Below are 56,092 nucleotides of genomic sequence, written 5' to 3' on the forward strand. Positions count from 1 at the left end.
TGGCACGAGGGCCTTTCTGGTCGTAGGTGCAGATGTCGCAATCCACACCGAGCCAGAAGGCCCTCACTCATTTCAAGATCACCACACCGTGAACCGTGTCACCAACCTCCGTGGTCAGTACACCTAGCCTGCCGGTTCGGCGGAGGGGTTGCGGCGCAGGGCGAGGACCGTGAGGTCGTCCCGCCGGCGGCCGTGGCTGTGGCGGGTGACGTCCTCGTCGACGGCCGCCGGCAGCCGGTCCGGGGTGCGGTCGAGCAGGGCGCGCAACCGCTGCTCGACGGGGTAGAAGACACCGTCGCGGTCCGCCGCCTCGGTGACCCCGTCGGTGAACATCAGCAGCGTTCCGTCGTCGGGGAGGTCGAACCACTGGACGGTCCGCACCTCCCCGGCGAGGTCGGCGAGCCCGAGCGGCACGCCGGCCGCCAGCGGCACGGCCTCCGCGCGCCCGTCGGCGAGCAGGTACGGGGCGAGGTGGCCGCAGTTGACGGCCTGCACGCCGGCGCCGTGGTCGCGGTCCAGGCAGAGCACGGTCGCGGTGACGAAGCGCTCGGCCTCGCCACTCTGTGCCGCGTACTCGTTGTGCCGGACGACCGCGTTCTCCAGGGCGAGCGCGACGTCGGTGAGCGCGGGCTCGCGGAAGGCCGCCTCGCGGAAGGCGCCGAGCACGGCGAAGCCGGTGCCGATCGCGGGCAGGCCCTTGCCCTGGACGTCGCCGATGACGACCCGGGTGCCGTACGGCGTATCGGCGATGTCGTAGAGGTCGCCGCCGACCATGGCGTCCTCCTCGATCGGCCGGTAGCGGCCGTGCAGCAGCACGTCGGAGGTCAGCGCGGGCAGCGGGCGCAGGAGTTGGCGCTGGAGGGCGACGGCGCTCTGCCGCATCCGGTGGAGCTCGCGCTCGCGCCGGAGCCGGCGGGCGCAGAGCAGCACGGCGACGGCGGAGGCGCCGACGACGGTGGCCACCGTCAGCACCCGGCCGTTGATCGACTCCGGTGGGAAGTACGCCGAGCTGACGACGATGACGGCGGTGACCCAGAGCGCGGCGCCGATCGTCTGGGCGAGCGTGCCCAGGCCGGCCAGCAGGGCGGGGACGAACACCAGCAGCAGCACCAGTCGGGCGCTGGTGCCGCCCACCGCCTGCGCGCCCAGGACCAGCAGGGTGGCGCCGAGGACGGCCAGGACGACGGTCCGGTTGGTGGGCGCCCGGTGCGGCCCCCCGGAACCGGAGCCCGTGCGCGTGCCGTCATCGGCCATCCTTGCCTCCCAGGTGATCGTTTCCAGGCTCACCGCCCGGTGCGGCCCCCGCAACCGCGCCCGTTCCCGCGCTCGTTCCGGTTCCCGTTCCCGTTCCCGTTCCTGCTCCTGGTCCCGTCCCTCCCCGCGGGCCCGCCTTCGTCGGCTGCGCAGCAGGTGGCGGACCGCGAACAGCACGGCGACGGCGCCGAGCGCGACCAGCAGCCACAGCTGGTAGCGCACCGCCGTCCGCCAGACCGCGCCGACGTGGGCGCCGGCCAGGTACCCCACGCTCGCCCACACGCCCACCCAGAGCGCGGCGCCGAGCAGGTTGAACACCTGGAAGCGGGGCCACGGCATCCCGGTGGTCCCGGCGATGATGCCGTTGGTCTGCCGCAGCCCGTCGACGAACCGGGAGACCGTCACCACCTTGCCGCCGTGCCGCGCGAAGAACACCTCCGCGCGGGCCATCCGCTCCGGCGTGAGCAGCACGTACGGGCCCCAGCGGTGCACGAAGGCGCGGCCGCCGGTGGCGCCGATCAGGTGGCCCAGGGTGTTGCCGGCCACCGCCGCCGCGAAGGCGGTCGCCACCACGGCGGCGAAGTCCAGGTGACCGGTGCCCGCGAAGACGGCGGCCAGCACCAGGACGGTCTGCCCGGGCGCCGGGATCCCGCAGTTGTCGAGCAGTACGAGCAGGGCCACCGCCGGGTATCCGTACTGCTCCAGCAGCGGCGCCAGCGCCGCCAGCGGCCCCGGCAGCACGACTCACCGCCCCGGGCCGGACGGGCGCGGGGCGGTGGCCGGTGGCGTCAGCGGATCGCCTCGCGGGGTTCGATGTTGCAGTCCGGACCCGGGTAGACCAGGCCGGTGTGGCCGTCCTCGAAGCGGACCACGTACGGCGGTTGGCCGTCCTGGCCGCGCACCTCGACGATCTCGCCCTTCTGGTCGACCATGCCCACCGCCCGGCTGTGGATGTGGAGCTGGTCACCTACCGCTGCGTGCATGGTCTTGCTCCTCGGGGTGTGTGCGGACGGCGGGGACCGTCGGGCCGGCCGTCGCCGCCTTCCTCTGTCTCCACTGTGCTGCCCGCACGCCCGGCCCGCAACGGCTCGCCGGGGCCCACCGGCGGGGCTCCACCGGCGGGACTCCACACCGGGGCCCGGCGCCGGGGCGGTGGCTCAGGGCCGGCCGAACTGTTCGACGAGGTAGCAGCGGACCAGCCGCTTGCACTCGGCGATCATCGTCGGATCTCCCTGCGGGTCGCCGCGGAAGGCGAGCTTGAGCACCGCGTCCGCCGCCTCCAGGGCCACCCGCAGGCCGAGCGTGAGGGCCGCCGGGTCGGCCGCCGCGAAGAAGAGTTCGCCGCCGAGAGCCTGGAGCCGCAGCGCGACCGCCGTGTTGTTGTCCACCTCGCTGTCCAGCAGATACCGGCCGCTGCCGTCACCGTTGCCGTCGCCGCTGCCACTGCCGTCGTCGTTCGGCACGGCCGCTCCGCCGAGCCCGAAGTCCACCTGGCTGCCGAAGTCCATCTGCCCGAAGCCGGGGACGGTGCGCTTCATCGCGACGAACTCCTCCACCGCGAGGTCGGTGAACCCGTCCGGGCCGTCGGGGGCCTCGGAGCGCAGCCGGTCGTCGAGCCGGTGCAGATAGTGGTCGAGGTTGCGGCCGGCGAGCGCGGCGAGCAGGTCCTCCTTGCCGGCGAAGAACTGGTAGAGCGTGCCGATCGGCACTTGCGCGCGCTGGGCCACCTCCTTGGTGGTGAGCGCCGCCGCCCCGGCCTCGTCGAGCAGCGCGGCGCAGGCGTCCAGGATCCGCTCGTAGCGCTCCTGGCTGCGCTGCTGCACCGGCCGCCGCCGCCCGGTGCCGGTCCGCCCGGTGGCCGGGTGACTCGTCGTGTCCGCGCGCATGGGGCCGTTCATGGGGCCACTGTGCCCCATCCGCGGTTCGCCGGGCCAATCCCCGACCGCCGTTCGCGGCCGTCCGCCGCGCCCGCCCCCGCTAGGCTCTGCGCTGATCAACAGGGGCAGGGAGAGGAAGACATGGGCCAGAAGATCATCAGGTTCTCGGACCTGACCGGCAAGCACGCGGAGAACGACGACGACCTGGTGCGGATCGTCGTCCGCGAACACCCCGACCTGGTGGGCGGCCCGGTCGAGATCGAGGCGCTCCCGGGGGAACTGGCCGGCGTCACGGGGCTGGCGCTCGACCTGGTGACGGTCGAGCTGCACTACCCGAACGGCGACGAGCCGGAGACCGTCGTCATGACCGCCGAGGCCTTCGACCGCCTCGCCACGGCCACCCCGATGGCCGAGGTGCTGCGCGGCGCCAAGCGGGCCACCCGCGCCGTCCCCGCCCAGACCGCCCCGGCCGGCGCCGCGTCCACCCGCGAGCGGGTCAACTACGCGACCCTCGAACACGCCGGCCGCCCCCACAAGGGCCGCACCACCGACGCCGAGAAGCACCTCGTCCAGCAGCACCTGGACGAGATCAACGCCCGCCTCACCGCCGAGGGCACCCGCACCATCGACCTGGCCAACCCCGAACACGTCACCCGCTACGGCCTGGAGTCCCTCGCCCACACCCACGGCGCCACCCTCACCTGACCCCCGCCCCACCCCTCGGCGGCCCGGCACCTCCGCCGGTCCTGCCGATCCCGCTGATACCGGTGATCCCGCGGATCCGCTGGCATCCGGGCCGCCGACCACTAACATGAGCAGTCCTCACATTCCCGTGCCGAGGGGGACTGCAGCGATGCCGGACCGTTTCGACCTCCCGGCGGGATTCCGCTGGGGTGTCTCCACCGCCGCCTACCAGATCGAGGGCGCCGTCGACGAGGACGGCCGCGGCCCGTCCGTCTGGGACACCTTCGCCGCCCGCCCCGGCGCCGTCCGCGACGGCCACACCGGTGCGGTGGCCTGCGACCACTACCACCGCTGGCCCGAGGACATCGAGCTGCTCCGGGGCCTCGGCGTGGACGGCTACCGCTTCTCCATCGCCTGGCCCCGCATCCAGCCCACCGGCGCCGGCCCCGCCAACCCGGCCGGCCTCGCCTTCTACGACCGCCTCGTCGACGCCCTCCTCGCCGCCGGCATCACCCCGCTGCCCACCCTCTTCCACTGGGACCTCCCGCAGGCCCTCGAAGACACCGGCGGCTGGCTGAACCGCGACACCGCCCACCGCTTCGCCGACTACACCGCCGCCGTCGCCGACCGCCTCGGCGACCGCGTTCCCGCCTGGATCACCCTCAACGAGCCCTTCGTGCACATGGTCTACGGCTACGCCCTCGGCATCCACGCCCCCGGCCGCACCCTGATGCTCGACGCCCTCCCCGCCGCCCACCACCAACTCCTCGCCCACGGTCTGGCCGCCACCCTCCTCGACGAGCGCGGCCACGACGTCCTCATCGCCAACAACCTCACCCCCGTCTGGCCCGCCTCCACCGACCCCGCCGACCTCGCCGCCGCCCAGGCCTACGACGCCCTCCACAACCGCCTGTTCACCGACCCCCTCCTCCTCGGCCGCTACCCCGACCTCTCGGACTTCGGCACCGGCCCCGACCTCCACGGCACCGTCCGCCCCGGCGACCTCGACCTCATCACCGCCACCCCCCTCACCGGCCTCGGCGTCAACTACTACAACCCCACCCGCGTCGGCGCCCCCACCGACCCCGCCCTCCCCTTCACCCTCCTCGACATCCCCGAAGCCCCCGCCCACACCACCTTCGGCTGGCCCGTCCTCCCCGAGGGCCTCCACGAACTCCTCCTCCACCTCCGCGACATCTACCCCGACACCCTCCCCCCGATCACCATCACGGAGAACGGCTGCTCCACCCCCGAACCCACCGACGACCCCACCCGCATCACCTACCTCGCCACCCACCTCGACGCCGTGGCCGCCGCCATCACCGACGGCGCCGACGTCCGCGGCTACTACACCTGGTCCCTCCTCGACAACTACGAATGGGCCGAGGGCTACCACCAGCGCTTCGGCCTCGTCCACGTCGACTTCGGCTCCCGGAAGCGGACGCCGAGGGCCTCGTACGCCTGGTACCGCGACCTGATCGCGGCCCATCGTGCTCGTTGTGCGCGGTAGTCGGCAGCCATCTGCCGCGCAGCGTGCGGCCGCTCGGGACTCTCGAAGGCCGACCGGGCCGGTATGCCCGAATCGGGCGTCAGAGCGCGTAGAGCGTGCTGTACGGCGGGGTGACGCGTGCCTGCTGCGATCCGAAGTCGACGAGCACGGCGGTGTCGCCGTCGTCCTCGACGCCGATGACCCGGCCGAGGCCGTACCTGTCGTGGGTGACCCGGTCTCCGACGGCGAAATGCTTGCGGGGGGCCTCCGGCGGGACCTTGAAGGGGCTGTGCGGCAGTGGGCGGCGGGCTGCTGCGAATTTTTTCATCCCCTCCAGTATGCGCCGGAAATCGCGGGAGTGGGCCCTTTCGGTGCACTCGGGGTCGTGTGGGTCGCAATGCCGCGGGTGCCGCTCGGTACGCCCTTAAGCGGTGTCGGCGCGCGGCGTGATCACTTGTGCGGTGGCCGTCGAGGCGAGGGCCGCCCCCGCCGCGCCTGTGGGGATCATCCTTTCGGGTGCTCGGTGCCGACACCTCGCGGACGCGCCAACAGGACTGCTGCCGGGGCGTGTTGATGGCCATGGCGGCTCCGGCGCGGCGGCCCCGGGGGCGCCTCCTCGAAATCGGGGGCGAAACATTCGCCCGCTGCGCGCTTGGGCCTGCTACAGTCGTTTTTGTTGCAGTAGTGGTTCCCATGAACTTTGTGTGCGCCTGCTGATGTATTTGCAGGCGCATTTTTGTTTCCCGGCTCCTGCCGGGTGGGTGCTTCCCGCGGCGACTCGGAGCGTGCGCTGTGCGCGGTTCGGACAGCCCCTTGAAGGAGATTTTTTAATGGCTAATGGCACCGTGAAGTGGTTCAACTCGGAAAAGGGCTTCGGCTTCATCGAGCAGGAGGGTGGCGGCCCGGACGTCTTCGCCCACTACTCGAACATCAACGCCAACGGCTTCCGTGAGCTGCTTGAGGGCCAGAAGGTCGAGTTCGACGTCACGCAGGGCCAGAAGGGCCCGCAGGCCGAGAACATTCGCCCGCTGTAGTTCCTTCTGCCACGGCACCCGCCAAGCAGCGAGGGGCCCGCACCGCGCACACGCCCGGTGCGGGCCCCTTGGCATCGCGGCGGACGCGGCCCCCGGGCCGCTCAGCCTCCCCTGGCCCCGTCGGCGGCGGCCCCCCTGCGCGAGACGCGCGGCGCCGCGTCCCGACCGGTGCCCTGCCGTGGCCGCGCACGGTTCGAGGCTCTTCGCTCCCGCTCCGCCCGGTGAGCGCCGACCGTCGGTGACGCGCCGCACGGTTCCACCGTCCACGGCTGCGACCGTCACACTTTCGGCCCGTTCCCTTGCGGTCTCCGCCGGCGCTTCGCGCCACGGGGCCTTCCTCGTGACGTGCCGCCCCGAGGAAGGTCTCCCGCATGAACCACTCCAGTCGCTCCCCGCACCGGAACGTGGGCTCCCGCTCCGGCGACAGCCCCGTCCGCGGGGTCCGGCCCGCCCAGGGCCGGCGCCCCTCCGGCCGCCCCTCCGGCCGCAGCGCCGGACGGGGCCCGTCGGCGCAGGGCGAGTTCGCGATGCCGGTGAGCACCACCCCGGCCCTGCCGCCCGCCGCGTCCTTCGAGGAACTGGACATGCCGAAGGCGCTGCTGCCGGTGCTGGCCCGCCGGGGCGTCACCTCGCCGTTCCCGATCCAGGCCGAAACCCTGCCGAACTCGCTGGCCGGCCGTGACGTCCTCGGGCGAGGCCGCACCGGCTCCGGCAAGACCATCGCGTTCGGCCTCGCCGTGCTCGCCCGCACCGCCGGGCACAGGGCCGAGCCGCGCCGTCCGCTGGCCCTGGTGCTGGTCCCGACCCGCGAGCTCGCGCAGCAGGTCACCGAGGCCCTCACCCCCTATGCCCACGCGGTGCGCCTGCGGATGGCGACCGTGGTGGGCGGGACGTCGATGAGCCGCCAGGCATGGGTGCTGAACCGTGGGGCGGAGGTCGTGGTCGCCACCCCGGGCCGGCTCAAGGACCTGATCCAGCGGGGTGACTGCCGACTCGACGGGGTCGGTGTCACCGTGCTCGACGAGGCCGATCAGATGGCCGACATGGGATTCCTGCCGCACGTCACCGAGCTCCTTGAGCAGGTCGCCGAAGGCGGTCAGACGATGCTGTTCTCTGCGACCCTGGACCGCAACGTCGACCGCCTGGTGCGGCGCTTCCTCAAGGACCCGGTAACCCACTCGGTGGACCCGTCCGCAGGAGCGGTCAGCAGCATGAAACACCACGTGCTGCACGTGCAGAACGCCGACAAGAACGCCACGATCGCCCACATCGCGTCCCGCGACGGCAGCGTGATCATGTTCACCGATACCAAGCACGCCGCGGACCGTCTGGTGGAGGACCTGCTCGCGAACGGAGTGAAGGCCGCGGCCCTGCACGGCGGCAAGGTCCAGGCGCAGCGCACCCGCACGCTGGAGCAGTTCCGCACCGGCCAGGTGACCGCGCTGATCGCGACCAACGTCGCCGCCCGCGGTATCCACGTCGACGGGCTCGACCTCGTCGTCAACCTGGATCCGCCGGGCGACCACAAGGACTACCTCCACCGGGGCGGCCGCACGGCCCGGGCGGGCGAGTCCGGCACCGTCGTCACGCTGGTGCTGCCGAACCAGCGCCGCGCGATGGCCCGGCTGATGGCGACGGCCGCCATCACCCCCGTCACCACCAGGGTCAGTGCCGGCGGCGAGGACCTGGCCCGCATCACCGGCGCCCGCGTGCCCACCGGCCTCCCCACCGTGATCCCCGACCCCGTCGTCGAGCGGCCGCGCCGCAGCCCGTCCGCGCGTCGCACCCGCCCCACCCACACCTCGGGCGACAGGCGGGCCGCCTCCGGTCGCGACAACCAGGACCCCTCCGGCCGCCGCCGGGCGCCCCGGCGAGCCACCCCCACCGCGTAGCGCGGCCGGCCCCGGCTCGCGCTGCGAACGGGCCCGCGGATGACCACCGATGGCTACCGGGCCACCGCGCCCCGGGTCCCCCGGGCCCCGGTCCGGCCGCCTCGCGCCCGCCCCGCGGGACCGGCCGCTCGTCGACGCCATGGCCGAACTGTGCACCGAGGTCGTCGAGGAGGGGGCCGCCGACCTCCTCCTCGACGACTTGGCAGAACACCGCCACGGATTGAGCGACAGCCCGTTCGACGGGCCGAGGGCTACCACCGACGCTTCGGCCTCGTCCGGCGCCGCACCTCCGGGGCCTCCCGCCGGACGCCGCGAGCCGATCGCGGCTCGCTGCGGGCGGGCTACACGGTGCTGGCGATCCAGCCGATGGTTTCGAGGGTGTGGGGGCCGTCGGAGAGGGCGGAGCCGCGGCCGACGAGTTCGTTCATGCGGATCTTGAAGCCGGTGGTGGTGACGTCGGCGAGCCGGAGGCCGGGGGTGTCGGGGCCGTTGAAGGTCTGGACGAACGGCACCACGATCACCTCCGAGCCGGCCGGGAAGGGGGTGGGGAAGGTGACCTGGGTGAAGGTGGAGGTGCCCCCGCCGCTGAGCGCCGAGCGGCTGGTGGAGTCGAGTTGGAGCGTGCCCGTCTGGATCATGCTCATGGTCTCCGCCTTTCGTTGCCGTCCCGTGCGGGACTTGCAGGGGAGTTGCCCGCATTGATCCGCGTTTAGAGCACAAGTCGCCGATATGGGCGAACTGTTCGCGTGCGACTTGTCAAGGGGGGCGCGCAGGGGTAGTCCCGGGCCAGTGAGGCGTACGGCAACCGGCGGCTTGTCAAGCCCGCACCGGATCCGGCCGTTCGGCAGTAGCCTCGGCGGTGGTAACGACGGCCTTGGAAAGGCGAATTGGAGGTGGCCGTGGCCCGGGGTGGGGACGGGGACGGCGTGGCCGGTGGGGACGGCGGTCCGCTGCACGAGCGGGAGTCCGAGATCCGGTCGGCCAGGCAGGCGGTCCGGGCGCTGACCGGGCCCGGCGGGACGGGGCACGGTGAACTGCTCGTGTACACCGGCGCGGCCGGGCTGGGCAAGACCGCGGTGCTGACCGAGGTGCGGCGGGAGGCGAGACGCGCGGGGTGCACCGTGCTGTTCGCGAGGGGCGGCGAGCGGCAGCGCCACGAGCCGTTCCGGGTGGTGCGCCAACTGGTGCGGCCGGTGCTGACGGCGCTGGCCGGCGAGGAGCGGGCGCGGGTGTTCGGGCCCTGGGAGGACATCGTCGGCCCGGCGGTGGGACTGCAGCCGCCGGGAGGACAGCTCGACCCGCAAGGCGTGCGGGACGGACTGGACTTCGTGCTCACCGGCCTCGTCCAGCGGCGCTCGCCGGTGGCCGTGATCGTCGACGACCTGCACTGGGCCGACCCGGAGTCGCTCGCCTGGCTGGCCAGCTTCGCGGTGGGCGCGCGGGAGTTGCCCGTCCTGCTGGTGCTCGCCTGCCGCGACGAGTTCCCCGACGACGCGCTGGCGCTCCAGCGCGGCCTCGTCGGCCGGGCCGACCGGCGGCACGAACTGCGCCCGCTGAGACCGGCGTCGGTCGCGCGGCTGGTCCGCGCCGCGCTGGGCGCGGGGGCGGAGGACGCCTTCTGCCGGCACGTCTGGGCGGTCACCGCCGGCAACCCGTACGAGACCACCGCGCTGCTGCGCGAGGTGGCCGGCCAGCGGCTCGACCCGATCGAGGAGAGCGCCTCCCAGCTGCGTGAACTCGCCGCCGGGACCAGGGGGATGACACTGCGGCACTGGCTGGACCGGATCGGCCCGACCGCGGTGCGGTTCGCCTGGGCCGCCTCCATGCTGGGCACCGACATCCGCCCCGACCTCGCCGCCGTCATCTGCGCCCAGGGCCCGGAGACCGCCGCCGAGTCCGTGCGCGAGCTGCGCCGGCACGGCGTGCTGGTCGCCACCGCGGGCGGACGGCTGGAGTTCGTCCACCCGCTGATCGCCACCTCGGTCTACCGGTCGATGCCCGCCGCCACCCGCACCGGGATGCACGGGGTCGCCGCCGTCGAGACCGAGAACGCCGGCCTCGGCCTGCTGACGGCCTCCCGGCACCTGCTGGAGACCCTGCCCGAGGGGGACCCCGCCATCGTGGCCAAGCTGCGCCAGGCGGCCCGCGAGCACCTCGCCATCGGTGCGCCCGAGGCGGCCCAGCGCTGCCTGCGCCGCGCCATCAGCGAACCGCCCGCCGCCCCCGACCGGGCCGAGGTGCTCTACGAACTCGGCTGCTCGGCCCTGCTCACCGACCCGGCGACCACGGTCAACCAGCTGCGCCTGGCGCTCGCCGACCCGTACGGGCTGAGCCCGGAGCGGCGGATCGACGCGATCTTCCGGCTCGCCCAGGCCCTCGCCCACAGCAACCGGCTCGGCGACGCCGCCGCGGTCTGCGCCGACGAGGCCGCCCGCACCCCGCCCGGCCCGGGCCGCCTGCGCCTGGAGGTCGCCCACTTCATGTTCGCCGCGTTCCAGTCGGAGGACCCGGACGGCCCGGGCCGCTCGCGCCGGCTGGCGGAGTTCGACCGGATGCTCGCGACCGTCGGCCTGGCGTTCAGCGACCTCGCGGCGGGCGGCGGGACGTCGCCGGAGGAGGCCGTCTTCGAACACACCGGCCTGGCCCACGCGGTGGCCGTGCTGCGCTGCTGGGACCTCACGCTGCGCGGCGCGGACCGCGAGGAGGCGATCGCGCTGGCCGACTCCGCGCTGCCGGGCGGCCGGCTGCCCCGCAGCCTCGGCTGGACCAACACCGTCTGGGGCTTCGAACTGCCCGGGATCCTCGGCATCAGCTACCTCTACGCCGACCGGGTCGACCGGGCGGAGGAACTGTTCACCGAGGCGGTCCGCGCCTACGAGGTCGCCGGGTGGAGCGGCGGCCACCTCGGCTTCGCGTACCTGCTGACCGGCATGCTGCGGTTCCGCTGCGGCGCCCTCGCGGACGCGGAGGACTACCTGCGCCGCGCCCTGCGGATCGCCGAACGGATCGGCCCGGGTGTCCCGTTGCACTGGGACGCGGTCGGCGCGCTGGCCGAGACCCTGGCCGCGCGCGGCCGGGTGCCCGAGGCCCTGGAACTGGCGCGCGAGCACGCCTTCGGCCCGCCGTACCCGACGGTGATGGTGCTGCCCGACGCCCCCACCCTGTACGGCCGGCTCCTGCTCGCCCGGGGCGACACGGCCGGCGCGACCGCCGCACTGACCGCCGCCGGCGAGGCGTTGGACGCGCGCGGCTGGCGCAACACCGTGTGGGCGCCGTGGCTCGGCCACCTGGCGCGCGCGATCGCCCCCGACCAGCCGGACCGCGCCCGCGACCTCGCCGAGGAGGCCGTCCGCCGGGCCCGGGCGACCGGCACGGACTCGGCCATCGGCAGCACCCTGCGGCTCTGCGCGGCGGTGCACGAGGGACCGCGCGCGGCCGACCTGCTCACCCAGGCCGTCCGGCACCTGGAACGCTCACCGGCCCGCTACGAGCACGCGCTCGCCCTGGTCGACCTGGGCGAGTCCCTGGGCCCCGCCCCGGCCGCCCGGACCACCCTGGCCCGCGGCCTGGAACTGGCCGCCCACTGCGGCGCCGAGGCCCTGGCCACCCGCGCCGGAATCCTCCTGCAAACGGTGGCGACGGGCTGACGGGCTGGCGGGCTGGCGGGCCGGACGGTCGTCGAGCGCGTGATGTGGTGCGGCACCGCCGAAGCCGCCGGGGTCAGGCGTAGATCCCCGCGTAGAGGTCCTCGATCTGGGCGGCGGTGGGGACGGCGGGGTTGTTGGCGGGGGAGCCGGAGGCGAGGGCCTGGGTGGCCATGAGGGGGGTGAGGCGGGTCCAGGCGTCCTGGGGGATGCCGTAGCCGCGGGGGGTGGGGACGTGGAGGTCGTGGCAGAGGGTGCGGAGGGCGTCGACGAGCTTGTCGGCGGCGGTGGCGTCGGGGTCGGCGGCGGTCGCGGCGCCCAGGGCGCGGGCGCAGTCGGCGTAGCGGGCGGGGGCCGCGTGGACGGAGAAGGCGGTCACGGCGGGGAACAGCATCGCGTTCGACAGGCCGTGGGCGACGTGGAAGTGGGCGCCGATCGGGCGGCTCATGCCGTGCACCAGGGCGACGCTGGAGTTGGAGAAGGCGATGCCGGCCTGGGTCGCGGCGAGCATCATGGCCTCGCGCGCCTCGGCGTCCGCGCCGTTCGCGTAGGCGCGGCGCAGGTGACGGCCGATGGTGGTGATCGCGGTGAGGGCGAGGCCGTCGGAGAAGGGGTTGGCCCTGCGGCTGACGTAGGCCTCGACGGCGTGGGTGAGCGCGTCGATGCCGGTGTCGGCGGTCAGCCGGGCCGGCATCGACATGGTCAGCTCCACGTCGACCACGGCGGCGATCGGCAGGAACGCCGGGCCGGGACAGAGCATCTTCTCGTCCGTCGCGCTGTCGGTGATGACGGTGAACCGGGTCGCCTCCGAGCCGCTGCCCGCCGTGGTCGGGACGGCGATCACCGGCAGCGCGGGCCCGTGGTTGACGCGCGGCGCCTTGTAGTCGCTCATCCGGCCGCCCTGCACGCCCAGCAGCGCGAGGGCCTTGGCGCTGTCCATCGGGCTGCCGCCGCCGAACCCGATCACCGAGTCCGCCGCGTGGTCCTTCAGCGCCGCGATGCCCGGGACGAGGGAGTCGGTGGTCGGGTCCGGCACGGTGTCGGCGAACACCCGCGGGTGCAGCCCGGCGTCGGTCAGCGTCGCCGTCAGGCGCTCCGCCGCACCGCTCGCGACCAGGAACGCGTCGGTGACGACGAGGGGGCGGCTCAGCCCCAGTTCCTGGAGGACGTCGCCCAGTTCGGCGGCGGCGCCGCGGCCGATGCGCATGATCCGCGGCAGGGAGAGGCCGGCAACCATGGGGAACCCCTCGGTGGTGGGAATGGGGCTTCGACTCTGGCGCCGGCGCGGGTGTGCGTTCAATCGCCAATCGTGCAGACCGGGTGTGCGCGAATGCAGATACGCTGATCCGGTGCCCCCCAGTTCCCGCCCGCTCGGCGACCGGCTCCGCGCGGACGACCTCCGCCACCTGCTCGCGGTCGCCCGGACCGGGCGCCTGGTGAGCGCCGCCGACGCGCTGGGCGTGGACCACACCACCGTCTCCCGCCGCATCGCCGCACTGGAGAAGGGCCTCGGCGTGCGGCTGATCGAACGCGGCACGGAGGGCTGGGCCCTCACCGACGCGGGGAAGGCCGTCTGCGAGAGCGCCCAGGCGATCGAGGACGCCCTCGCCCGCGCCGTCGACGCGGTCTCCGGCCAGGACGCGCCCTCGCTGCACGGCACCGTCCGGGTCAGCGCGCCGGACGGCTTCGGCACCGTCTTCGCCACCCCGGCGCTGACCAGGGTGCGCCGGCGCCATCCCCGCTTGCAGGCCGAACTCATCACGGCGACCAGGCAGTTGCCGCTGCGCCCGGCCGGCTTCGATCTCGCCGTGACGATCGGCAGGCCGCCGCGGAGCCGGCTGGTCACCGAGCACCTCACCGACTACGCCCTCGGGCTGTACGCGGGGGAGGAGTACCTGGCCCGGCGCGGGGCCCCGGGCACGGTCGGCGAGTTGCGGGAGCATCCGTTGGTCTTCTACATCGAGTCGATGCTCCAGGTCGGCGATCTCGACATCGAACGCCATCTGCCGGGCGTCACCACCGCGTTCTCCTCCACGAACGTCTTCGCCCAGGTCGAGGCCACCCGGCTGGGCGCCGGCGTCGGGGTGCTGCCCGCCTTCCTCGCCGAACGGGCGGGCCTGCGGCGGCTGTTGGCCGAGGAGGTCGACATCCGGCTGCCGATCACCCTCGCCGTACGGCGGGAGGCGGTGACCCGGCCCGCCGTCCGGGCGGTGCGCGACGCCCTGCACCAGGAGGTCGCCGACCGCGCCGCCGAACTTCTCCCGTAGCGGCCCGGGGGAGTGCCCGGACGGTATCGGCCGGCCGGTTTGTCGAATTCACCGACCGGCCGCGGCCCGCCGCGTCCGGTGATGGTGTCCCGGTCGTTCTCCGAGGGATTCGAGGAGGTGCCGGCCGGGATTCGCGAACGGCGCAGCCGGTAGCGCTCGCTCGCTCGCACGCACACCGCCGCGAATTCCGGCCAGCGGGAGTGAGGGAGAAACGCCGTCAGTTCCCGCTCCTGGAATGGGGCCGGACCCGGGGGCGGCGCCCGACCCGCGGCGGGATCGGGTCGGGGCCGCCCTCGGGCCCGCTCGGAGACCGGTCAGCCGGCGGCCGGGGTGGTCGCGTTGCCGCTGTTGCGGCGGCGCAGGTAGACGATGCCGAGACCGGCGGCCAGCACGGTGGCACCGGTCGCGGAGGCGACCTGGGCGTTGATCATGGGAATCGGGACGGCCGGCGGCGCGCCTCCGCATTCGGCGTGACCGATGATCAGGTTCGCGCCGTTGAGGGCCGGCAGCAGGGTGAAGTGCACGGCGTTGACGCTCAGGACACCGTCGGCGTCGGTGGTCTGCTCGTTGAGGACGACCGTGCCGATGCCGGGGATGCTGACCGAGGTGTTCGCGGGGGCGTTGGCCTGAAGGGTGACCGGGGGCAGCGGGAACGGCAGGGTGACGGTGCCACTGGCGATGGTTCCGGACCCGGTGGCGCCGTTGGGGGTGGCGTTGCAGGTGGAGTTGATGCCGGTCAGGGCCGCGCTGCCGAGCGGGCCGAAGTCGACGCCGAGGCTGTCGACGGTGGCGCTCGCGGAGGAGGTTCCCGTGGTCGGGTCGCCCGCGGTGGTCGCCGTCAGGGTGTCGTTGGTGGCGAACGGGCCGGCCGAGAGGCCGACCAGGGTGGTGGTGCCGCCGGGCGGATAGGTGGAGGTGGGGGTCGGCGGTACGGAGGCCAGACCGCCGAACGCGTCGGCGGAGACGACGTAGGCATAGGCCTCGGGGGAGGTGAGCGCGGCGTACGCCGGGCCTGCCACCGAGGTCAGGATGGCGGCGGCGAGCGCGGACCCGGCCAGGAAACGGGTGCGCATGCGTGTTCTCACAGGGGGGCCTTTCTTGCGGAAGGGGGTTGGCGGAGGGGCACATCCAGATTGCGCACCCGGCGTCATATATGTGTGATTTTCGTACGCTTCGTGGGGGTGTTTCCCGGATTTCCCCCGCGCGGCCCATCGGCGGACACCGGCGAGCACCGGCGGACACCGGCGGGCACCGGCGAGCCGGCCGACCGTCAGAAAGCGGCGTTCCGCCCGCCGGAACCGACCGGCTCGCCCAGGTCGCCGAGATCGACGAGGTCGATGGGATCGACGTGCGGCGGCAGCGCGGTGCGGGCGGTCTTGTGCCAGGAGTCCTTGCGCCGCAGGATGCGCCAGAACGCGCGGACCGCCACGACGTACGTCGCGGCGGCGTAGAGGGCCAGCGCGAGGCCGTAGCCGACGGCGGCGCGCAGGCTGATGCCCGGCTCGCACCGTCGGCGGTACAGCGGCCCCCAGAGCGCGAACTCGCCGACCCCGATCAGCAGGTAGATCAGCAGCAGCGGTGCGCCGCCGTGCTGGAGGAAGTCCAGCGTGAACTCCGGATAGGTGGCGGCGTTGTAGGAGAACGCGAGGATCGGCACCAGGTAGGCGACCAGGCCGACGAGCTGCAGCCAGGGCTGGGCCATGAAGTACAGGACCTCCAGGAACCCGAGCGTGGTGAACTCCCGGGAGCCCCAGATCGAGCGCATGTAGCGGGCGCACTGCATCGAGCCCTGGGCCCAGCGCACCCGCTGGGTGAGCAGTTGCCGCATGTTCCACAGCGCCTCCTGGTCGACCCAGGCGTCGGTGGTGTAGCCGTTGCGCCAGCCGGCCAGCATCAGCCGCAGGCCCAGCTCGAAGTCCTCCAGCAGGGCCCGGCCCCACGGCCGGCCGTTGTCGAGCCCGATGGAGTCCAGGGCCGCCAGCCGGGTGAGCTGGCCGTTGCCGCCGACGTTGACGGTGCCGGTGCGGCGCCGGGTGATCTGCATGGCCGAGATCGGCCCGCGGAACTCCAGGTCCTGGAGGCGGGCCAGCAGCCGGGCGCAGCGGTTGGCGATCCGCCCGCGTCCGGGCAGTGGGGTGGCGACGTCGCGGTTGGACATCCGGACCTCGACCTGGACGGCGCCGATCCGCGGATCGCCGAAGTAGGCGTCGCCGGCGCAGACCTCGAACATGTTCGGGGCGGGGCGGCCGTCGGCGTCCAGGACGCAGACGATCACCCGGTCGGGGTCGCTCCCGGACCACGGCTCGGCGTTCATGGCCTGGTAGGCGGCGTTGAGCGCGTCGCCCTTGCCGGTCCGCGCCTCGGGCAGCCGCCGGGAGACCAGGTGCACCGGCCAGCCGGCCCGCGCCCGGGCCCGGACCAGTTCGGCGGTGCCGTCGGTGGAGTGGTCGTCGACCACCCACACGGTGGCCTGCGGGAAGTGCCGGTCGAGGTGGTCGAGGGTGGTGCCGATGACGGCCTCCTCGTCCCGGCAGGGGATGAAGAAGTGCCACTCGAAGGCGGTCGGGTCGCCGGACGGCAGGGAGCGGGAGCGCAGGTAGTTGCGCACGATGACCGCGACGTAGGCCAGGAAGCTGACGCCCAGGACGAAGGAGAGCGAGACCGAGGTGTCGAGGAGGGTCACTGTTCGCGCTCCTCGCCGTCACGGCCGGGCCTGCGGGCGATGATGCGCAGGTAGACCAGGAACGCGGCGAGCGCGGCGGCCATCATCAGGACCGAGCCGAGCAGGACGTGCGCCCAGTCGAAGCCCGCCTGGCCGTGGTGGTGCTGCATGGCGACGATCAGGGTGAGGCGGCCGAGGTTGGTGGCCACCAGCATGGCGGCGGCCACCGCGAACGCCAGCAGCAGCCGCACCGGGCGGCGGGTGCTGAAGAGCAGCAGCAGACCGGTCAGCAGCGCGAACGGGGCCGTCAGCATGGCGGTGCTGCAACCGGCGGTCAGCGCGATCCCGCGGTGCAGGCCGGCCTCGGTGCCCGCGTAGAGGACCGGGGCGCTCGGGCCTGCCAGCAGCAGCGTGCGGAGGCCCAGCAGGTGCTCGACCAGCCACGCCGCCGAGGTCAGCTCCTGGTGGCGGTAGAAGTGCTCGCCGGCGACGAGCATGCCGCTCGTGCCGAGCAGCACGGGGCCGAAGAACCGGCCGAACAGGGTGGTGCGGCCCGCCACGGGCCTGCGTCGGCGGGTCGTCCAGGACGACGACCCGGACAGCGAAGAGGTCTCAGTGGTCACAGCGGCACTCCCGGGACGATGGGCAGGAAGCGGGGCCGCCGCGCAGAAACGATTCTCTACGGCGGCCCGCGCTCGTGGAACGGTTCACCCTTGGCCGCGCGCCTGGCGGTCCGGTTCCCGGGCGTCCGCGGCCAGCCGGCCGCGGCGGATCATCGCGACGCCGGTGACCACCATCACCACCGCGACGGCCGCCGCCAGCCCGAGTCCGGGCGTTCCGGTGGCGGCCAGTGCTCCGCCGACTCCGGCCGCCGGCGGGATCCCGCCGTGAATGTGTCCGTACACGAGGATTCCTCCATCTCCACCAGGTGGCCGACGCCGCTCGGTGGTGCCGGCCGGGACTCCCGATGGTGCTGGCCCGCCGCCACCGGAAGGATGACGCCACGCGCCGTCCGGCGGTGAATCCACCCGCACGCCGCATCCCGCGGAACGCGCCGGAGACGACCCGCCGGCATTCCCGCGGCGCCGGTACCGCCGAATTCCGGGAGGGGTCGGCCGGAAGCGAATGCGGACCGTTCGACCGGGGCCCGGTCCGAGTGAACATTGGGCCGTCAGGGGGACGTTGTCGAATTCCGGGCGGAATCGCCGCATTCGGCGGCCACGCCGTGTCAATACTGCATCAATCCCCCCCTTGGCCCATATCACATTCGGAGAACTATGCCTTCCGCCGAGATCGCCCTGGTCTTCGGAACCCGGCCGGAAATCGTCAAGCTCGCCGGCGTCGCCCGCCGTCTCGGGCCGCAGGCGAGGATCGTGTGGACCGGTCAGCACTGGGACGCCGGTCTCACCACCTGCTTCTTCGAGCAGTACGGCCTGCCCCGCCCCCACCACCTCCTCAACGGGGTCGGCGGCGAGGCCCGCGGCCAGCAGATCGGCCGCATGGTCGCCACCCTCAGTGACCACTTCACCAAGCGCCCCCCGGCGGCCGTCGTTGTCCAGGGGGACACCAATACCGCCGCCGCCGGCGCCCTGGCCGCGCACTGCGCCGGTGTCCCCGTCGTCCATGTGGAGGCGGGTCTGCGCTCGTTCGACAACGACATGCCCGAGGAGGCCAACCGCCGCATCATCGCGCCCGTCGCGGACCTGCACTGCGCCCCGACCCCCACGGCCGCCGCCCACCTGCTGCGCGAGGGAATCGAAGCCGAAAGGGTCCTCATCACCGGGAACACCGTCGTCGAGGCGACGCTGGAGACGCTCCCCACGGACGCCGACGCCCAGGGACTGCTCGCCCGGCACGAGGTGACCCGGGACGCCTATGTGCTCGCCACCGTTCACCGCCCGGAGAACACCGACGATCCCGCGCGGCTGGCCCAGCTCCTAGACCAGCTCGCCGCCATCGACCCGCCGGTCCTGATGCCCCTGCACCCGCGCACCCGGGCCGCCATCGACCGGTACGGGCTGCGCCGCTCGGTCGACCGGCTGCGCCGGATCCCACCGCTCGACCACGCCACCTTCCTGGCCCTGGCCCGGCACTGCCGACTGCTCGTCTCCGACTCCGGCGGCGTGCAGGAGGAGTGCACCGTTCTCAAACGCCCCCTGATCGTGGTCCGCAACTCCACCGAGCGCCCCGAGGCGATCCGGGCCGGCTTCGCCCGCCTGGCCCAGCCCGGGCACCAACTCGCCTGCGCCTTGCGCGAGATGCTCGCCGACACCGCGATCGCCGGCCGGCTCGCCCGCATCCCCTCCCCGTACGGCGACGGCGGTGCCAGTGCCGACATCGTCGCCGCCGTCCGCGATCGCTACCTCTCCGCCGGCCACCGGCCCGGCCCCCAGTTGCCGGCACCCGGCCACACCGCCGACCAGGCGCTCACGGCCACGGCCCAGCGGTTCTGAGAACCGGCCGATCTGCCGGCCCGTCGGCTTCGGCAGGGGTGCGGACCTGACGGGGCGACGGCGCGCGCACGCACCACCCGGTGCGGCCGTCGCCCCGTCGTCGTTCCCGCGCCCCGGGGCCCGACTGACGCGGCGTCCGGGTGACGGTGAGCCAGGTCGGCTCGGTCGCGTCCCCTGATGGGCCAGGTGAGGGTCCACCAAGATGACAGATAGTAATTTTATGTGCACATATTGTTTCCATGACAAGAGACCTTCGCGGTCCGTCCCGGCTTCTGACGCGGGCGGCCCGCCTTGTGACGACAGCTACCGTGCTGGGAGTCCTCAGCGCCGGCCTCGCCGGACTGCAGGCCCGGGCCTTACCATCACCCCCGCCACCGCCGGTCGGCACCGGTCAGCGGGTCCTGGCCGGCACGCCGCTGCTCCAGGAGACGTTCACCGGGGCCACCGCGGACCCCCGTTTCACCGCCGTAGGCACCGCCTGCCTCACCGGCGCGCCCGCCGGCGCGTTCTCTGCGGGCAACCACCCGCTCACGGGCTGCCCGCTCATCGAGATCGGCCCGGTGCCGCCGGTCAACGGCGCGCCGCACGGATACCTCCAGATCACCGACTCCGGCTTCGACGAGGCCGGCGCCGTCCTGTTCGACCAGGCGCTGCCCGCCGGCAACGGCCTGGACGTCTCCTTCGACCAGTGGCAGTACGGCAGCACCACACCCGCCACCCCGGCCGACGGCATCTCCTTCTTCCTGGTCAACGGCGACACTTCGCTCACCCACCCCGGCGCCTTCGGCGGCAGCCTCGGCTACGCCCAGAAGCTGCCCGACGACAATGCGAGCCTCCCCTTCCTTCCCGGCGTCGACCGCGGCTACCTGGGCGTGGGCCTCGACGTCCTCGGCAACTACTTCGGCGACTGGGAACACCGCGGCAACGGCTGCCCGACCCGCTCGCCGGCCGGGACCGGCTTCCGCATCCCCGCACCCGGCCGGAACATGGTCACCGTCCGCGGCCCCGGTGACGGCACCACCGGTTACTGTTTCCTGACCGCGACCACCAGCAACTTCACCACCAGCGGCCCCTGGCCCTCCACCCTGCCGGGCAACCTCCAGGGCACGCTGACGGTGATGCCGCCGTTGGCGACCCCGGCGCAGGCGGAGACCCTGCTGGAGCCCTCCCGCCGCCGGGTGAACGTGCACCTGACCCCGGCGCCGTCGCCGGTCCTGACGGTCAGCGTCGACTTCAACGACGGCACCGGCATGCACCAGGTGCTGTCCACCCCGGCGCCCCAACCGGTGCCCTCCACTTACAAGTTCGGCTTCGCCGGGTCGACCGGCGCGTTCACCGACGTGCACCTGATCCGCAACGTGGTCGTGAGCACCGACCAGCCGCTGCCGGCGCTGAACCTGGTCAAGCAGGTCCGCCAGCCGCTGCCCGGGCTCATCACCGTCGGCACGCCGCTGCAGTACGACTTCGTCGTCACCAATTCCGGCAACGTCGCCATCACCAACCTGGGCGTCACCGACCCCAAGGTCGGGCCGGTCAGCTGCCCGGTGTCCACGCTGGACCCCGGTGAGACCGTCACCTGTACGGCCACCTACCTGGTGACCGCCGCCGACGCGCAGGCAGGCCAGGTGGCCAACACGGCCATCGCCGGCGGAACCGCCGACGGCAACCCGGTCGAATCGCCGCCGTCCTCGGAGAACGTGCCGGTGGTCGCACCGCCGGGCATCAACCTCACCAAGCAGGTCGACGCCCCCGGACCGTTCGCGGTCGGGGCCGTCGTGCCGTACAGCTACGTGGTCACCAACACCGGCGGAATCCAGGTGGACGCCGTCAACGTGACCGACGACAGGATCACCGGCATCACCTGCGACGCCACCACGCTGGCCCCCGCCGGCAGCCCCGGCGACAGCACCGTCTGCCACGGCACCTACACCGTCACCCAGGCGGACGCCGACGCCGGTCAGGTCACCAACAACGCCCTGGCCACCGGCACCGCCAACGGAAACCCGGTCACCTCCCCGCCCGCCCAGGCCACCATCCCGGTGGTGTCCACGTCGAGCCTGGGCCTGACGAAGCAGGCGAGCACGGCAGGTCCGGTGAACGTGGGCGACACCATCACCTACACGTACACGGTCACCAATACGGGTACGACGACGCTGAACAGCCTGACCGTCAACGACGACCACGTCACGCCGGTGACGTGCGCGGCGACCACCCTCATTCCCGGGCAGTCGACGACCTGCACCGGCAGCTATGTGGTGACCGCCGCGGACGCGGTGGCGGGCTACATCACCAACGTGGCGACGGCGGACGCCCTCAACCCGCAGGGCCTGCCGGTCGAGAGCACGCCGGCGGAGGTCACGGTGCCGGTGGTGCAGGAGGCGAGCCTGTCGCTGACGAAGCAGGCGGGCACGCCGGGTCCGGTGAACGTGGGCGACACGGTCACGTACACGTACACGGTGACGAACACGGGCACCGCTGCCGTGAACAGCCTGACCGTGGTGGACGACAAGGTCTCGCCGGTGACGTGTGCGGCGACCTCGCTCGCGTCCGGGGAGACCACGACGTGCACTGGTAGCTATGTGGTGACGGCTGTGGACGCGGTGGCCGGGAGCGTGACGAACGTCGCGACGGCCAACGCCGTTGACCCGCAAGGTCAGCCGGTGGTGAGTCCGCCGGCGCAGGAGACGGTGCCGGTCGTGCAGGAGGCGAGCCTGTCACTGGCGAAGCAGGCGAGTACTCCGGGTCCGGTGAACGTGGGTGACACCATCACGTACACGTACACGGTGACCAACACCGGTACGGCGGCGGTGCACAGCCTGACCGTCATCGACGACCTCGTGACCCCGGTGACGTGCGCGGCGACCTCGCTGGCCGCCGGGGAGACCACGACGTGCACCGGTACGTATGTGGTGACGACCACGGATGCGGTGGCCGGGCACGTCCTCAACGTCGCCACGGCGAGCGCTCTCGACCCGCAGGGCGAGTCGGTGGTGAGCCCGCCGGCGCAGGAGACGGTGCCGGTCGTGCAGGTGGCGAGCCTGTCGCTGACCAAGCAGGCGAGTCCTCCTGGCCCGGTGAACGTGGGCGACACGATCACGTACACCTACACGGTGACCAACACCGGTACCGCGACGGTGAACAACCTGGTCGTCACGGACGACCGCGTGTCGCCGGTGACCTGTGCGGCGACGACGCTGGCCGCCGGGCAGAGCACGACGTGCAGCGGCACGTACGTGGTGACGGCGGCGGACGCGATCGTCGGCCACGTCACCAACGTCGCGACGGCGAACGGCCTCGACCCGCAGGGCCAGCCGGTGGCGAGCCCGCCCGCGCAGGAGACGGTCGAGGTGACGGCGGTCGCCGTCCTCGCCCTGACCAAGCAGGCGAACACCCCGGGCCCGGTGAACGTGGGCGACACCATCACGTACACGTACACGGTGACCAACACCGGTACCGCCACGGTGAACAACATGACCGTCACCGACGACCTCGTGATCCCGGTGACGTGCGGGGCGACCTCGCTGGCCCCCGGCGAGAGCACGACGTGCACTGGTAGCTATGTGGTGACGACCGCGGACGCGGAGACCGGCCACGTCCTCAACGTGGCGACGGCGAACGGCTTCGACCCGCAGGGTCTGCCGGTGGCGAGCCCGCCCGCGCAGGAGGAGGTGCTGGTCACGCAGGTCGCGGGCCTGTCGTTGACGAAGCAGGCGAGCACGGCGGGGCCGGTGAACGTGGGTGACACGGTCACGTACACGTACACGGTGACGAACACGGGTACTGCTGCTGTGAACAGCCTGACGGTCTCCGATGACCGTGTGTCACCGGTGACTTGTGCGGCGACTTCGCTGGCTGCCGGGCAGAGCACGACGTGCACCGGCAGTTACGTGGTGACCGCTGCGGATGCTGCGGCGGGTAGCGTGACGAATGTTGCGACGGCGAGTGCGCTGGATCCGCAGGGTCAGCCGGTTCAGAGTCCGCCGGCGCAGGAGACGGTGCCGGTCGTTCAGGCTGCGAGTTTGTCCCTGGCCAAGCAGGCGAGCACTCCGGGTCCGGTGAACGTGGGTGACACGATCACGTACACGTACACGGTCACTAACACCGGTACTGCTGCTGTGAACAGCCTGACCGTCGCCGATGATCGCGTCTCGCCGATCACCTGCGCTGCGACGACCTTGGCCGTCGGTGAGAGCACGACGTGCGCCGGCAGTTACGTTGTGACGACTGCGGATGCGGTGGCCGGTAACGTGACGAATGTTGCGACGGCGAATGGTCTGGATCCGCAGGGTCAGCCGGTTCAGAGTCCGCCGGCGCAGGAGACGGTGCCGGTCGTGCAGGCCGCCAGCCTGTCCCTGGCCAAGCAGGCGAGCACTCCGGGTCCGGTGAACGTGGGTGACACGATCACCTACACCTACACGGTCACCAACACGGGTACGGTCACGGTGAACGGCCTGGCCGTCACCGACGACCGCGTCTCGCCGATCACGTGTGCGGCGACGACGCTGGCCGCCGGGCAGAGCACGACGTGCACCGGTGGCTACGTGGTCACCGAAGCGGATGCCGCGGCGGGCAGCGTCACGAACAACGCCACGGTGAGCGGTCTCGACCCGGAGGGCCGGCCGGTGGTGAGTCCGCCGGCGCAGGAGACGGTCCAGGTGGCGACCGAGTCGAGCCTGTCCTTGACCAAGCACGCCGACAGGCCCGGTCCGGTCTACGTCGGTGACACGATCACCTACACCTACACGGTCACCAACACCGGCACGACCACGCTGACCGATCTGACCATCAGCGATGACCATGTCTCGGACGTCACCTGCGCCGAGACGACGCTGGCCGCCGGGCAGAGCACGACCTGCACCGGTACCTATGTGGTCACCGAGGACGACGCCAAGGCCGGCCACGTCACCAACCGTGCGACCGCGAACGCCCTCGACCCGAACGGCCGGCCCGTTCAGAGCCCGCCCGTCGAGCTCTGCATCACCGTCGAGGAATGCCCGCCGCACGGCGGCGACTACAAGGCCGGGAGGCCCGAGTACTTCGAGTACATCGATCACTACGACCACTTCCGCTACTTCGGCTACCCGGCTGAGGCCGCGTGACCGGTGAGCGATCCGGGTCGATAGCCGGCCCGGGTCCGGCACCAGGCTCGTCGCCGCCTTCCCGGCGGCGGCGGACGGTGCCTCCCGGGTACCTCTCCCGCCATGTCGCACGGCCGCCCCCTCCGCACCTCCGCTCCGGCGGGGCACTGCACGGGCGAACCGATGACGACCTGGCCTTGCCCCCAACCGCAGCGGCCCCACCGGCGATGTGTCCGGTGGGGCCGCTGTTGCGCTTGGATTCCGGTGGTGCGGCTCAAGAGGTCAGGGCGTGTCGGACAGCTCGGCGGCGTACTGGTCGGCGACCTCTGCCAGGTTCTGGAGATGCCGGTTCGGGTGGCCGTGGTCCCCCAGGGTGCGGCGGGCGGCGGCGAGGTCGCCGTCCAGCAGTTCGCAGAGGACCACCAGGGCGTTGGACGGGGGCATGTGGTGCTGGATGATCCACCGCTGAACGGCGGCCATGCCCTCGCGGGCCAGGAGTTCGCGCAGCTTCCCGATGACCGGCGCCAGCCACTCGGCCCGCAGGGCGTACTCGCCGCGGCCGGCGAAGGTGGCGGAGAGTCCGGCCAGCAGTTCGGCCGGGTGGTCGTCGACCGGTTCGGCGAAGCCGGGGTAGTCCTTGGCGAACTCGTCCCAGTCGGCGTCGAGTTCGGCGATCTGCCGGGGGAGGACCGGCCACCGGGCGTGGCTCTCCTCGGAGCGGGTGAACACCTCGCGCAGCAGCGCGTAGGGAAGCTCGGTGGTGCGCGAGAGCAGCAGCGCGTCGTAGAGGTCCTTGCCCTGCGGATGGCTGTCGGAGACCAGCCAGAGGATCTTCCAGGCCAGCGAAAGCTGCCGGGTCGCGGCGAGCAACGGTCCGCTCACGCCCGGGAGTTCGCAGGGTTCGGGCGGGGCGGGCAGGTGCTCGGTGAAGACGAAGTCCAGCTGGACGGTGCCGCCGGGCAGGCCGGGGGCCGTCCAGGGCAGTACCAGCCGGCGCCCGGGGACCCGGCCGTACGTCCAGATGTCGTCGTCGAGGGCCCGGTCGGCGTGCAGCCGTAGGCCGCCGGAGGGTGCCGTCGTGACGGACAGCGCCTCGGCGCCGGCGGCGAGTTCGGTGAGCATCCGGCCGGTGCGCGCGTCCTCCAGCTGCCAGTCCGTGGGCTGCACCACGAAGTCCAGGTCGCCCGGCTCCCGGGCCTGTTCGCCGTACCAGGCGCGCAGCAGGATGCTGCCGCGCAGCACCAGGTGCCGGGCCCACGGCGAGGCGGCGACGGCGGACAGCACGGTGTTCAGCGCCTCGCGCCGGGCGGCGAGCCAGCGTTCGGCGAGCCGGGGGTCGGTGAAGGCGGGTTCGCTCGGCCGCAGGGCCCGGCTGTACCCGGCGAGCGCGGGGTCGAAGACCGGCTGCTGGCGCACCGCCTCGTCGTCGATCGGCAGGATGGACCGGGGCAGGTCCCGATCCTCCCGGACGTCCTCCGACGGGGGCCGTCCGGGCAGCGAGAGGCCCTCCCAGGGCCCGTATTCGAGGTCCTCCCAGGCGAGGGGGCGTTCCGTGGTCATCGGGCATCTCCTTCGGCGGTGCGGTCGTGCTCGGTCAGCCATCCGGCGTCCAGTGCCTCGTCGCTGTCGACGGCGACGAACTCGCGTTCCACGGAGAGGATCCGGTGGCCGTCGTCGCGCAGCCCGGCGAGCAGCGCGTCCAGGCGGTGGCCGGCGGTGGCCAGGCCGGCCCGGCGGCACCGCTGGGTGACGAACCACTCGCGGTGGCCGTCCTTCCGTACCCGGCGCGGGTTGTGGGACAGGTGGGCGCCGTGCCGGACGGCGAGGCCGGCGAGCGTCGGCGCCGGGGCGGGCCCGGGCAGCAACAGCTTGACGTGGTGCTCGAAGTAGCGTGCGGGCCCGTGTGCGGTGGCGTCCTCGTCCGTGGCCGGGACGCCGAGGGCCCACGGCGTGGCCTCGATCTTGGTGCGCAGCACGGCGAACCCGGCCCCGGCCAGTTGCTCCGCCGTCCGGGCGGTCGTCGCGGCGACCTCGTCCAGCGTCCCGGCGGCGCGCAGGGTGAGCATCGGCTGGGAGGGGGCCGCGCCACGGGCCAGCAGGATGTGGGTGAACTTCAGGCCGTGGTCGGCGGCCCAGGCGGCCAGTGCCTCGGCGGCGCCCGGCCGCACGGTGAGGTGCACCTCGAAGTCCCCCCGGAGGCCGGGCAGGGGCGAGGCGCCGTCGGGGTGCCGGTCGGGGCGGGTGGCGGGGCGGGTGGCGGGCATGGAGGCATCGTGCCAGGCACCTCCGACAACGGCGAACGGCCGCCGGTGGACCGTCAGCTCGCCCTCAGGTAGCCCGGGGCGGCCCAGGCGTCGTCGTCGACCGTGAGCCAGGCGGCGGCCGCGACGGCCGTCGGCGTCATTCCGGCGAAGGCGGCCACCTCCCGGTGCAGATGGGACTGGTCGGCGTAGCCGGCGTCGGCCGCGACCAGGGCGGGGCGGTGGCCGGCGGCGAGGCGGTGGGCGGCGTGGTCGAAGCGGACCAGCCGGGCCGCGTGCTTGGGCGTCAGGCCGATCTGGCCGCGGAAACGCGACCAGAGGCGCTTGCGGCTCCATCCCGTCTCGCCGGCCAGCCGTTCGATCCGGACACCGCCCCGGTGGGCCACCAACTGCCGCCAGACGAAGGCGACCTCCGGATCGACGGCGGGCCCGTCCCGGTGGCGCCGGGCGAGCGCGGCCTCGGCGATCGCGAACCGGTCGGCCCAGGAGGCGGCGGCCCGCAGCCGCTCCTGGAGGCGGGCGGCGTCGCGGCCTGCCAGGTCGTCGAGGCGGACGACCCCGCCGTCGAGGTCCGCGAGAGGGCCCAGGACGGCGTGCGCGACCACCGGCGACAGCCGGATCTGGAGGCACTCGATGTCCCGGCCGTGCCCGCGCAGTCCGTGCGAGGCGAGTCCGGCGACGACGCTGCCGGCCTCCTGCCGACCCTCGGTGCCACCGACGGCGAGGGACTCGTCGCCGAGGTCGACGGCCACGGTGACGGCCGGGAAGGGGACCACCTCCAGGTCGTACGGGCCGCCGGCGCGGGCGCGGAACCCGGCCATGGCGACGCCCCTGACCGGGCCGGGGCGTACGGGAGTTGCGATGTCCCACAGCGCCGCGGCGGCGCGGGGCGTCGGGGCGGGTGGCATGCCGCCAGGCTACGGGACATTCGTTCAAGACGGGCGGCCCCGGCGGCGGCGAACCTGAGGGCCCCGGGCAGCAGGTCCGGGGCCGGAAAAGGAGCACTCGTGACGCATCCGCCGTTCGACCCCTTCACGTCCGCCGTCGAAATCGCCGCCGCCATCCGCCGCAAGGAGGTGAGCCCGGTCGAGGTGGCCGACTGCTACCTGGCGCGGATGGACGAGCTCGACCCCGCGCTGAACGCCTTCTGCCACCGGGACGACGACGCCGTCCGCAAGGCCGCCGCGGAGGCGGCCGACGCGGTGGTGCGGGCCGGGGCCGGTGGGGACCTCCCGCCGTTCCACGGTGTCCCGCTGCCGGTCAAGGACCTCCGTGACGTGGCCGGCTGGCCCACCACCCACGGTTCGGCCGGCACCGGGCGGGAGCCGGCCGCCGACTCGGACCCGGTGGTCCGGCGGTTCCAGGCGGCGGGGTTCGTCCTGCTCGGCAAGACCACCACCTCCGAGTTCGGCGCCGTGCCCTTCACCGAGAGCGCCGCGCTCGGCATATCGCGCAACCCGTGGGCCCCGGAGCGGACTCCGGGCGGTTCGTCGAGCGGCGCGGGGGTCGCGGTCGCCGCCGGGATGGCGCCCATCGCGCACGCCGAGGACGGCGGCGGCTCGATCCGCATCCCCGCCTCGTGCACCGGCCTGGTCGGCCTGAAGCCCACCCGGGGCCGGGTGACCGACGCGACCGTGGCGGTGGAGGGGCTCGGCTGCAGCGGTGTGGTGACCCGCTCGGTGGCCGACAGCGCGGCCGCCCTGGACGTGCTCGCCCGGCACGACCCGGGCGCCTGGTGGTCGCCGCCGTCGCCGGCCGGATCCTTCGCCGACGCGATGCGGGCGCAGGCGCCCGCCGGACTGCGGATCGGCGTGCTCCTGGACGCCCCGGTCGACGGGGTGGCGGTGGACCCGGCGTGCGCGGCGGCCGTCGGCCTGGCGCTGCGCGCCCTCGAATCGGCCGGGCACCACATCGTCGACACCCGCCTCCCGCTGCCGCCGACCGAGGAGCTGGTCACGGCGTTCACCGTGATGTGGAACATCGGCGGCGCCGGGGTCCCGCTGGTCGACCCGGACCGGGTCGAGCCGCACAACCGCGCCCTGCGCGAGGCGGCCCGCTCGGTCGACTCCTGGGCCTACGCGCAGGGCGTGCTCGCGGCCCAGCGGCTGTCGCGGCGCATCGTCGAGGGCTTCGTCGCCGGCTTCGACCTGCTGGTCACGCCCACCATGGCGTGCCTGCCGCCGCGGATCGGCGCCTGGCGGGCGGGTACCGACGAGGACCCGCTGATGGCGCTGCGCAACAGCTACCCGATGGGGGTGTTCACCTCCCTGTTCAATGTGACCGGGCAGCCGGCGGTCTCGCTGCCCCTGCACCAGGACGAGGCCACCGGCCTGCCGGTCGGGGTGCAGCTGGTCGCCGCGCCGTGGCGGGAGGACCTGCTCCTCCAGGTGTCCCGGACCCTCGAACTCGCCCACCCCTGGAGCGACCGCCGCCCGCCGGTGGCCGGGAGCAGGTAGCCAGGGGCACGGGGCGCGGAACGGTGCCGGCCGGGACCGGGGCGAGCACGGGGTATCGTCCCCGGGCCCCGGTCGGCGCCTCTGCCCGCCGGCCGGGAATACTGGCCGGATGCGAACGTACGCACCGGCCGCCGCGGCCGTGAACCTGCTGCTGGGGGTGCCGGCCGTGGTACCGCTCTGGATGCTCTGGTACTTCGCCGCCAACTGGCCGCTGGCGGCGCTGGGCTGGACGGCGGCGGAGCCGACGGAGAACGACGGCCCGCTGCCCTGGCTGGTGCTCTGCGGGCCGGTGGTGCTGGCCTCCGCGGCGCTCTGGTGGCTGGCGAACGGGCCGGTGCGACGGCGTTCCGGCGCACCGGCCTGGGCCTACTGGCCGGTGAGTGCCGGACTGGCGCTGCTGCCCACGGGTGTGCTCATCGTGAGGTCGTAGCGGGGGCGGTCAGCAGGGCGGTCACGGCGGCGAGCAGGGCGGTGGCACCGGCCAGCAGGAGGACCGTGGTGGGCGTCGTGCGGTCGACGACACCGCCTCCGACCAGCGCGGCGATGCCGATGGTGGCCTGGAAGGACGAGGTGAAGAGCACCCCGGCGGCCTCGGGGGCGTGCGGGGCGGCGGTGAGGAACCAGTTCAGCGAGCAGACCGGGACGGCGCCGTAGGCGACACCCCAGAGCAGCAGCAGCGCGGTGGCGCCGGGGGTGGAGCTGCCGAGGAGGGGCAGCAGCAGGGTGGCGCCCGCGAGGAGGGCGGCGGCTCCGGTGAACACCGGGCGCAGCGTGCGGGCGGCGCGCCGCCCGGCGAGCAGGTTGCCGAGCAGGCCGGCGGCGCCGTAGGCGAGCAGCAGGCCGCTGATCAGGCCCGGTCCGGCGTGGGTGACCTCGGTCAGGAACGGCGTGACGTAGGTGTAGCCGCCGAAGTGGGCGAGGACGATCAGGAACGTCACCGCGAGACCGGTGCGGGTGCCCCGGCCGGCGAGCAGCCCGCGCAGCACGCCGAGGCCGGTGGTGGTGGCCGGCGGGGGCAGCGGGGGCAGGCAGACCAGCAGGGCGGCCAGCACCAGCAGGGTGAGCACGCCCATCGCGGCGAAGGCCGCCCGCCAGCCGGCGAGCGAGCCGAGCAGCACGCCGGCCGGGACGCCGAGCACGGAGCCGAGCGGTACGGCGGTGAAGATCAGGGTGTTGGCGCGGGCCTGCCGGTCCGCCGGGACGAGGCGCGGGGCCAGCCCGGAGCCGATCGACCAGAAGGCGCCGATCACCAGGCCGAGGGCGACCCGGGCCAGCAGCACCGCCCAGTACGCGGGGGCGAAGGCGTTCAGCAGGTCGGCGAGGGCCAGGAGCAGCAGCAGGGCGCAGAGCATGGTGCGGCGGTCGGCGTGGCGGGTCGCGACCGTGACGGCGGGCGCGGCCACGGCGGCGACCAGGCCGGGCAGGGTCATCGTCAGCCCGGCGGTGCCGTCGGAGATCCGGAAGGTGGCGCCGATCGGGGTGAGCAGTCCGACGGGCAGGATCTCGGTGGTGACGATGGCGAAGACGCCCGCGGTGACGGCGAGGACGGCGGGCCACCCGCCGGTCCGCCGCTCCCGGGGTTCGGAGGGGTCGGAGGGTGCGGGCCGGGGGAGCGAGGTGGCGTGGGCGGTTTCGGGCATGCGGAGGTCCTGTCCGGGCGTGAGCGGTGATCGACGCCCGAAGTCCACCAAGTGGAAGAGGTGTTGGGCTGGCGTGAATCGGACGTCAACCGTGCCCCGGCACGCCGGCGGCGCCTCCGGCATCGGCCGGAGGCGCCGTCGTGTCGGGGAGGACCGGTCAGCCCTGGGGGCCCTGCTCCGCGGCGACCCCCGAGCCGCCCGACACGTCCTTGGCGAACTTCACGACGCCGGTGTTGTCGACGTGCCGGGCCGCGACCCAGGCGTTGCGGTCGCGCAGCAGGTACCAGATGTCGTTGCCGTCGATGTTCTGCGCCCTCACCTTCGCGCGCAGGCCGACCTTGGTACCGAAGGAGAGGGAGCCGACGATGGAGGAGTCGGTGCTGGGGAACTCCCGGATGTTGACTCCGATCTCGCTGACAACGGTCCCGAACGGCTCGCTGGGTGTACCCATCTCTTCCTCGCTCTTCTTCGTCGACGACACACGGCCCGAGGCAGCACGGGGCCGGCGGGCGTGACCGCGCGGTCTGCCCGTGCGCGGCGAGCCTAGGAGAGGGACGGGCACGACCGGCCGCTCCGGCGGCTTCTCGGCGATCCGTTCGCCCGGAGGTCCGTCCGGGGTCGGCGGCCTGCTGAACGGCGGAGTGCTGCCGGGTGGGCGTCCGAGGCTCATGGACGCCCACCCGGCCCGGCGGTCCGCGGGCCGGCGCCGCGGGTCGTCGGATCCGGTCGTCAGGGTCCGGTCAGGTCCGGCCGTCAGGTGCGGCCGTCAGATCCGGTCGGCGGACCAGGCCGGGTCTCGGCCGGTGAGGGCCAGCAGCACGGCCTCGGCGTCGGCGCCCGGCGGCGCGGCGCGCGGCGGGTCGAAGCGGCCCGTGCCCGCCAGGTCGCGGTAGCCGCGGAACTCGTCGAGCGCGTAGCGGGCGGCGCCGGGCGGCATCCGGACGCTTTCGCCCAGCGCCCGGGAGAGGTCCCAGCCGTGCACGACGGTCTCGGCCGTCAGCTCCCGGGCGTACCCGCCGGCGTCCCGCAGGCCGTACGGCAGGTGCACCAGGAGGTCGGGCGCACCGGGGCGGTTGAGCGCGCGCGAGGCGCTGCGCACCGCCATCGCCCACACGCCCAGCGGGTTGCGGCCGAGTACGTCGCCCTCGAAACGGCGGCCGATCTGCTCCGGGGTGTATCCGGCGACCGCCTGGCACACCCACAGGTGCTGCGCCGCCAGGTGGTTCACCAGCGCGCGCACATCCCAGTCGCGGCACGGGGTGGGCGCTGTCCAGAGGTCCTCGGACACCGAGCGCAGCAGCCGGGCCGTTTCGGCTCCGGCGGCCGCGTACTGTGCGCGGACCTCAGCGTGGAATCCGGGTGGGTGGGGACATTCCATCGCCGGGCCTCCGTCTTCTGCCCTGCTCACTCCCAGTAAACCGCTACGGGGCGTGACCCGCCAGGGGAGTCGGGGGCCGTTCTGCTGCGGATCTCCGCAGTGCGGCGCCGTCCGTGCCTACCGTCCGTGGCGGCCGGTTGGCGCTCTGGTGAAGCGCGGGCGCCCGACTGTAGTGTCCACGTCATGACGACCGCCCGGCGCCGGGTCGCCCTCACCGCGACCCTCATCGGCGCTCTCGCCGCCACCATCCTCCCCGCCGGTTCCGCCGGCGCCGACGACGGCCGGACGGGCCGCCCGTCCTGTCGGACCGTCGACTCCACGCCGCTCGACCGGGAGCAGGCGCGCACCGCGGACCCGCGGACCGCCGCGCTGACCGAACGCGGGGGCCTCGGCGACTTCGTCCGCGGCTTCCCCGCCGCGCTCTGCGCCGCCCGCAATGCCGCCGGGGCCGGTCGGATCGTCGACGCCTGGGGCCGGGCGCTCTGGCGGGCCGGCGTCGACCGCGCCCAGGGCCACCGCCCCGGCGGCGACCTGCCGGCCGGCGACGACCGCCCGCTGTACTGGACCAGGGTCGCCATGACCGTCCAACTCGCCCGCTGGCAACCGGGCTTCACCGTCGATCCGGCGGCCCTGCGGCAGCGCTTCGAGGACGCCTCGCGCGGGCTGGCCGACAGCGGGTTCGGCGCCCGGCACGGCGTGCGCCGGATCTTCGTGAGCGGCTTCGACCCGTTCGGCCTGGACGCCGAGCCGCGTCGCGCCAACCCCTCGGGCTCGGCGGTCCTGCAACTGGACGGCCGGCGGATCACCCTCGCCGACGGCACCCGCGCCGACGTCCAGGCGGTGGTCCTCCCGGTCCGCTACGGCGACTTCGACCGCGGCATGGTCGAGCGCGCCTTCGCCCCGCGGCTCGCCCCCGGCCACCACTCCGCCGACCTCATCACCACCATCAGCCAGGGCTACCCGGGCCTGTTCACCCTGGAGGCCTGGGCCGGCCGCGCCCGCTCCGCCGACCCCTATCCGGACAACGCCGGCGCCCTCTCCGGCGGCACCCGCGACCACCCCGTCACCGCCCCCGGTCTCGGCCCCGGCGCGGAGTTCATCGCCACCACCCTGCCGGCCGGGCCGATGACGGCCGTTCAGCAGCCCTTCCCGGTCAGGCTGAACACCACCGTCACCGAGATCCCCGCCGGCGCGTCCGCCCCGGTGGACCGGGCGGACGGCCCGACCCCCGGCTCGCGCGCGGTCGCCGGCGGCGGCGGGGGCTACCTCTCCAACGAGGTCGCGTACCGCACCAACCGGCTGCGCCTCGAACTGGCCCCGCAGCTGCCCGGCGGGCACCTGCACACCCCCGTGCTCACCGGCCTGCCGGCGGAGACCGACCAGCTCACCGGACCGGTGTTCGAGCAGAACGAGGCCGCGATCGCCGGCGAGGTCCTGGAGATCCTGCGGCACACGGCAGGCTGACGGGCGGTGCTACCGGGCGGGCCGTCGCTCTCTCGGCGACTTCTGCGAGGGCCCGCGCGGGCGTTGCGCCGTTCCGAGCGCCGGTGCGCGGAGTCCGCGGGGGATGCGCCTGCCCGCGGGTCCCGACCCCCCTAACCGACCCGGGAAAGGAGCGAATAGGGGTTATCCGGCGGCGGGTGGCTGCGTAGGGTTCGGGGCCCAGTCAGGTATCGATGGCGGAGCCACCCCGGGAGGTATCACGATGACGGAGCCGAAGGCGAACATCCTGCTCGAAGGCGGAGCGGCCGGATCGGACTTCGCACGCGTGCGTGAGGTCGCGGCCGGTGAGAGCGTGGTCAAGGTCCTCACCGGCAACCGGTACGAGCACTTCCGGCGCACCGGCCGAACGGCCGTGCACGAGGGCGTCCCCTTGGACGTCTTCGAGTGGAGCGGCAGCACCTTCGTGGCCGAGTGACGTCCGCCGGGGGCGCCGGGGCCGTGCGGGCGGGTCCCGGCGACCCCGGTGATCCCGGCGCCTCCGCTGCCTCCGGTGATCCCGGTGGTCCCGGTGCCTCCGGTGGTCCCGGTGATCCCGGTGGGAGGTGCCGGACGAGTGCCCGTCCGGCCGTCGCGGGACCGGAGGTTTTCCGGTGGGCGGGCCGGTCCGGAGGATAAATCCCACCGATTTGGTACAAGGTGCCGCCTGCGTGAGCATGGGCCTCCGCTCCACCGAGCGCGCAGGACGCAGGAAAGGCACCACACCCCCATGCACAGCAGCCCGGCCGCGACCCGGCAGGCACCCCCCGAGCCGTCGCCCCCGGCACCGCCACAGGAACCGGCGGCGGCACCGTCCTCGCCCAGGGCGTCCGCCGTCCGCCGCTTCGGCCTGCCGACCGCGACCGCCCTGGTGATGGGCAACATCATCGGCGGCGGCATCTTCATGATCCCCGCGGCCGTCGCCCCGTACGGAACGGTCAGCCTGCTCGCCTTCGCCGTGCTCACCGTCGGCGCCATCGCCCTGGCCCTGGTCTTCGGACGGCTCGCCCGCCGCGACCCGCGCACCGGCGGCCCCTACGTCTACGCCCGCGAGGCCTTCGGGGACTTCGCCGGCTTCATGGCGGCCTGGTCCTACTGGATCACCACCTGGGTCAGCAACGCCGCCCTCGCCGTCGCCGCCGTCGGCTACCTCACCGTCCTGTGGCCGGCCGTCGGCCGCTCCACCGGCCTCGCCCTCGGCTGCGCGCTGGCCGTCCAGTGGCTGCCCGCGCTCGCCAACCTGGCCGGAACCCGCTACGTCGGTGCCGTCCAACTCGTCGCCACGGTGCTCAAGTTCATCCCCCTGGCGGTCGTCGCGGTGGCCGGCCTCGGCTCGTTCGACCCGGCGAACCTCGGCCCCTTCGACGCGACCGGCGAGGGGTGGATCGGCGGGATGACGGCCGCCGCCGCGCTGCTGCTCTTCAGCTACCTCGGTGTGGAGTCGGCCGCGATGAGCGCGGGCCAGGTCCGCGACCCGGAGCGCAACGTCGGCCGGGCCAGCGTGCTCGGCACCGTGGGCGCCGCCGTGGTCTACCTGCTCGGCACGCTCGCCGTGTTCGGCACCGTCGCCCACGAGCGGCTGGTCCACTCCACCGCGCCGTTCTCCGACTCCGTGAACGCCGTCTTCGGCGGCTCCTGGGGCGGCACGGCCGTCGCGGTCGCGGCCCTCGTCTCGATGACCGGCGCGCTCAACGGCTGGACCCTGCTGTCCGCCCAGGCCCCCTACGCCGCCGCCAAGGACGGCCTGTTCCCCGCCGTCTTCGCCACCGAACGCCGCGGCGTGCCCGTCTTCGGCGTCCTGACCGGCGTCACCCTCGCCTCGCTGCTCACCGTCCTCGACTTCGCCTCCGGGGCCAAGGCCGCCTTCGACACCCTGGTGCTGGTCACCACCTTCACCGCGACCGTCCCCTACCTGCTCTCCAGCGCCGCCCAGCTGTACTGGCTGCTGCGCGGAGACCGCGACCGGGTCGCCCCCGCCCGCCTCACCCGCGACCTCACCGTCGCCCTCGGCGCCTTCGCCTTCTCCGCCTGGCTGGTCGCCGGTGCCGGCTACGCCGCCGTCTACCAGGGCGTCCTCTTCCTCCTCGTCGGCGTCCTCGTCCACACCGTCCTCGCCGCCCGCCGCCAACGGGCGTGACCCCGTCGGCGGCCCGGGGGCGTCCCGGGCCGCCGCGTTCCCCCGAGCCGTACCGCTTCCCGGCCGGTCCGGATTGTCGGTGGGGTCCGCTAGCTTCGTGATCGACAGGCGGACGGGCGGAGGAGGGGCGTCATGACCGATCCCATGACCGATCCCATGATCGGGGCGATCAGCTGGGACGAGGTGCGGGCGCTCATCGCCGCCCGGGTGCCGCAGGGGGTGATCGACCGGCTGTCCGGGGTGCCCGCCACCGAGCTGGGCCATCTGCGCGCCCCGTTGCGCAGGTTCCGCACCGAGCTGCTGCGCGAGCTCTCCTCCGGTGACATGCGACGCTACTCCGCCGCGTACGACCAGCTCGCCGCGCTGCAGTTCTCCGGCCTGTTCGCCGCCGCCACCCCGGCGGAGGCCCTGGAATGGCTGACCGCGCGGCGTCTGCTCTCGTTCAGCTGGCCGCGGCCCGACGGCGGTTCCACCAACGCGGACGCCCACTCCATGCTGGCGGCCCTGCTGCCGCCGCACCGCGACCGGGCGTTCCAGCGTGAACTCGCGGTCCGGCTCGCCGAGTGGCTGCCCGTGCGCGGTGACCACATCCGCTGGCTGATCGCCCACGGCCTCGACGCCTGGGCCGACGCCGAGGTCCCGGCCACCGACGGCTACCTGACCGGCTGGGTGCGCGAGGGGAGCCTGGTGCGCCACGGCCACCGCGGGATCGGCGAGTGGTTCGCCGACCAGGGACTGCGCCCGCCGGTGCCGCACCACGACACCCTGCTCTCCTGGCTGCGCGCCCAGCCCAGGCTCGCCGAGTTCGTCCACCGGCTGTTCGACGTCCCGGACGCCGGGTCCGCGTTCGTCGACCCGTACGCCGACCGCTTCGGGCCGGAGAACGAGTGGCCCAAGGCGCTCACCGCCCTGGCGGGCGAAGGCCTGCTGGACCGCGCCGAACTGCTCGACCGCTGCCTCGGCCGCTTGCTGCGCGGCGACCGGCCCGGCAATCTGCGCGGGTTCCTGCGGCTGTACGCGGAGCTGGCCCCCGAGCCGGAGGAGGTCGCCGCCCGGGCCCGCGACCACGTCCGGCTGGCCGCCGACGGCGCGCCGACCGCCGCCAAGGCCGCCCAGACGGCGCTGCGGTCCCTGGACGCCCGGCTCTCCGCCGAGCTGTTCACCGAGCTCACGGCCGCCGTCCTGGCCCGCCCGGAGAAGGCGCTCGCCACCGTCCAGCTGGGTTGGGCCGAGGGCGTGCTGCGGGCGGACCCGGCCCGGGCCGACGACCTGCTGCCCGCCCTCGCGGTGGCCTTCGGGCACCCGGCGGCCGCGGTCCAGGAGCGCGCGCTGCGGCTGGTCGCCCGGCAGCTGCCCGACGCCGCCGACCCGGCCACGGCCGAGGCCGTGCGCACCGCCGCCGACGCGCTCGGCCCCGCCCTGCGGTCGGAGGCGCACGAGCTGCTGGCCACCGCCCCGCCCGCGACCGAGGAACCCGCCCCGGTGCTGCGGCCCGCGCCGCCCGCCGCACTCCCGGCCGCCCCCGACGGGCCGTTCGAGCTCGCCGAGCGGCTGTCCGCCGTGCTGGCCGACGCGGTGCCCGACCCCGGCGAGTTCGAGGTGGTGCTGGCCGCCCTGGTCACCGAGCACCGGCGTGACGCGGCCGCCCTCGCCGCCGCGCTCGCGCCGGTCGCCTCGGGCCGCGGAGGGGACCCGCTCCTGTTCGCGGGCATCGGCACCGTCGGGGGCACGCTGGGCTGCCTGGTCGACGTCCTGACCGGCCGCGAGCACCGGTCGGCCGCGCTCACGGACGAACTGCTCGCCCGCCGGGACCCGCTGCGCACGGCCGCCCTGGTCCCCGCGCTGCGCGTGCTCGAAGCGGCGTGCGGGGTCACCGACGCGCCGGTACCGGTGCTGCTCGCCACCCCCACCGCCGGGGACGGCAGTCTCGACCCGGCCGTGCTCGCCGAGCGGCTCGCGGCCCACCGGGCGGCCGGTGCCCGCCCCTGGCCCGCCGATCTGGCCCAGGCGCTGCTCCGGGTGCCGCCGCACGCGCTGCCGGCCGTCCGCGCGGCGGCCGCCGGGCTCGGCTGCGGGCTGCCGCCCGACATACCGCCGCCCGCACCCGAGGAGTTCCACGTCCGGCCCCCGGACGGGTCCCCGGGCGACGCCCCGCGCATCGGCCCGCTCGCGCCCGTCCCGGCGGTGTCCGAGGGCGTCACCGGGCTGCTGCACGCGCTGCCCGACCCCACCGGCGCCGACTGGTTCTTGTCCGCCTTCCAAGCGTCGGCCGGCCAGCTCGCCCAGTTGCCCTGGACGGCGCCCTGGCACCCGGACACCGTCGCCGCGCACGGTCTGCCCGCTCTGGCCGTCCAGGCGGTGGACCCCGGCCCCCGCGAACCGGGCTCCCTGCTGCCCCGGCTCGCGGAACTCCCGGGCGAGCCCGGACCGGTGAGCCACCTGCTGCTCGCCTACGGGCTCACCGCCGCCCGGGCCGAGCACCGCACCGCAGCCCTGGACGCCCTGCTGACGCTGGCCGCCGGGGGACGGCTGCGGCCGAAGGCGCTGGGCGGGTGGCTCGCGGCGCTGTGGCGGCTTTCCGTCGCCAAGCCGAACCGGGTCCTGCCCGTCCTCGCGGACGCCGCCGCCGGCGGAGCGGGCCGACCGGTGTTCGAGGTGCTCACCGCGCTGCTCGGCGAGCTGGCCCCCGACCCGGGGCGCCGCGGCTTGGCGGACGCCCTGACGCTTGCCGCCGACTGCGCCGCCGCCGAGGCCGTCCGCACCCCGGTCCCCGCCCTCGATGCCCTGACCACGCCCACGGCCCCGCGCCGGGTCCGGGCGGAGGCGGCCCGCCTGGCGCGGATCCTCGCCTCCTGATCAGCGGCCGCAGGCCTTCCGGGTGGCCCGGGCCACCCGGTCCGGGTACCACTCGCGGAAGCCGACGCGGCCGGTGCGGCCGGTGCGGCCGCCCGGCGGTTCCGGGGAGCGGCCCGGCCCGGGGCCGTCGCACCACAGGGTGCCGCGCTCCGGGCCGGTGACGGCCAACCAGGTGCAGTGGCCGCGGCCCTGGTGGCCGAGGCGGACCGCTCCGGCGGTCGAGCGTTCGTCGAGCCGTTCCCAGGCGCCGTCCCAGGCCCCGCGGGCCGCGCGGTGCGACCCGGCGTCGGGGAGGTCCGCCTCGGCCGTGGCGACGGTGCACCGACGGCCCGGGACTTCCTCAGTGCGGACCGGCCCCGCCGGCGCCCACCTCGACGAGGAAGGAGCGGTGGTCCGGGGGCAGCCGAATGCCCGACCCGGCTCCGGCTTCGGCGAGGCCGGTCTCGCTCAGCGGTGCCTCCAACCGGAAGCCGTGCCCGAACCCGGCTGTCGGGCGCCGACGACCTCCGCTGCGGACGGCGCGTCCCGCAGGGCCGGTACCCGCTCGCGCACCCCTGCCCAGTCCGCCGTGGTCACCGTTCTCCCTCCGCCCGGCCCGTCGGCCGACGGGTGCGGCCGATTGTGCCGGTCGGGGCGGGCGCGGGCAATGGAGTTCCGGGGGGTGTAGGCGCGGTACAGGGCGGGGGTGGGGCTGGACCCACCATGAAGTGTGAAGTGGGGTGGATTCCGCCTCGATCGTGTCCGCCCTAGCGTTTCCATTGGCCGCCCGCAGGGGGCGGACGGGGTGAGCGGGGGAGGGTGCGGTGCGGGTGCGGGGCGAGGGTGTTCCGGCGCTGCGGCTGGCGGGTCTCGGCAAGCGGTTCGGGGCCCACCGGGCGGTGGACGGGGTGGAGCTGACCGTGCCGAGCGGCTCGTTCTACGGGCTGGTCGGGCCGAACGGCGCGGGCAAGACGACGTCGTTGTCGATGGCGGTCGGGCTGCTGCGGCCGGACGCCGGCCGGGCGGAGGTGTTCGGCGTCGACGTGTGGGCCGACCCGCTGCGCGCCAAGGCGCTGCTGGGCGTGCTGCCCGACGGCCTGGCGCTGCCGGAGCGGCTGACCGGCCTGGAGCTGCTGCGGTACCTGGGCCGACTGCGCGGCATGGACGGGCGGACGGTGGACTCCCGCGCCGAGGAACTGTTGGTCGTCCTGGAACTGGCCGACGCGGCGCGCACGCCGGTGATCGACTACTCCACCGGGATGCGCAAGAAGATCGGCCTGGCCGTCGCGATGCTGCACGCTCCCTGGCTGCTGGTGCTGGACGAGCCGTTCGAGGCGGTCGACCCGGTGTCGGCGGCGACCGTGCGGACGATCCTGCGACGGTTCGTCGCGGCCGGCGGGTCGGTGGTGTTCTCCAGCCATGTGATGGCCCTGGTCGAGAGCCTCTGCGACCACGTCGCGGTGATCGCCGGGGGCCGGGTGGCGGCCGCCGGGCCGGTGGCCGAGGTGCGGGACGGCCGGGCGCTGGAGGACGTGTTCGTCGAGCTGGTCGGCGCCCGGACCGGGGGAGTGGAGGGGCTGGATTGGCTGGCGTCCTGACCGTCCCGCAGGCGGCGGGCGGCCGCGTCGCGGTCACCGTGCTCGCCGGGATGAAGGCGATCGTCCTGCGGCGGTCGATGACCGGTCCGCGCGCCGCCGGGCTGGCCGTCGCCGTGGTGTGCGGCGGGGCGGGCGCGGTCGGCACCGCGCTGCTCGGCCTGGCGCACTACGCCACGCCCGAGGCCGGGTTCGGCGTGCTGGCGCTCGCCCAGCTGCTCTGGAGCGTGGGGTGGGCGCTCGGGCCGCTCGTCACCGGCGGCGACGCCGCTCTGCGTCCGGCCTGGTTCGCGATGGTGCCGATGCGTCCGCGCAGCCTGGCCGTCGGGCTGCTGGGCGCGGCCTTCGTCGGTGTCACGCCGGTGCTGGCGCTGGTCGCCTTCGGCGGGCTGTTCCTCTACGGCGCCCGCCAGGGGCCGGCGGCGGCGCTGGTCGCGGTGCCCGCCGTGCTGCTCCAACTGCTCCTCGTGGTGGTGCTGGCGAGGCTCACCCCGTCGGCGCTGGGCGGTGTGCTGCGGTTCCGGCTCGGCCGGGAGCTGTCCGCCCTGCTGGTCGGCCTGGTGATGGCCTGCCTCAACTCCGGGTGGTTCGCGCTCGGCTTCCTGGCCCGGCTCGGCACCGGCGACTGGGCGGCGGGGGCCGCCGCTGTGCGGGTGCCGCCCTCGGGCTGGTCGGTGGTCGCGGTGGACGCGGCCCGCCGGGCGGACTGGGTGACGGCCGCCGCCGCGCTCGGCGCTCTGGCCGCCGTCTGCGGGCTGCTCCTGGCGGCCTGGGCGGCGCTGCTCGCCCGGCAACTGGTGCGCGGCGGCGGGTACCGCCCCCACCCGGCCGCGGCCCGCGCCAGGCCCCGTCCCCGGCTGCTCCCGGACACCCCGGCGGGTGCGGTCCTGGGCAAGGAACTGCTGCTCTGGCGGCGCGACCCCCGTCGGGTCCGGTTCCTGCGGACCGCGTTCTGGACGGGTGTGTTCACCGCCCTGCTCCCGCTGCTCGACGGCTACGACGTGCTGCTGCCGTGGGCGGGCGTGGTCGCCGCGCTGTTCGCGGGCGCGTTCTGCGTCAACCTGTACGGCCTGGACGCGGGCGCGCTCTGGCTGACCCTGGTGGTGCCGGGCGCGGCGCGGGCCGACGTCCGGGCCCGGCAGGCCGCCTGGCTGCTGGTCACCGCCCCGGTGGCGCTGGTGCTGACGGTCGCCGCCCTGCCACTCGCCCCGGCCGCCGTCCGGCCGTGGGTGTTCGCGGTGCTGCCGGCCGTCCTCGGCGCCGCGGCCGGGCTGATCCCGCTGATGTCGGTGACCGGCGCGGCCCCGTCACCGGACCGCCCCGGCGGCGGCCCGCTTGACGACCTCGCCGACGAGAGCGCCGAGCACGTCCGCGCCCAGGGGCTGGCGGCGTTCTGGCTGCAACTGGTCGCCGCCCTGCCCGCGGCCGGGGTGGTGCTGGCCGGGACCCTGCTGGACAGCGCGCCGCTGCGCTGGGCCGGGGTACCGGCGGGCCTGCTCACCGGCACGCTGTGCGCGTGGGCGCTGGGCCGGGCCGCCCGGCGCCGGCTGGAGGCGCGCGGACCGGAGTTGCTGGACGTGCTGCACAAGGGGCTCCGCCGCACGCCAGGGCCAGCGCGGGCGGCGGCCGGGCTCTCGCGCGGACGTTCGGTGGCGGTCGGCCTGCTGACCACCGTCGGCGTTCTGCTGATCGCGCCCCAGGGCCTGGTGGCGCTGGCCCTGGCGGTGTTCACGCCCGCCGCGCGCGGTTGGTTCCTGGCGCTCCACCTGCCCGGGGCGGTGGGGATACCGCTGGCGGTGGCGTTCATCGTGCTCGGCGCGTTCTGCCTGGGGGCGGCGCACCGGCTGAACGGGCCACCCGGGCCGCACCGTCCGGCAGGCCCCGACCGCCCGTCCCCGTCGGCGGAGCTGGGACCATGACCGGGCGACGCTCCGTCACCCCGGCGGCCCGCCCGGGCCCAGGACGTCCGACCACCGACCGGAGGCACGGTGAACAGCACGATGCCCGCCGCCCACGGCGCCCCGCGGAGCCGAGCCGCCGCCCTCGGCCGGCTGCTGGTGCTGACGGCGGTCGTCCCCGCCGAACTGCTGTTGCTGGCGGTCGTCCTGGGCAGCTTCGCGCTCTGGTTCGGCCTCGGGATCTTCTTCCTCTTCCCCGCCACCACTCGGCTCGCCCGTGCGGCGGCCGGCCTCGCCCGGGCCTACGCCGGCCGCTGGTCGGGAGTGCCGGTGCCGCCGCCGTACCTGCCGCGACCGGCGCTGGAACGCACCCTGCACGGCTGGTTCTGGACCGGCCACGACTACCAGAAGAACCGCCGGTTCGCGAGCGTCTCGCGCACCCTGCGCTGGCTCTGGAAGGATCCGGCGACCTGGCGCGACGTCCTCTGGGTGGTGCTGAACCCGGTGGTCGGCGGCGCGCTCGCCGTCACCCCGCCGCTGCTGCTCGCCAGCGGTCTGTACACCCTCGCCTGCACCGTCCTGGCGCTGCCCACCCCGGGCCTCGCCCCGGACTTGGCCCCGGACCTCGGCCTCGGAGCGCCCCTCGCGCTCCCGCTCGCGCTCCCCCTCGCCCTGCTGCTCGGCCTCGCGCTGGCCGCCGCCGGCCCGGCGCTGGCCCGCCCGGCGCTGCGCCTGCACGGCCGGTGGACGCGCCTGCTGCTCGGCCCCACCGAGCGCTCCCGCCTGGCCCGCCGGGTCGAGCAGCTGACCGAGACCCGGCTGGAGGTCACCGAGGCGCAGGCCGCCGAGCTGCGCCGGATCGAGCGCGACCTGCACGACGGCGCCCAGGCGCGGCTGGTCGCGGTGAGCCTGCGGCTCGGCGCGGTGGCCGCGCTGATCGACCGTGACCCGGCGCGGGCGAAGACGGTGGTGACGGACGCGCAGGAGAACGTCGCCCAGGCCCTCCAGGAACTGCGCGACCTGGTGCGCGGCATCCACCCGCCGGTGCTCGCCGAGCGCGGCCTGGCCGAGGGGCTGCGCGCCCTGGCCCTGGACGTGCCGCTGCGCGTGGACGTCCGGGCCGAGCTGGCGGGGCGGGCCGAGGCCCCGGTCGAGTCGGCGGTCTACTACGCGGTCAGCGAGGCCCTGACCAACGCGGTCAAGCACGCCGGCGCCCGGTGCGCCGCCGTGGACCTGGTCCACGCGGACGGGCTGCTGCGTGCCGAGGTCACCGACGACGGGCGGGGCGGAGCGGACCCCGGGCGGGGCACCGGCCTGCGCGGAATCCAACGCAGGCTGGCCGCGTTCGACGGTACGCTCACGCTGGTCAGCCCCCCGGGCGGACCGACCCGGCTGACCATGGAGCTACCGTGCGCGTTGTCCTCGCCGAGGACCTCTACCTCCTGAGGGACGGCCTGTCCCTGCTGCTCGGCGCCCACGGGCACGAGATCGTCGCGGCGGTGGGCAGCGGCCCCGAACTCGCCGCCGCGCTCGCCGAGCACCGACCGGACATCGCGGTGGTCGACGTCCGGCTGCCGCCCACCTTCACCGACGAGGGCCTCCAGGTCGCCCTCGCGGCCCGCCGGGCCCGGCCGGGCCTGCCCGTGCTGGTGCTCTCCCAGCACGTCGAGCAGCTGTACGCGCGGGAGTTGATCGCCGACGGTGCCGGGGCGGTCGGCTACCTGCTCAAGGACCGGGTCTCCAACGCCGGGCAGTTCATGGACGCGCTGCGCACCGTCGCCTCCGGCGGCACCGTGATGGACCCGCAGGTGATCACCCGGCTGCTCGCCCGCAACGCCGACGACCGCCCGCTGGCGCTGCTCACCCCTCGCGAGCGCGAGGTGCTGGCGATGATGGCCGAGGGGCGTTCGAACGCCGCGATCGCCCAGCGGCTGCACTTCAGCGAGGGCGCGGTCAGCAAGCACACCTCCGGCATCTTCGCGAAGCTGGGACTCGGCGCCTCCGACGACGACAACCGCCGGGTGCTGGCCGTGCTCGCCTACCTCGACGGCACCCGCTCGGCCTGAGGCGGCGCCGGAGAGGCGGTGCGCCGGGCGACCGGCGGCAGCCCCAGCCGGTGCGCGGCCGCGACGGCGAGCCCGGCGAGCAGCGACACCAGGTGTCCCACGGCGGCGACCTCGCCGTCCGCGACCCCGCCGAGCAGGTTGGGCGCCGCCACCGCGAGCATCACCAGCCACACCGCCCGCGACCACACCGGGCGGGCCCAGCAGGCCGCCACCGCCAGCGCCGCGACCACCACGTAGGAGGGGCCGGTGTCCAGGGCGTGCGCCGCCTCGGCCGGCAGCGCGCCGTGCTCGATCCGCCACCACACCAGTCCCTCGGCCACCACGGTCGCCGCCACGTGCACGAGGGCCAGCACCGCCACCGCCCGCCGGGCGCCGAGCGCCCCGACCACCGCGAAGGCGGACAGCGCGAACACCGGCCAGACCCACGCGGTGTCCTGCGGGACGAACGCCGACACCGTCAGTGACCCGATCGGGTGGCCGTCCGGCCATGGGCGCAGATTGTCCAGGTCGGTCGACGCCCACTCCCGCAGCGCCCGTACCCGCTCGGCGGGCAGCAGTCGCAGCACCGGCCACATCGCGGCCAGCGCGCTCACGTACCAGAACGCCGGATTGCGCAGGAGCAGCAGTGGCCGGAGCACGTCGGCCGGCCGTGGCAGCACCCGCGCCCCTACCGGTCGCGGCGTCGCGGACGCGCCCCGCCTGCGAGCAGCGCGCCCGCGGTGAGCGCCACCGCGCCGGCCGCCAGCAGTCCGCCCCGGGAGCGCCAGGACAGCACCGACCAGCGCGAGTCGGCGGAGAACACCGAGCCGACGCTCAGCCACGACCCGGCGGACAGCACGGACAGCACCGAGCCGGCCGACCCGATCGACAGGACGCTGCCGGCCGACCCGATCGAGAGCACCGAGCCGGCCGAGCCGATCGACAGGACCGACCCCACCGATCCGATCGACAGCACGGACTCCATGGAGCAGGCCGCCGACGCGGCGGAGCGGGCCGCCGCGGCGGCCGTCGACGAGCGATCACAGGACTTGGACACCCTGTGATCGTATGCCGCCGGCCCCCGTTGGTCACCCGCCGAGGTGGGCCAGCGCGCCCTCCGCCACCGGATAGGGCCGCTCGTCCGGCAGCAGCAGCCGGGCGGCGTCCGTCTCGCCGTCGCGCAGATGGCCGTGGATCCGCCGCACCAGCGGAGTGACGTCGGTGATGGACACCGTCCACTCGTCCGCGTACCGGCGCGCGGCCTCGCCCGTCAGGCCGAGTTGCAGCGAGCGGTACGGCAGCGGGCGCAGGTGCAGGTCGCGCTCGGGGTCCCACTGCACCCGCGCGGGTGCCCGCTTCAGCAGGCGCTGCCAGGTCGCCCGGTCCGGGTGCAGCCCGCGCCGGTAGCCCGCGAGGCAAGCGTGCTCCAGCGCCCACGCGAAGCCCGCCCGGTCGATCTCCACGGCGAGGACGGTCTCCTGCCCCTCCTTGGTGGCCCATCCGCAGCGGTACATCATCCAGAGGAACGAGGGCTTGATCCACGTCATCCGGTCGCGCTTCCACTGCGCGGGGAAGCGTCCGTCGCGCGCCGCCGCCGGCCCGATCTCCGGGCCGTACGCCTGGTAGACGGTCACGGTGGTGGCCGTGTGGAGGGCGCGGACGCGGTACCCGGGTTCGGGCGCGTCCGGCGCGGTGCGGTCCGGTTCGGTGCGGTCCGGCGCGGTGCTGTTCGGGGCCTGCTGTGCTGTCACGCCGCCCAGGGTGGACCGAGGCCGACGGGGGCCGCCACCGATTTCCGCCCGGTGGCCGGACGGGTGTGCGCGATGCAAGGCCATATACAGTTAAAGCCTTCGATTTGCAGGCTCACAAGCCCTGTGGAACCATAATCCCTAAGCATTCAGTGGATCGAACACCGGAAAGTGAAGGATCATGTCGGACGGCGCGCGCGTCATCGTCGGAGTCAGCGGATCGTTGCACAGCCTGACCGCCCTGCACCGGGCGGCGGACGAGGCGCGTGACCGGGGCGCCGTCCTGGTGCCGGTGCTCGCCTGGACGCCGGCCGGCGGCGAGTACAACTACCGGCTGCGCCCCTGCCCGTCGCTGCTGCGCGCCTGGCAGGACATGGCCGACGCGCGGATGGCCCGGGCCCTGGACGAGGCGTTCGGCGGCCTCCCGGCCGGGGTCCGGGTCGAGCCCCACGTGGTGCGCGGCGAGCCCGGCCCGGTACTGACCGCGATGGCCGGCCGGCCGGGAGACCTGCTGGTGGTCGGCGCGGGCCGGCACGGCGCGCTGCGCACCACGGTCCGCCGCCTGTTCCAGGGCGGCTCGGTGAGCCGCTACTGCCTGGCCCACGCCCGCTGCACCGTGCTCGCCGTCCCGCCGTCCGACCTCCAGGCGGACCTGCGCGCCCTGCGCCGCGGCGTCGACCTGCGCGAACTCACCGACCTCGTCGCCGCCTGAGCCGACTCACGCCCGGCGGCGTCACTCGAAGCGGGAGACGTCGCCGGCCCCCCGGCGGACGATCTCCGGCTCGCCCCCGGAGAAGTCGACCACCGTCGTCGGCACCGTGCCGCATTCACCGGAGTCCACCACCGCGTCCAGCACGTGGTCGAGGCGCTCCTTGATCTCCCACCCCTGGGTCATCGGCTCGTCGTCACCCGGGAGCAGCAGGGTGCTGGAGACCAGCGGCTCGCCGAGCTCGGCGAGCAGTGCCCTGGTGACGGCGTGGTCGGGGATCCGGACCCCCACCGTCTTCTTCTTCGGGTGCATCAGCCGGCGCGGGACCTCCTTGGTGGCGGGGAGGATGAAGGTGTAGCTGCCGGGGGTGGCGGCCTTGACGGCCCGGAAGACGTTGTTGTCGAGCTGGACGAACTGCCCCAGCTGCGCGAAGTCCTCGCACATCAGGGTGAAGTGGTGCCGGTCGTCCAGCCGCCGGATCGACCGGATCCGCTCCAGGCCGTCACGGTTGTCCAGCCGGCAGCCGAGCGCGAAACAGGAGTCGGTCGGATACGCGATGAGGGCCCCGGACCTGAGACTGTCGGCCACGGTGCCGATGGTGCGCGGCTGCGGGGATTCCGGATGCACGTCGAAGTACTTCGCCATTGGCCGACCCTATGGCATCCCGGCGGCCGACCGGCGCAGCCGCGACGGCCCGCTCCCCGCAGCCGCGAGGGCCCGCCGTGCGCCCGGCCGGTGCGACACGCGTGCTGGTGAGCCGCCGGGAGGTCGCGTACGGTCGCACGGTATGGGCGTCGACCAGGCTCGCGTGAACCGGATCTTCCTGCCCGCCACCTACGCCGGGGGCGTGCCCCACGAACTGTTCCGGGAGCTGCGGACGGCGTCCCCGGTCTGCTGGGTCGAGGAGCCGCCGGTGGGGGAGTGGCCGGCCGGCCCCGGCTACTGGGCGGTGCTGCGGCACGCCGACGTCAAGCACGTCCTGCGCACGCCCGCGCTGTTCTCCTCGCACCTGGGCGCCACCCAGATCCGCGACCCCGACACCACCGCGGACCTGGACTTCGCCCGCACCATGATGCTCAACCAGGACCCGCCCGACCACTCCCGGCTGCGCCGCATCGTCGCGGCGGCCTTCACCCCCCGCGCCCTGCGCGAACTGACCGGCGCCATCGAGGCGCGGGCCACCCACCTCGTCGACGCGGTCCGCCCGCTGGGCGAGGCCGACTTCGTGCCGCTCGCCGCCGACCTGCCGGTCTGGACCCTGGCCCGGATCCTCGGTGTGCCGGACCAGGACCGGCAGTTGCTGGTCGACTGGTCGAACCGGGTGATCGGCTACCAGGACGCCGACCAGGCCGGCTCCAACACGGCCGCCCCGTCCGGCCTCACCGACCTCGGACGCGCCGCGCTCGCCCGTCGCCCCACGGCCCTCACCACCCCGGACGGCCGCCCCGTCAACCCGCGCTCCCGCGCCGCGCTCGCCGACATGTTCGCCTACGCCCACGCGCTCGCCGAACAGCCGCCGCCCGGCAGCATCGTGGCCCGGATGCGGGACGCCGGACTGGGCGCCGCCGAGTTCGAGACCATGTTCTTCCTCTTCGCGGTCGCCGGCAACGAGACCCTGCGCAACGGTCTGCCCGGCGCTCTGCACTCCCTCCTCGCCCACCCCGACCAGTACCGACTGCTGCGCGAACGACCGGAGTTGACGGACTCGGCGGTGGAGGAGCTGCTGCGCTTCTGGCCGCCGGTGCTGGAGTTCCGCCGTACCGCCACCCAGGACGTCGAACTGGCCGGAACGGCGATCCGCCGGGGTGACAAGGTGGTGGTCTACCACGCCTCCGCCAACCGCGACGAGACCGTGTTCCCCGACCCGGACCGCCTGGACCTCGCCCGCTCGCCCAACGACCATGTGAGCTTCGGCTTCGGCCCGCACTTCTGCGTGGGGGCGCAGCTCGCCAGGATCCAGATGTCGGCCCTGCTGCGCCGGATCGTCGCCGGACTGCCGGGGCTGCGGCCCGTACCGGGGGCGGAGCCGACGAGGCTGGTCTCCAACTTCCAGAACGGACTGAAGAGTCTGGCCCTCCGCTGGTGACGAGGCCGGCGGCGCGCGGCGGCCACCCGGCGGCCGTGGCCGCGGGGACGGCTCGCAGCCCGGCGACCCGGACAAGGCGGCGGTCGTCCTGGCCGTGCCGGAGGCGGAGCGGACCCCGCTGCGGCTGCCGCTCGGCGGGGACGGGTTCGGCGCCGTGCTCACCCACCTCGACCGGGGCCGGGAGGACGTCGCCGCCTGGGAGAAGCGCTCCCGGGCCACGGCCTTCGACACCCCGTGACGCCCCCCGATGGCGCCGTGGCCCGCCCGCGCGTCGACCCCGCCGGAGCGCTTCCGGCGGGGTCGGCGCGTGGCCGGAGGGAGTGTTCAGCTCGCGCAGAGCAGGCGCGCGCGGTCCTCCACGAGGTAGCGGGAGCGGATGGCGGCGACGATCTCGGCGCTCGCGGTGCCGCTGCCGTACGGGGAGGGCCGTCCGGCGAGCGAGCCGATCGCGTCCGGGTCCGCGAGCACCTCCCGCAGCGCGAGGTCGAGCTGGGCGCCGGGCCGCACCAGCCGGGCGAAGCCCGCCCGGACCGCCTCGGGCCGTTCGGTGGAGTTGCGCACCACGATCAGCGGCCGCTTGAGCACCGTGCACTCCTCCTGGACCCCGCCGGAGTCCGAGACCAGCAGCCGGCAGCCGGCGGCCAGGGCGAGGAAGGTGCGGTGGTCGACCGGCGGCACCGGGCGCAGCCCGGCGAGCGCGCCGGAGAGCCCGTAGCGCTCGATCGCCGCCCGGGTGCGCGGGTGCAGGGGCAGCACCACCGGCAGCTCCAGCGCGGCGAGTTGGGCGAGGATCCGGCCGAGCCGGGCCGGGTCGTCGGTGTTCTCGGGCCGGTGCAGGGTGGCCAGCAGATAGCGGTCGGGGCGCAGCCCGAAGCCGTTCAGCACCGCGCTTGCCTCAGCCGGTCCGGGCAGCGACTCCAGGGTGGCCTCGACGACGGTGTTGCCGGTGACCACCACCTGGTCCGCCTCGATGCCCTCGCGCAGCAGGTGGGCGGCGGCGGTCGCGGTCGGAGCGCAGTGCAGGTCGGCGAGCGGGGCGATCAGGCGGCGGTTGGCCTCCTCGGGCATGTCCGGGTCGAAGGAGCGCAGTCCGGCCTCGACGTGGACGACCGGCACGCCCGCGCAGTGCGCGGCGAGCGCGCCGGCGGCGGCGGAGTTGGTGTCGCCCTGGACCACGACGGCGGCGGGCCGGTGCTTGGCGAAGTGGTCGCTGAGCGTGCTGACCATGCGGCCGATCTGCCGGCCCCGGGCCTCGCCGGCGACGCCGCTGAGCGTGATGTGCGGATCGGGGAGCGCGTACTGCCGGAAGAACGCGGTGGTGAGGCCGGGATCCCAGTGCTGACCGGTCCAGACGATGCGGGCGGAGTCCTCCAGGAGCCGCACCACACCGGCGAGTTTGACGATTTCCGGTCGGGTGCCGAGGACCACGGCGATGTCGGCGGAGGGCATTTGGGCTCCCTTGACGGTGCATCCGATCGAACGACCGAGGTGTTCGAACTACGCGTCACAACATGGCCGTCGGCGGTGAGCCGCGGCAACCGGTGGTGATCAATGTCCCCCGAATGGCGGAACGGCGGACCGCCGCGGCATGCCGGTGACACGCCCACGCCACGCCGATCGGTGCAGATGTGGAAAGCATCGTGCGAATACGGACCATCGAACATCCGATTTTCAGTCCATGATGTGCCAGCAGCACGGGAGTTCGATCCGTGGCGGGGAGTGCGTACCGTTCGTCCCCACCCGGATGGTTCGGCCGTGTCCGGTGCCGCCCCCCTGTCATTCCGGGCCGTGCCGCAGCCGCTCACGCCTTTCCACTGAGCGGCATCCCCCCCTCCGCAGCACCCCATTTCGCGACCCGTTTTCCGACGAGAGGAAATTCCCCATGTACGGACCTGTGGCCGGCGGACTGCCGCCGGCAGCCGGTGGCGGCGCCCTGGCCGCGACCGGATCGATGGGCATAGGTGTCACGGCGACGGCCGCGGTGGCCCTGGTACTGGTGGGCCTCGGCCTGCTCCGCCGCAGCAGGCTGCGCCGGAGCGAGGGCCCGGGCGAGGACTGAGCCACGCCATGACCCAATCCCTGTCGCACCCGCTCGCGCCCCGCCCGCACGCCGCGGCCCGGGCCGGGCGCTCCCCGGTCGGGATGCTGTGCGGCGCCGTGCTGCTCGGCGTGTGCGGCTCGCTGGTGGCCGGCGAACGCGCCTACCGTTCCCAGGAGAGCCGCAGCACGGCGTGGCTCGTCGAGCACCTCCTGGGGATGCGCACCCTGCTGCTCGAAGGGCCGACCGCCCCCGTCCTGTACGCCGGCGACCACTCCGGCCTGGACCGGGGCGTCGCCCTGACCACGGGGTGCAGCAGTGCGCTGCTGATCGCCCCGCTCGCCCTGGTGACGGCGCTGCTGCTGCTCTTCGGCAACCGCAGGCCCGGCCGCGTCCTGCTGGCCTTCGCCGTCGCCGCCGCCCTGGTCGTGGCCACCAACCTCACCCGGCTCACCCTCGTCCTGGTCATGCAACACCGGTACGGGGCCGAGGGGTTCGGCTGGACGCACGTCCTGTTCGGCTCGGTGCTGATGATGGCCGCCGCCCTGGTCGCGGCGCTGCTCTTCCTGTGGCTGCTGCCCCGTAGCACCAACGCCGGCACCAACGCCACCCCCACCGCCGCGCCCGGCCCCGCGAACGGGGAGGCCGCGCCGTGACCCTGCTGGACACCTCCGTCTCGCTCTCCTTCGTCCTGGGCGTCGGCTTCCTCGCCTACGTCGTGGTGATCGTGCGCGGCTACCTGCGGGACCGGCCGGCGCCGCCCGGTGACCCGGACGGCTACGGCTGGCACTTCCTGATCCCCTGCCGGGACGAGGAGGCCGTCATCGCCACCACCCTGGACTACCTCGGCGGGCACTTCGCCGGCGCCACCGTCTGGGTCGTCGACGACGCCTCCGAGGACCGCACGGCCGAACTCGTCCGCGCCTGGTCCGCCACCTCCGACCGCCTCACCGTCCACCTGGTGTCCCGGCGGCCGCCCGAGGCGCGGACCGGCAAGGGCGACGCGCTGAACGCCGGCTACCGGGCGCTGGAGGCCGCGCTGCCCCCGGACACCGACCCCGCGCGGGTGGTGGTCTGCGTGCTCGACGCCGACGGCCGTCCCTCGCCCGGCGCGCTCGCCGTGTGCGCCGGACCGGCCCTGTTCGGCGACCCCGGCATCGGGGCGGTCCAGGTCGAGGTGCGGATGTCCAACCGCGACGTGCCCCGGCCGCTGCCCGACCGAGGCGCGTTCGCCAACCGGCGGGCCCGGCTGCTCGCCCGCCTCCAGGACATCGAGTTCCGCGGGCCGATATCCGCCATGCAGATCACCCGGCGCCGCACCGGCACCGTCAACGTCGGCGGCAACGGCCAGTTCACCCGGCTCTCCGCCCTGCGCGCGGTGGACCGCGGCGGCGGGCGGCCGTGGGGCAAGGCCCTGCTGGAGGACTACGAACTGGGCCTGCGGCTGATGCTGGCCGGCTGGCGCAACGGCTACACCACCGACGCCTGGGTCGACCAGGAGGCGCTGTGGAGCGTGCGGCAGCTGCTCACCCAGCGGGTGCGCTGGGCGCAGGGCTCGATGCAGTGCACCCGCTACCTCCGGGAGATCTGGGGGTCACGGGCCTTCGGCACCGCGGGCTTCCTGGAGGTGCTGTACTTCATGAGCCAGCCGTGGCTGCAACTGGTCGGCCTGGTGGTGTACACCGTGCCGATCGCGGCCTTCGGCTACAACCTCGTGCTCTACCCGGAGTTCGTGCTCGCCTTCCTGCGGCAGGGCGGCGCCCTGCTCCTGGCGCTCTACCTGCTGCTGGGCGTCGGCGAGTTCGCCGTCTGGGGGCCGCTGTACCGGCGGCGCTGCGAGCCGGGCATCGGCCGGCGGGCCGCGTTCGGGTACGGGATCGCGCTGGCCCTGTACGCGGCCACGACCTACCTGGTCGCCGTCCGCGCCGCCTGGCGGGTGCTGTGCCGGCGCAACTCCTGGCACAAGACCGCCCGGGTCGCCGCGGCCCCCGCCCCCGCCCCGGCGCCGGCCCCGGCCGTCGTCGGCGAGCCGGCGGCATGAGCGCCCGCCGAGCCGCCCGAGGCCCACCCGGGCCCGGCGCGTTCCCCCGTCCCCACCACGTGTTCCTGCCCGTCCCACGAAAGGCCCCACCACCATGACCTCTCGTCGTACCCGCACCCGGCTGCTCGCCGGCGCAGCCGTCACCGCCGCGCTGGTCGGCACCGCGAGCCCGGCCTGGGCCGCCCTCTCCGCGCCCGAGGCCAACGCCTACGTGGTCTCCGCCGACGCCGTCGCCGGCATGGTGGCCGTCGCCCCGACGCCCGCCTCCACCTACCCCACGGGCGGCACCCAGACCCTGGCCGGCATCAACGTCGGGCCCTTCGCCAGCAACGCGCTGCTCACCGCCACCACCTCGGGCGACCCGCAGGCCGGCACCTCGGGCGCCTCCGCCACGATCGACTCGCTCGGCATAGACCTGAGCCTCGCCACCGTCTCGCTCACCGGCGTCAACTCGACCTGCACCGCCACCCCGGCCGGCGCCACCGGCTCCGGCCTCATCGCGGGCGGCAGCGTCAAGCTCCCGCTGCTCCCCGCGATCAACCTCCAGGCCGGAGCCGCGCCCAACACCGGGATCGACATCCCCGGCGTCGGGACCATCCTGCTCAACGAGCAGACCACCGACGCCGACGGCGTGCTCAGCGTCAACGCCGTCCGGATCAGCCTGCTGCCGATCCTCAACGCCGCGGACCTGACCATCGGCCACGCCGAGTGCGGCGGCGCCGAGCCCGCCGAGGCCGTGTCGATGATCAACCCGCAGGTCGCCGCCGTCGGCGGAGCGGCGGCCCTGGCCACCGCCGCCGGTGTCGTCCTGCTGCGCCGCCGCAACGGCACCGTCTGACCCCGCCCCATCCGGACGCCCCGGGCCCGCCCACCGGGCCCGGGGCGCCCCGGCGTTCCCGGCCGGCCCCGGGCAGGCTCGGGGCCGGGGGCGGTCCCGGGTCGGGGCCGCCGGAGGCCGAACCGCCAGTCGCTGCAGCGCATCGGACGGCCCGGCGGGTACGCGAAGTCCCGTGCGCCCGGCCGTTCGAAGCCCGCCGCGCCGCGGCACACCGCGTCGGACGCGGCGTTGTCCACCGAGGGGAAGGCGTGCGGAGGGCGGTGGAGCCCGGCGGCGCGTACCTCGGCCACCACCGCGCGGGCGGCGGCCTTCGCCACTGCCCGGCCCTGGAAGCCCGGCAGCACCGTCCAGTCCGCCTCGTACACCGTCCCGCCCTGCTCCGCGCGCTCCCGGAAGCCGATGCTGCCCGCCGCCGCGCCCTCCGGCAGCAGCACGATCCGGAACCTCCGCCCTTCGGCCGGGGGCCGGGCACTGAGCCCGACGTACCGGAGCCGGCGGCGGTCCGGCTGCTCCTCGGTCTCCGGGCCGCCGAGGTGCGCCATCGGCTCCGGCGCGTCGAGCGCGCGCAGCAGCGCGGCGTCCCGCCCGGACCGGGGCTCCAGGCGTACGGAAGGGATGCGGTCGTCCACGGGCGTACGGTGGACGGCGCCACCGACACCGGCCCTGCCCGCCGGGCCTGTCCGTCCGCGGGTCCTAGCCGCCGGCCGGGGCGAGGCGGACCGGCAGCGACCGCAGGGCGTTCACGATGAACGACTCCTGGGGGAGCAACTCCTCGGGGTGTACCGCGAGTTCGACGTCGGGGAAGGCGGCGAACAGGGCGTCGAGGGCCTCCTCGGCCTCCATCATGCCGAGCACCGCGCCCAGGCAGTAGTGGCGGCCGTGGCCGAACGCCAGGTGGGCCTTGTCGGGCCGGGTGAGGTCGAACTCCTCCGGCCGGTCGGGGTGCAGCCCCGGGTCGCGCCCGGCCGCGCCGAAGGCGAAGAGCACCGGCTCGCCGGCGCGGATCAGCACGCCCTCGCCCAGGTCGAGGTCCTCGGCGGCGAAGTACAGCGGCAGGTGCATCACCGGCGCCTCCAGGCGCAGCGTCTCCTCGATGGCGTCGCGCCAGGCCGCCTCGCCGGAGCGGATCAGCGCCAGCTGCCCGGGGTGGGACAGCAGCAGCGCCACCGCGTGGTCGATGAGGTTGACGGTGGTCTCCGACCCGGCGCCGATCATCAGGATCAGGGTGGAGACCAGTTCGTGCTCGCTGAGCCGGGAGCCCTGGGCGTCGCGGGTGGCGATCAGTTCGCTGGTCATGTCCTCGCCCGGCTCCGCCCGCTTGGTGGCGGCCAGCCGCGCCATGGCGGCGAACAGGTCGTCGAGCACCGCCTTGGCGTGCTCGGGGGTGGCGTCGGTCGCCAGCACGCCGTCCACCACCCGCCGCACCTCCGGCCGCTGCTCCTCGGGGACGCCGAACAGGTCGCAGATCAGCGTGGTCGGCAGCGGGTAGGAGAGGCGGGCGTGCAGGTCGACGGTCTCGCCGGGCGCGGCTCCGCGCAGCCCGTCGACCAGGGCGGCGGTGATCGCCCGCACCCGGGGGCGCAGCGCCTCCACCCGGCGGGGGCCGAACGAGGGCGCGGTCAGGGTGCGCAGGCGGTGGTGGTCCGCGCCGTCGCTGGTGAACATCGACTCCACGGCGACCCAGCTGGCCAGCGGCCAGTCCGGGCCGACCCGGCCCTCGATCCAGTCGGGCCAGTGCCGGCGGGCGTTCTTGGCGATCCGGGGGTCGGTGAGCAGCCGCTTGGCGACATCGGCGCGGGTCACCGACCAGGCGAGCACACCGCCGGGGAGCCCGACCCGGACCGCCGGGCCGTGGGTGCGCAGGTGGGCGGCCTCGGTGTGCAGATCGGTGCCGAGGGTGTCGAGGGCGTGGGTGTAGGGGCAACGGGGTTCCATGGGCCCTCCTGGAGGGGGAGCGGCGGTCGGAAACGGTCGGCCGGTTGTGACCGTACGACCGCCGGAGCGGTGGCGAAAGGGCGCTCACGCACCGTTTCGCACGCCCGGGGGCGGCGCCCCTTGACGCCGGCGCGAGCGGGCGGTGGGCGCGGTAGCCTGCGGGGATGGTCCACGGGTTCGGAGCGACGGAGTTCCAGCTGGTGCTGCTGCGGCGGATGGCGGACTTCCGACCGGAGCCGGTCGAGGACGCGGTGCGCCGGCTGGGGGCGACCCGGGCGGACCTGCGCGAGGCGAACAAGCGGTGGCAGGCGATGGTGCGCGCGCCGGGGTTCCCCTCCGGCGGGCGGCGCTACACCGCCGTGCTCGGCGCACCGGAGGCGCAAGTGGCGCGGCGGATCGGGGACCTGGCCTGCACCGCGCGGCAGTGGACGCTGCCGCTCTGGCCCGGGCTGCGCTTCGAGGTGCTCACCGGCCCGGGCGGAGCGGAGCTGAACGCCTGGCTGGTACGGGCGCCCGGCAGCCCGCCGCCCGTGCTGCGCACACTCGCCGACCTGGCGCCGTGGAGCTGCGTGGTGGCCGACGTGGGCGAGGCGTTCCCGCCCGCCGTGCCGCGCGAGGGCAGCGCGCCGACCAGGTTCC

Annotated in this window: 49 protein-coding genes and 1 pseudogene (1 of these 50 cut by a window edge); 26 read left to right on the forward strand and 24 right to left on the reverse strand. The window is 74.6% G+C overall.

Going from position 1 to position 56,092, the window contains the following annotated elements:
• Nucleotides 1-123: 123 nt before the first annotated feature.
• The 3 genes from ACFZBX_RS07980 to ACFZBX_RS07990 form a co-directional block, all read right to left on the reverse strand.
• On the reverse strand, nucleotides 124-1,995 hold the full coding sequence (locus tag ACFZBX_RS07980; protein WP_391532101.1) for a SpoIIE family protein phosphatase: 1,872 nt from the start codon (nucleotides 1,993-1,995) through the stop codon (nucleotides 124-126).
• Nucleotides 1,996-2,042: 47 nt separating this feature from the next.
• Entirely contained in the window at nucleotides 2,043-2,237 is a 195-nt protein-coding gene (locus tag ACFZBX_RS07985) for a DUF1918 domain-containing protein (protein WP_380294097.1), read from the reverse strand.
• Nucleotides 2,238-2,411: 174 nt separating this feature from the next.
• Nucleotides 2,412-3,152: a TetR family transcriptional regulator gene (locus tag ACFZBX_RS07990; protein ID WP_391532102.1), complete on the reverse strand. Its 741-nt coding sequence runs from the start codon at nucleotides 3,150-3,152 to the stop codon at nucleotides 2,412-2,414.
• Between the two features lie 120 nt (nucleotides 3,153-3,272).
• Between ACFZBX_RS07990 and ACFZBX_RS07995 the strand changes: the two genes are divergently transcribed.
• Nucleotides 3,273-3,836, forward strand: coding sequence for a hypothetical protein (locus tag ACFZBX_RS07995; RefSeq protein ID WP_391532103.1), 564 nt, complete (start codon nucleotides 3,273-3,275; stop codon nucleotides 3,834-3,836).
• A gap of 148 nt (nucleotides 3,837-3,984) precedes the next feature.
• Complete coding sequence (locus ACFZBX_RS08000; RefSeq protein WP_391532104.1) at nucleotides 3,985-5,325, forward strand: GH1 family beta-glucosidase; 1,341 nt, start codon at nucleotides 3,985-3,987, stop codon at nucleotides 5,323-5,325.
• A 79-nt stretch (nucleotides 5,326-5,404) separates the two neighbouring features.
• Here the strand turns inward: ACFZBX_RS08000 and ACFZBX_RS08005 are convergent, their stop codons facing one another.
• The gene (locus ACFZBX_RS08005) at nucleotides 5,405-5,632 is read right to left on the reverse strand and encodes a hypothetical protein (RefSeq protein WP_391532105.1); all 228 of its coding nucleotides are present in this window, start codon (nucleotides 5,630-5,632) and stop codon (nucleotides 5,405-5,407) included.
• Between the two features lie 502 nt (nucleotides 5,633-6,134).
• Between ACFZBX_RS08005 and ACFZBX_RS08010 the strand changes: the two genes are divergently transcribed.
• Together ACFZBX_RS08010 and ACFZBX_RS08015 are read left to right on the forward strand one after the other, a co-directional pair.
• Nucleotides 6,135-6,338, forward strand: a complete 204-nt coding sequence (locus ACFZBX_RS08010; protein ID WP_045694210.1) for a cold-shock protein — start codon at nucleotides 6,135-6,137, stop codon at nucleotides 6,336-6,338.
• Nucleotides 6,339-6,709: 371 nt separating this feature from the next.
• Nucleotides 6,710-8,230: a DEAD/DEAH box helicase gene (locus ACFZBX_RS08015; protein ID WP_391532106.1), complete on the forward strand. Its 1,521-nt coding sequence runs from the start codon at nucleotides 6,710-6,712 to the stop codon at nucleotides 8,228-8,230.
• Nucleotides 8,231-8,571: 341 nt separating this feature from the next.
• On the opposite strand, the gene ACFZBX_RS08020 is transcribed toward ACFZBX_RS08015, so the two are convergent.
• Nucleotides 8,572-8,874, reverse strand: coding sequence for a hypothetical protein (locus ACFZBX_RS08020; protein WP_391532107.1), 303 nt, complete (start codon nucleotides 8,872-8,874; stop codon nucleotides 8,572-8,574).
• A gap of 249 nt (nucleotides 8,875-9,123) precedes the next feature.
• Between ACFZBX_RS08020 and ACFZBX_RS08025 the strand changes: the two genes are divergently transcribed.
• On the forward strand, nucleotides 9,124-11,877 hold the full coding sequence (locus ACFZBX_RS08025) for an ATP-binding protein (RefSeq protein WP_391532108.1): 2,754 nt from the start codon (nucleotides 9,124-9,126) through the stop codon (nucleotides 11,875-11,877).
• Between the two features lie 73 nt (nucleotides 11,878-11,950).
• Here ACFZBX_RS08025 and ACFZBX_RS08030 read toward each other — a convergent pair whose 3' ends face one another.
• The gene (locus ACFZBX_RS08030; RefSeq protein ID WP_391532109.1) at nucleotides 11,951-13,111 is read right to left on the reverse strand and encodes an iron-containing alcohol dehydrogenase; all 1,161 of its coding nucleotides are present in this window, start codon (nucleotides 13,109-13,111) and stop codon (nucleotides 11,951-11,953) included.
• Nucleotides 13,112-13,223: 112 nt separating this feature from the next.
• Here ACFZBX_RS08030 and ACFZBX_RS08035 point away from each other — a divergent pair, with 112 nt between their 5' ends.
• Nucleotides 13,224-14,141 carry a LysR family transcriptional regulator gene (locus ACFZBX_RS08035; RefSeq protein WP_391532110.1) on the forward strand — a complete coding sequence of 306 codons (918 nt, stop codon included), beginning with the start codon at nucleotides 13,224-13,226 and terminating at the stop codon, nucleotides 14,139-14,141.
• Between the two features lie 314 nt (nucleotides 14,142-14,455).
• On the opposite strand, the gene ACFZBX_RS08040 is transcribed toward ACFZBX_RS08035, so the two are convergent.
• The 4 genes from ACFZBX_RS08040 to ACFZBX_RS08055 all read right to left on the reverse strand — a co-directional run bounded on the left by ACFZBX_RS08040 (nucleotide 14,456) and on the right by ACFZBX_RS08055 (nucleotide 17,708).
• Entirely contained in the window at nucleotides 14,456-15,214 is a 759-nt protein-coding gene (locus ACFZBX_RS08040; protein ID WP_391532111.1) for a choice-of-anchor P family protein, read from the reverse strand.
• A gap of 197 nt (nucleotides 15,215-15,411) precedes the next feature.
• Nucleotides 15,412-16,824 (reverse strand): glycosyltransferase family 2 protein, encoded by a 1,413-nt coding sequence (locus ACFZBX_RS08045; RefSeq protein ID WP_391532112.1) that lies wholly within the window; start codon nucleotides 16,822-16,824, stop codon nucleotides 15,412-15,414.
• A complete protein-coding gene (locus ACFZBX_RS08050) occupies nucleotides 16,821-17,426 on the reverse strand; it encodes an archaeosortase/exosortase family protein (protein WP_391532113.1) in 606 nt (201 codons plus the stop codon). The genes ACFZBX_RS08045 and ACFZBX_RS08050 overlap by 4 nt, the downstream gene beginning before the upstream one ends.
• An 84-nt stretch (nucleotides 17,427-17,510) precedes the next feature.
• On the reverse strand, nucleotides 17,511-17,708 hold the full coding sequence (locus ACFZBX_RS08055) for a hypothetical protein (protein ID WP_391532114.1): 198 nt from the start codon (nucleotides 17,706-17,708) through the stop codon (nucleotides 17,511-17,513).
• A gap of 372 nt (nucleotides 17,709-18,080) precedes the next feature.
• Here ACFZBX_RS08055 and wecB (ACFZBX_RS08060) point away from each other — a divergent pair, with 372 nt between their 5' ends.
• Together wecB (ACFZBX_RS08060) and ACFZBX_RS08065 are read left to right on the forward strand one after the other, a co-directional pair.
• On the forward strand, nucleotides 18,081-19,256 hold the full coding sequence (gene wecB / locus ACFZBX_RS08060) for a non-hydrolyzing UDP-N-acetylglucosamine 2-epimerase (protein WP_391532115.1): 1,176 nt from the start codon (nucleotides 18,081-18,083) through the stop codon (nucleotides 19,254-19,256).
• Between the two features lie 308 nt (nucleotides 19,257-19,564).
• Nucleotides 19,565-24,355, forward strand: a complete 4,791-nt coding sequence (locus ACFZBX_RS08065; protein WP_391532116.1) for a hypothetical protein — start codon at nucleotides 19,565-19,567, stop codon at nucleotides 24,353-24,355.
• A gap of 261 nt (nucleotides 24,356-24,616) precedes the next feature.
• Here the strand turns inward: ACFZBX_RS08065 and ACFZBX_RS08070 are convergent, their stop codons facing one another.
• Genes ACFZBX_RS08070 through ACFZBX_RS08080 form a run of 3 tightly spaced genes read right to left on the reverse strand, consistent with a single transcriptional unit; the run spans nucleotide 24,617 to nucleotide 27,503 of the window.
• Nucleotides 24,617-25,894: a nucleotidyl transferase AbiEii/AbiGii toxin family protein gene (locus tag ACFZBX_RS08070; RefSeq protein ID WP_391532117.1), complete on the reverse strand. Its 1,278-nt coding sequence runs from the start codon at nucleotides 25,892-25,894 to the stop codon at nucleotides 24,617-24,619.
• The gene (locus tag ACFZBX_RS08075; RefSeq protein ID WP_391532118.1) at nucleotides 25,891-26,598 is read right to left on the reverse strand and encodes a hypothetical protein; all 708 of its coding nucleotides are present in this window, start codon (nucleotides 26,596-26,598) and stop codon (nucleotides 25,891-25,893) included. The genes ACFZBX_RS08070 and ACFZBX_RS08075 overlap by 4 nt, the downstream gene beginning before the upstream one ends.
• 53 nt (nucleotides 26,599-26,651) lie before the next feature.
• Complete coding sequence (locus ACFZBX_RS08080; protein ID WP_391532119.1) at nucleotides 26,652-27,503, reverse strand: helix-turn-helix domain-containing protein; 852 nt, start codon at nucleotides 27,501-27,503, stop codon at nucleotides 26,652-26,654.
• 99 nt (nucleotides 27,504-27,602) lie between these two features.
• On the opposite strand from ACFZBX_RS08080, the gene ACFZBX_RS08085 reads away from it, so the two are divergent.
• Both ACFZBX_RS08085 and ACFZBX_RS08090 read left to right on the forward strand, forming a co-directional pair.
• Nucleotides 27,603-29,051 (forward strand): amidase, encoded by a 1,449-nt coding sequence (locus ACFZBX_RS08085; protein WP_391532120.1) that lies wholly within the window; start codon nucleotides 27,603-27,605, stop codon nucleotides 29,049-29,051.
• Nucleotides 29,052-29,160: 109 nt separating this feature from the next.
• On the forward strand, nucleotides 29,161-29,481 hold the full coding sequence (locus ACFZBX_RS08090; RefSeq protein ID WP_391532121.1) for a hypothetical protein: 321 nt from the start codon (nucleotides 29,161-29,163) through the stop codon (nucleotides 29,479-29,481).
• On the opposite strand, the gene ACFZBX_RS08095 is transcribed toward ACFZBX_RS08090, so the two are convergent.
• From ACFZBX_RS08095 to ACFZBX_RS08105, 3 genes are all read right to left on the reverse strand, one after another.
• A complete protein-coding gene (locus ACFZBX_RS08095) occupies nucleotides 29,465-30,691 on the reverse strand; it encodes an MFS transporter (protein WP_391532122.1) in 1,227 nt (408 codons plus the stop codon). The two genes, ACFZBX_RS08090 and ACFZBX_RS08095, sit on opposite strands and share 17 nt — an antisense overlap.
• Before the next feature lie 157 nt (nucleotides 30,692-30,848).
• Nucleotides 30,849-31,142: an SH3 domain-containing protein gene (locus tag ACFZBX_RS08100; protein WP_391532123.1), complete on the reverse strand. Its 294-nt coding sequence runs from the start codon at nucleotides 31,140-31,142 to the stop codon at nucleotides 30,849-30,851.
• Nucleotides 31,143-31,457: 315 nt separating this feature from the next.
• On the reverse strand, nucleotides 31,458-32,069 hold the full coding sequence (locus ACFZBX_RS08105; protein WP_391532124.1) for a TIGR03086 family metal-binding protein: 612 nt from the start codon (nucleotides 32,067-32,069) through the stop codon (nucleotides 31,458-31,460).
• A 183-nt stretch (nucleotides 32,070-32,252) separates the two neighbouring features.
• Between ACFZBX_RS08105 and ACFZBX_RS08110 the strand changes: the two genes are divergently transcribed.
• The 4 genes from ACFZBX_RS08110 to ACFZBX_RS08125 all read left to right on the forward strand — a co-directional run bounded on the left by ACFZBX_RS08110 (nucleotide 32,253) and on the right by ACFZBX_RS08125 (nucleotide 38,541).
• Nucleotides 32,253-33,533, forward strand: coding sequence for a pyroglutamyl peptidase (locus ACFZBX_RS08110; protein WP_391532125.1), 1,281 nt, complete (start codon nucleotides 32,253-32,255; stop codon nucleotides 33,531-33,533).
• Between the two features lie 241 nt (nucleotides 33,534-33,774).
• Nucleotides 33,775-33,987 carry a DUF5988 family protein gene (locus ACFZBX_RS08115; protein WP_380755539.1) on the forward strand — a complete coding sequence of 71 codons (213 nt, stop codon included), beginning with the start codon at nucleotides 33,775-33,777 and terminating at the stop codon, nucleotides 33,985-33,987.
• A gap of 291 nt (nucleotides 33,988-34,278) precedes the next feature.
• Nucleotides 34,279-35,685: an amino acid permease gene (locus ACFZBX_RS08120; RefSeq protein ID WP_391532126.1), complete on the forward strand. Its 1,407-nt coding sequence runs from the start codon at nucleotides 34,279-34,281 to the stop codon at nucleotides 35,683-35,685.
• Between the two features lie 132 nt (nucleotides 35,686-35,817).
• Complete coding sequence (locus tag ACFZBX_RS08125) at nucleotides 35,818-38,541, forward strand: DUF6493 family protein (protein WP_391532127.1); 2,724 nt, start codon at nucleotides 35,818-35,820, stop codon at nucleotides 38,539-38,541.
• Here ACFZBX_RS08125 and ACFZBX_RS08130 read toward each other — a convergent pair whose 3' ends face one another.
• Nucleotides 38,542-38,709, reverse strand: a complete 168-nt coding sequence (locus ACFZBX_RS08130) for a hypothetical protein (RefSeq protein ID WP_391532128.1) — start codon at nucleotides 38,707-38,709, stop codon at nucleotides 38,542-38,544.
• A gap of 635 nt (nucleotides 38,710-39,344) precedes the next feature.
• On the opposite strand from ACFZBX_RS08130, the gene ACFZBX_RS08135 reads away from it, so the two are divergent.
• The 4 genes from ACFZBX_RS08135 (at nucleotide 39,345) to ACFZBX_RS08150 (ending at nucleotide 44,079) form a co-directional block, all read left to right on the forward strand.
• Nucleotides 39,345-40,118: an ABC transporter ATP-binding protein gene (locus ACFZBX_RS08135; RefSeq protein ID WP_391532129.1), complete on the forward strand. Its 774-nt coding sequence runs from the start codon at nucleotides 39,345-39,347 to the stop codon at nucleotides 40,116-40,118.
• A complete protein-coding gene (locus ACFZBX_RS08140) occupies nucleotides 40,103-42,034 on the forward strand; it encodes a hypothetical protein (RefSeq protein ID WP_391532130.1) in 1,932 nt (643 codons plus the stop codon). Before ACFZBX_RS08135 ends, ACFZBX_RS08140 begins: the two co-directional genes overlap by 16 nt.
• A 69-nt stretch (nucleotides 42,035-42,103) precedes the next feature.
• Nucleotides 42,104-43,459 (forward strand): sensor histidine kinase, encoded by a 1,356-nt coding sequence (locus ACFZBX_RS08145; protein WP_391532131.1) that lies wholly within the window; start codon nucleotides 42,104-42,106, stop codon nucleotides 43,457-43,459.
• Nucleotides 43,423-44,079, forward strand: a complete 657-nt coding sequence (locus ACFZBX_RS08150) for a LuxR C-terminal-related transcriptional regulator (RefSeq protein WP_391532133.1) — start codon at nucleotides 43,423-43,425, stop codon at nucleotides 44,077-44,079. The genes ACFZBX_RS08145 and ACFZBX_RS08150 overlap by 37 nt, the downstream gene beginning before the upstream one ends.
• Here ACFZBX_RS08150 and ACFZBX_RS08155 read toward each other — a convergent pair.
• The 3 genes from ACFZBX_RS08155 to ACFZBX_RS08165 form a co-directional block, all read right to left on the reverse strand.
• On the reverse strand, nucleotides 44,052-44,738 hold the full coding sequence (locus tag ACFZBX_RS08155) for a rhomboid-like protein (protein ID WP_391532135.1): 687 nt from the start codon (nucleotides 44,736-44,738) through the stop codon (nucleotides 44,052-44,054). The two genes, ACFZBX_RS08150 and ACFZBX_RS08155, sit on opposite strands and share 28 nt — an antisense overlap.
• Before the next feature lie 8 nt (nucleotides 44,739-44,746).
• Nucleotides 44,747-45,043, reverse strand: coding sequence for a hypothetical protein (locus ACFZBX_RS08160; RefSeq protein ID WP_391532597.1), 297 nt, complete (start codon nucleotides 45,041-45,043; stop codon nucleotides 44,747-44,749).
• A 103-nt stretch (nucleotides 45,044-45,146) separates the two neighbouring features.
• Complete coding sequence (locus ACFZBX_RS08165) at nucleotides 45,147-45,818, reverse strand: DUF4291 domain-containing protein (protein ID WP_391532599.1); 672 nt, start codon at nucleotides 45,816-45,818, stop codon at nucleotides 45,147-45,149.
• 169 nt (nucleotides 45,819-45,987) lie between these two features.
• On the opposite strand from ACFZBX_RS08165, the gene ACFZBX_RS08170 reads away from it, so the two are divergent.
• The gene (locus tag ACFZBX_RS08170) at nucleotides 45,988-46,518 is read left to right on the forward strand and encodes a universal stress protein (protein WP_391532136.1); all 531 of its coding nucleotides are present in this window, start codon (nucleotides 45,988-45,990) and stop codon (nucleotides 46,516-46,518) included.
• A gap of 21 nt (nucleotides 46,519-46,539) precedes the next feature.
• Here the strand turns inward: ACFZBX_RS08170 and ACFZBX_RS08175 are convergent, their stop codons facing one another.
• A complete protein-coding gene (locus ACFZBX_RS08175) occupies nucleotides 46,540-47,160 on the reverse strand; it encodes an L-threonylcarbamoyladenylate synthase (protein WP_391532138.1) in 621 nt (206 codons plus the stop codon).
• A gap of 142 nt (nucleotides 47,161-47,302) precedes the next feature.
• Between ACFZBX_RS08175 and ACFZBX_RS08180 the strand changes: the two genes are divergently transcribed.
• Nucleotides 47,303-48,601, forward strand: coding sequence for a cytochrome P450 (locus ACFZBX_RS08180; protein ID WP_391532139.1), 1,299 nt, complete (start codon nucleotides 47,303-47,305; stop codon nucleotides 48,599-48,601).
• A 94-nt stretch (nucleotides 48,602-48,695) separates the two neighbouring features.
• A complete protein-coding gene (locus ACFZBX_RS08185) occupies nucleotides 48,696-48,839 on the forward strand; it encodes a hypothetical protein (protein ID WP_391532140.1) in 144 nt (47 codons plus the stop codon).
• 86 nt (nucleotides 48,840-48,925) lie between these two features.
• Here ACFZBX_RS08185 and wecB (ACFZBX_RS08190) read toward each other — a convergent pair whose 3' ends face one another.
• Nucleotides 48,926-50,050, reverse strand: coding sequence for a non-hydrolyzing UDP-N-acetylglucosamine 2-epimerase (gene wecB, locus ACFZBX_RS08190; RefSeq protein ID WP_391532141.1), 1,125 nt, complete (start codon nucleotides 50,048-50,050; stop codon nucleotides 48,926-48,928).
• Between the two features lie 433 nt (nucleotides 50,051-50,483).
• Between wecB (ACFZBX_RS08190) and ACFZBX_RS08195 the strand changes: the two genes are divergently transcribed.
• The 4 genes from ACFZBX_RS08195 (at nucleotide 50,484) to ACFZBX_RS08210 (ending at nucleotide 53,518) form a co-directional block, all read left to right on the forward strand.
• On the forward strand, nucleotides 50,484-50,660 hold the full coding sequence (locus ACFZBX_RS08195; protein ID WP_380755516.1) for a hypothetical protein: 177 nt from the start codon (nucleotides 50,484-50,486) through the stop codon (nucleotides 50,658-50,660).
• A gap of 8 nt (nucleotides 50,661-50,668) precedes the next feature.
• A complete protein-coding gene (locus tag ACFZBX_RS08200; RefSeq protein WP_391532142.1) occupies nucleotides 50,669-51,295 on the forward strand; it encodes an archaeosortase/exosortase family protein in 627 nt (208 codons plus the stop codon).
• A complete protein-coding gene (locus ACFZBX_RS08205; RefSeq protein WP_391532143.1) occupies nucleotides 51,292-52,680 on the forward strand; it encodes a glycosyltransferase in 1,389 nt (462 codons plus the stop codon). Before ACFZBX_RS08200 ends, ACFZBX_RS08205 begins: the two co-directional genes overlap by 4 nt.
• A gap of 94 nt (nucleotides 52,681-52,774) precedes the next feature.
• A complete protein-coding gene (locus ACFZBX_RS08210; RefSeq protein WP_391532144.1) occupies nucleotides 52,775-53,518 on the forward strand; it encodes a choice-of-anchor P family protein in 744 nt (247 codons plus the stop codon).
• 215 nt (nucleotides 53,519-53,733) lie between these two features.
• Here ACFZBX_RS08210 and ACFZBX_RS08215 read toward each other — a convergent pair.
• Both ACFZBX_RS08215 and ACFZBX_RS08220 read right to left on the reverse strand, forming a co-directional pair.
• A pseudogene (locus ACFZBX_RS08215) lies at nucleotides 53,734-54,147 on the reverse strand (GNAT family N-acetyltransferase); the annotation flags it as partial.
• 64 nt (nucleotides 54,148-54,211) lie between these two features.
• Nucleotides 54,212-55,453: a cytochrome P450 gene (locus ACFZBX_RS08220; RefSeq protein WP_391532146.1), complete on the reverse strand. Its 1,242-nt coding sequence runs from the start codon at nucleotides 55,451-55,453 to the stop codon at nucleotides 54,212-54,214.
• Nucleotides 55,454-55,617: 164 nt separating this feature from the next.
• Between ACFZBX_RS08220 and ACFZBX_RS08225 the strand changes: the two genes are divergently transcribed.
• Nucleotides 55,618-56,092: the 5' portion of a hypothetical protein gene (locus tag ACFZBX_RS08225; RefSeq protein ID WP_391532148.1), read on the forward strand. It continues 101 nt past the right edge of the window; 475 of the gene's 576 nt are visible here — the first part of the coding sequence; it begins with the start codon at nucleotides 55,618-55,620; its stop codon lies beyond the right edge, outside the window.

Origin of the sequence: Kitasatospora sp. NPDC008115 (assembly GCF_042957205.1) — a bacterium.
Taxonomy (GTDB): Bacteria; Actinomycetota; Actinomycetes; order Streptomycetales; family Streptomycetaceae; genus Kitasatospora.

Excerpts from the sequence above, each read along its gene's own strand:
- ACFZBX_RS07985 (WP_380294097.1), bottom strand. The coding sequence starts at position 2,237 with ATGCACGCAGCGGTAGGTGACCAGCTCCACATCCACAGCCGGGCGGTG.
- ACFZBX_RS07990 (WP_391532102.1), bottom strand. The coding sequence starts at position 3,152 with ATGAACGGCCCCATGCGCGCGGACACGACGAGTCACCCGGCCACCGGG.
- ACFZBX_RS07995 (WP_391532103.1), top strand. The coding sequence starts at position 3,273 with ATGGGCCAGAAGATCATCAGGTTCTCGGACCTGACCGGCAAGCACGCG.
- ACFZBX_RS08000 (WP_391532104.1), top strand. The coding sequence starts at position 3,985 with ATGCCGGACCGTTTCGACCTCCCGGCGGGATTCCGCTGGGGTGTCTCC.
- ACFZBX_RS08005 (WP_391532105.1), bottom strand. The coding sequence starts at position 5,632 with ATGAAAAAATTCGCAGCAGCCCGCCGCCCACTGCCGCACAGCCCCTTC.
- ACFZBX_RS08010 (WP_045694210.1), top strand. The coding sequence starts at position 6,135 with ATGGCTAATGGCACCGTGAAGTGGTTCAACTCGGAAAAGGGCTTCGGC.
- ACFZBX_RS08015 (WP_391532106.1), top strand. The coding sequence starts at position 6,710 with ATGAACCACTCCAGTCGCTCCCCGCACCGGAACGTGGGCTCCCGCTCC.
- ACFZBX_RS08020 (WP_391532107.1), bottom strand. The coding sequence starts at position 8,874 with ATGAGCATGATCCAGACGGGCACGCTCCAACTCGACTCCACCAGCCGC.
- ACFZBX_RS08030 (WP_391532109.1), bottom strand. The coding sequence starts at position 13,111 with ATGGTTGCCGGCCTCTCCCTGCCGCGGATCATGCGCATCGGCCGCGGC.
- ACFZBX_RS08040 (WP_391532111.1), bottom strand. The coding sequence starts at position 15,214 with ATGCGCACCCGTTTCCTGGCCGGGTCCGCGCTCGCCGCCGCCATCCTG.
- wecB (WP_391532115.1), top strand. The coding sequence starts at position 18,081 with ATGCCTTCCGCCGAGATCGCCCTGGTCTTCGGAACCCGGCCGGAAATC.
- ACFZBX_RS08070 (WP_391532117.1), bottom strand. The coding sequence starts at position 25,894 with ATGACCACGGAACGCCCCCTCGCCTGGGAGGACCTCGAATACGGGCCC.
- ACFZBX_RS08075 (WP_391532118.1), bottom strand. The coding sequence starts at position 26,598 with ATGCCCGCCACCCGCCCCGCCACCCGCCCCGACCGGCACCCCGACGGC.
- ACFZBX_RS08080 (WP_391532119.1), bottom strand. The coding sequence starts at position 27,503 with ATGCCACCCGCCCCGACGCCCCGCGCCGCCGCGGCGCTGTGGGACATC.
- ACFZBX_RS08090 (WP_391532121.1), top strand. The coding sequence starts at position 29,161 with ATGCGAACGTACGCACCGGCCGCCGCGGCCGTGAACCTGCTGCTGGGG.
- ACFZBX_RS08095 (WP_391532122.1), bottom strand. The coding sequence starts at position 30,691 with ATGCCCGAAACCGCCCACGCCACCTCGCTCCCCCGGCCCGCACCCTCC.
- ACFZBX_RS08100 (WP_391532123.1), bottom strand. The coding sequence starts at position 31,142 with ATGGGTACACCCAGCGAGCCGTTCGGGACCGTTGTCAGCGAGATCGGA.
- ACFZBX_RS08105 (WP_391532124.1), bottom strand. The coding sequence starts at position 32,069 with ATGGAATGTCCCCACCCACCCGGATTCCACGCTGAGGTCCGCGCACAG.
- ACFZBX_RS08110 (WP_391532125.1), top strand. The coding sequence starts at position 32,253 with ATGACGACCGCCCGGCGCCGGGTCGCCCTCACCGCGACCCTCATCGGC.
- ACFZBX_RS08115 (WP_380755539.1), top strand. The coding sequence starts at position 33,775 with ATGACGGAGCCGAAGGCGAACATCCTGCTCGAAGGCGGAGCGGCCGGA.
- ACFZBX_RS08120 (WP_391532126.1), top strand. The coding sequence starts at position 34,279 with ATGCACAGCAGCCCGGCCGCGACCCGGCAGGCACCCCCCGAGCCGTCG.
- ACFZBX_RS08125 (WP_391532127.1), top strand. The coding sequence starts at position 35,818 with ATGACCGATCCCATGACCGATCCCATGATCGGGGCGATCAGCTGGGAC.
- ACFZBX_RS08160 (WP_391532597.1), bottom strand. The coding sequence starts at position 45,043 with ATGGAGTCCGTGCTGTCGATCGGATCGGTGGGGTCGGTCCTGTCGATC.
- ACFZBX_RS08170 (WP_391532136.1), top strand. The coding sequence starts at position 45,988 with ATGTCGGACGGCGCGCGCGTCATCGTCGGAGTCAGCGGATCGTTGCAC.
- ACFZBX_RS08175 (WP_391532138.1), bottom strand. The coding sequence starts at position 47,160 with ATGGCGAAGTACTTCGACGTGCATCCGGAATCCCCGCAGCCGCGCACC.
- ACFZBX_RS08180 (WP_391532139.1), top strand. The coding sequence starts at position 47,303 with ATGGGCGTCGACCAGGCTCGCGTGAACCGGATCTTCCTGCCCGCCACC.
- wecB (WP_391532141.1), bottom strand. The coding sequence starts at position 50,050 with ATGCCCTCCGCCGACATCGCCGTGGTCCTCGGCACCCGACCGGAAATC.
- ACFZBX_RS08195 (WP_380755516.1), top strand. The coding sequence starts at position 50,484 with ATGTACGGACCTGTGGCCGGCGGACTGCCGCCGGCAGCCGGTGGCGGC.
- ACFZBX_RS08200 (WP_391532142.1), top strand. The coding sequence starts at position 50,669 with ATGACCCAATCCCTGTCGCACCCGCTCGCGCCCCGCCCGCACGCCGCG.
- ACFZBX_RS08210 (WP_391532144.1), top strand. The coding sequence starts at position 52,775 with ATGACCTCTCGTCGTACCCGCACCCGGCTGCTCGCCGGCGCAGCCGTC.
- ACFZBX_RS08220 (WP_391532146.1), bottom strand. The coding sequence starts at position 55,453 with ATGGAACCCCGTTGCCCCTACACCCACGCCCTCGACACCCTCGGCACC.